This window comes from Planctomycetota bacterium, from assembly GCA_039182125.1.
Taxonomy (GTDB): Bacteria; Planctomycetota; Phycisphaerae; order Tepidisphaerales; family Tepidisphaeraceae; genus JBCDCH01.
Genome location: JBCDCH010000002.1, coordinates 1 through 57,671 on the forward strand (window position 1 = coordinate 1; position 57,671 = coordinate 57,671).

51 protein-coding genes and 1 pseudogene (1 of these 52 running past the window's edge) are annotated in these 57,671 nt (G+C 64.1%); 13 read left to right on the forward strand and 39 right to left on the reverse strand.

Translation table 11 applies throughout. From position 1 onward, the window contains the following. Positions 1-40: 40 nt before the first annotated feature. Entirely contained in the window at positions 41-727 is a 687-nt protein-coding gene (gene rpe / locus AAGD32_00545; protein MEM8872721.1) for a ribulose-phosphate 3-epimerase, read from the reverse strand. Positions 728-744: 17 nt separating this feature from the next. On the opposite strand from rpe, the gene AAGD32_00550 reads away from it, so the two are divergent. Then, entirely contained in the window at positions 745-1,647 is a 903-nt protein-coding gene (locus AAGD32_00550; GenBank protein ID MEM8872722.1) for a carbon-nitrogen hydrolase, read from the forward strand. Here AAGD32_00550 and AAGD32_00555 read toward each other — a convergent pair. Further along, on the reverse strand, positions 1,644-3,449 hold the full coding sequence (locus AAGD32_00555) for a PP2C family protein-serine/threonine phosphatase (protein ID MEM8872723.1): 1,806 nt from the start codon (positions 3,447-3,449) through the stop codon (positions 1,644-1,646). The two genes, AAGD32_00550 and AAGD32_00555, sit on opposite strands and share 4 nt — an antisense overlap. 72 nt (positions 3,450-3,521) lie before the next feature. Continuing rightward, on the reverse strand, positions 3,522-5,324 hold the full coding sequence (locus AAGD32_00560; GenBank protein MEM8872724.1) for an ATP-binding protein: 1,803 nt from the start codon (positions 5,322-5,324) through the stop codon (positions 3,522-3,524). A 48-nt stretch (positions 5,325-5,372) separates the two neighbouring features. On the opposite strand from AAGD32_00560, the gene AAGD32_00565 reads away from it, so the two are divergent. From AAGD32_00565 to AAGD32_00575, 3 genes are all read left to right on the forward strand, one after another. Continuing rightward, complete coding sequence (locus tag AAGD32_00565) at positions 5,373-7,139, forward strand: ATP-binding protein (GenBank protein ID MEM8872725.1); 1,767 nt, start codon at positions 5,373-5,375, stop codon at positions 7,137-7,139. A gap of 65 nt (positions 7,140-7,204) precedes the next feature. Then, positions 7,205-8,056: a DUF72 domain-containing protein gene (locus AAGD32_00570; GenBank protein MEM8872726.1), complete on the forward strand. Its 852-nt coding sequence runs from the start codon at positions 7,205-7,207 to the stop codon at positions 8,054-8,056. A 22-nt stretch (positions 8,057-8,078) separates the two neighbouring features. Then, positions 8,079-8,846, forward strand: coding sequence for a ZIP family metal transporter (locus AAGD32_00575; GenBank protein MEM8872727.1), 768 nt, complete (start codon positions 8,079-8,081; stop codon positions 8,844-8,846). Positions 8,847-9,250: 404 nt separating this feature from the next. On the opposite strand, the pseudogene csrA reads toward AAGD32_00575, so the two are convergent. From csrA to AAGD32_00640, 13 genes and pseudogenes are all read right to left on the reverse strand, one after another. Next, a pseudogene (csrA, locus tag AAGD32_00580) lies at positions 9,251-9,430 on the reverse strand (carbon storage regulator CsrA). 84 nt (positions 9,431-9,514) lie between these two features. Then, the gene (gene fliW, locus AAGD32_00585; protein ID MEM8872728.1) at positions 9,515-9,988 is read right to left on the reverse strand and encodes a flagellar assembly protein FliW; all 474 of its coding nucleotides are present in this window, start codon (positions 9,986-9,988) and stop codon (positions 9,515-9,517) included. 124 nt (positions 9,989-10,112) lie between these two features. Next, positions 10,113-12,014 carry a hypothetical protein gene (locus tag AAGD32_00590; protein MEM8872729.1) on the reverse strand — a complete coding sequence of 634 codons (1,902 nt, stop codon included), beginning with the start codon at positions 12,012-12,014 and terminating at the stop codon, positions 10,113-10,115. Positions 12,015-12,025: 11 nt separating this feature from the next. Next, positions 12,026-13,714, reverse strand: a complete 1,689-nt coding sequence (gene flgK / locus AAGD32_00595; GenBank protein ID MEM8872730.1) for a flagellar hook-associated protein FlgK — start codon at positions 13,712-13,714, stop codon at positions 12,026-12,028. 21 nt (positions 13,715-13,735) lie between these two features. Then, entirely contained in the window at positions 13,736-14,230 is a 495-nt protein-coding gene (locus AAGD32_00600) for a flagellar protein FlgN (GenBank protein ID MEM8872731.1), read from the reverse strand. Then, entirely contained in the window at positions 14,230-14,487 is a 258-nt protein-coding gene (locus AAGD32_00605; GenBank protein ID MEM8872732.1) for a rod-binding protein, read from the reverse strand. The genes AAGD32_00600 and AAGD32_00605 overlap by 1 nt, the downstream gene beginning before the upstream one ends. Positions 14,488-14,491: 4 nt before the next feature. Then, on the reverse strand, positions 14,492-15,538 hold the full coding sequence (locus AAGD32_00610) for a flagellar basal body P-ring protein FlgI (protein MEM8872733.1): 1,047 nt from the start codon (positions 15,536-15,538) through the stop codon (positions 14,492-14,494). Positions 15,539-15,572: 34 nt separating this feature from the next. Next, entirely contained in the window at positions 15,573-16,352 is a 780-nt protein-coding gene (locus AAGD32_00615; GenBank protein MEM8872734.1) for a flagellar basal body L-ring protein FlgH, read from the reverse strand. A gap of 6 nt (positions 16,353-16,358) precedes the next feature. Beyond that, on the reverse strand, positions 16,359-17,402 hold the full coding sequence (flgA, locus tag AAGD32_00620) for a flagellar basal body P-ring formation chaperone FlgA (GenBank protein ID MEM8872735.1): 1,044 nt from the start codon (positions 17,400-17,402) through the stop codon (positions 16,359-16,361). 10 nt (positions 17,403-17,412) lie between these two features. After that, positions 17,413-18,228, reverse strand: a complete 816-nt coding sequence (flgG, locus tag AAGD32_00625; GenBank protein MEM8872736.1) for a flagellar basal-body rod protein FlgG — start codon at positions 18,226-18,228, stop codon at positions 17,413-17,415. A gap of 43 nt (positions 18,229-18,271) precedes the next feature. After that, a complete protein-coding gene (locus tag AAGD32_00630; GenBank protein ID MEM8872737.1) occupies positions 18,272-19,036 on the reverse strand; it encodes a flagellar hook-basal body protein in 765 nt (254 codons plus the stop codon). Next, positions 19,033-19,275 (reverse strand): hypothetical protein, encoded by a 243-nt coding sequence (locus AAGD32_00635; protein ID MEM8872738.1) that lies wholly within the window; start codon positions 19,273-19,275, stop codon positions 19,033-19,035. The genes AAGD32_00630 and AAGD32_00635 overlap by 4 nt, the downstream gene beginning before the upstream one ends. A gap of 166 nt (positions 19,276-19,441) precedes the next feature. Continuing rightward, on the reverse strand, positions 19,442-20,236 hold the full coding sequence (locus AAGD32_00640; GenBank protein MEM8872739.1) for a hypothetical protein: 795 nt from the start codon (positions 20,234-20,236) through the stop codon (positions 19,442-19,444). Between the two features lie 21 nt (positions 20,237-20,257). On the opposite strand from AAGD32_00640, the gene AAGD32_00645 reads away from it, so the two are divergent. Then, on the forward strand, positions 20,258-20,737 hold the full coding sequence (locus AAGD32_00645) for a hypothetical protein (protein ID MEM8872740.1): 480 nt from the start codon (positions 20,258-20,260) through the stop codon (positions 20,735-20,737). Positions 20,738-20,741: 4 nt separating this feature from the next. On the opposite strand, the gene AAGD32_00650 is transcribed toward AAGD32_00645, so the two are convergent. Genes AAGD32_00650 through AAGD32_00660 form a run of 3 tightly spaced genes read right to left on the reverse strand, consistent with a single transcriptional unit; the run spans position 20,742 to position 24,764 of the window. Beyond that, positions 20,742-21,101, reverse strand: coding sequence for a hypothetical protein (locus tag AAGD32_00650; GenBank protein ID MEM8872741.1), 360 nt, complete (start codon positions 21,099-21,101; stop codon positions 20,742-20,744). 59 nt (positions 21,102-21,160) lie between these two features. Beyond that, positions 21,161-23,176, reverse strand: a complete 2,016-nt coding sequence (locus AAGD32_00655) for a VWA domain-containing protein (protein ID MEM8872742.1) — start codon at positions 23,174-23,176, stop codon at positions 21,161-21,163. 49 nt (positions 23,177-23,225) lie between these two features. Next, entirely contained in the window at positions 23,226-24,764 is a 1,539-nt protein-coding gene (locus AAGD32_00660) for an oligosaccharide flippase family protein (protein ID MEM8872743.1), read from the reverse strand. A 99-nt stretch (positions 24,765-24,863) separates the two neighbouring features. Between AAGD32_00660 and AAGD32_00665 the strand changes: the two genes are divergently transcribed. Next, a complete protein-coding gene (locus AAGD32_00665; protein MEM8872744.1) occupies positions 24,864-25,988 on the forward strand; it encodes a polysaccharide pyruvyl transferase family protein in 1,125 nt (374 codons plus the stop codon). Here the strand turns inward: AAGD32_00665 and AAGD32_00670 are convergent. Continuing rightward, the gene (locus AAGD32_00670) at positions 25,985-27,166 is read right to left on the reverse strand and encodes a glycosyltransferase family 4 protein (GenBank protein MEM8872745.1); all 1,182 of its coding nucleotides are present in this window, start codon (positions 27,164-27,166) and stop codon (positions 25,985-25,987) included. The genes AAGD32_00665 and AAGD32_00670 overlap by 4 nt on opposite strands. Positions 27,167-27,504: 338 nt before the next feature. On the opposite strand from AAGD32_00670, the gene AAGD32_00675 reads away from it, so the two are divergent. Continuing rightward, the gene (locus AAGD32_00675) at positions 27,505-28,782 is read left to right on the forward strand and encodes a hypothetical protein (protein MEM8872746.1); all 1,278 of its coding nucleotides are present in this window, start codon (positions 27,505-27,507) and stop codon (positions 28,780-28,782) included. On the opposite strand, the gene AAGD32_00680 is transcribed toward AAGD32_00675, so the two are convergent. Beyond that, a complete protein-coding gene (locus AAGD32_00680; GenBank protein ID MEM8872747.1) occupies positions 28,772-29,899 on the reverse strand; it encodes a glycosyltransferase family 4 protein in 1,128 nt (375 codons plus the stop codon). The genes AAGD32_00675 and AAGD32_00680 overlap by 11 nt on opposite strands. Before the next feature lie 90 nt (positions 29,900-29,989). Here AAGD32_00680 and AAGD32_00685 point away from each other — a divergent pair, with 90 nt between their 5' ends. Further along, positions 29,990-31,180, forward strand: coding sequence for a glycosyltransferase (locus tag AAGD32_00685; protein ID MEM8872748.1), 1,191 nt, complete (start codon positions 29,990-29,992; stop codon positions 31,178-31,180). On the opposite strand, the gene AAGD32_00690 is transcribed toward AAGD32_00685, so the two are convergent. The 7 genes from AAGD32_00690 to nadB form a co-directional block, all read right to left on the reverse strand. Beyond that, the gene (locus AAGD32_00690) at positions 31,167-31,583 is read right to left on the reverse strand and encodes a hypothetical protein (protein MEM8872749.1); all 417 of its coding nucleotides are present in this window, start codon (positions 31,581-31,583) and stop codon (positions 31,167-31,169) included. The two genes, AAGD32_00685 and AAGD32_00690, sit on opposite strands and share 14 nt — an antisense overlap. Next, on the reverse strand, positions 31,580-32,629 hold the full coding sequence (locus AAGD32_00695) for a hypothetical protein (protein ID MEM8872750.1): 1,050 nt from the start codon (positions 32,627-32,629) through the stop codon (positions 31,580-31,582). Before AAGD32_00695 ends, AAGD32_00690 begins: the two co-directional genes overlap by 4 nt. A 432-nt stretch (positions 32,630-33,061) precedes the next feature. Next, positions 33,062-33,304 (reverse strand): lipid-A-disaccharide synthase N-terminal domain-containing protein, encoded by a 243-nt coding sequence (locus AAGD32_00700; protein MEM8872751.1) that lies wholly within the window; start codon positions 33,302-33,304, stop codon positions 33,062-33,064. A gap of 239 nt (positions 33,305-33,543) precedes the next feature. Further along, positions 33,544-34,017 carry a hypothetical protein gene (locus AAGD32_00705; protein MEM8872752.1) on the reverse strand — a complete coding sequence of 158 codons (474 nt, stop codon included), beginning with the start codon at positions 34,015-34,017 and terminating at the stop codon, positions 33,544-33,546. A 128-nt stretch (positions 34,018-34,145) separates the two neighbouring features. Beyond that, entirely contained in the window at positions 34,146-35,738 is a 1,593-nt protein-coding gene (locus AAGD32_00710) for an HlyD family efflux transporter periplasmic adaptor subunit (GenBank protein ID MEM8872753.1), read from the reverse strand. A gap of 59 nt (positions 35,739-35,797) precedes the next feature. Next, positions 35,798-36,592, reverse strand: a complete 795-nt coding sequence (locus tag AAGD32_00715) for an ATP-binding protein (protein MEM8872754.1) — start codon at positions 36,590-36,592, stop codon at positions 35,798-35,800. Between the two features lie 46 nt (positions 36,593-36,638). Then, entirely contained in the window at positions 36,639-38,279 is a 1,641-nt protein-coding gene (gene nadB / locus AAGD32_00720; GenBank protein MEM8872755.1) for an L-aspartate oxidase, read from the reverse strand. Between the two features lie 82 nt (positions 38,280-38,361). On the opposite strand from nadB, the gene AAGD32_00725 reads away from it, so the two are divergent. Then, positions 38,362-39,756, forward strand: a complete 1,395-nt coding sequence (locus AAGD32_00725; protein ID MEM8872756.1) for a protein kinase — start codon at positions 38,362-38,364, stop codon at positions 39,754-39,756. 10 nt (positions 39,757-39,766) lie between these two features. Here AAGD32_00725 and AAGD32_00730 read toward each other — a convergent pair whose 3' ends face one another. The 7 genes from AAGD32_00730 to ade form a co-directional block, all read right to left on the reverse strand. Further along, a complete protein-coding gene (locus tag AAGD32_00730; protein ID MEM8872757.1) occupies positions 39,767-40,129 on the reverse strand; it encodes a hypothetical protein in 363 nt (120 codons plus the stop codon). Between the two features lie 59 nt (positions 40,130-40,188). Beyond that, a complete protein-coding gene (locus AAGD32_00735) occupies positions 40,189-40,809 on the reverse strand; it encodes an NADH-quinone oxidoreductase subunit C (protein ID MEM8872758.1) in 621 nt (206 codons plus the stop codon). Positions 40,810-40,883: 74 nt separating this feature from the next. After that, positions 40,884-42,131 carry a GAF domain-containing SpoIIE family protein phosphatase gene (locus AAGD32_00740; protein ID MEM8872759.1) on the reverse strand — a complete coding sequence of 416 codons (1,248 nt, stop codon included), beginning with the start codon at positions 42,129-42,131 and terminating at the stop codon, positions 40,884-40,886. Then, positions 42,128-43,663: an adenylate/guanylate cyclase domain-containing protein gene (locus tag AAGD32_00745; GenBank protein MEM8872760.1), complete on the reverse strand. Its 1,536-nt coding sequence runs from the start codon at positions 43,661-43,663 to the stop codon at positions 42,128-42,130. Before AAGD32_00745 ends, AAGD32_00740 begins: the two co-directional genes overlap by 4 nt. Positions 43,664-43,693: 30 nt before the next feature. Further along, the gene (locus AAGD32_00750) at positions 43,694-44,683 is read right to left on the reverse strand and encodes an aldo/keto reductase (protein MEM8872761.1); all 990 of its coding nucleotides are present in this window, start codon (positions 44,681-44,683) and stop codon (positions 43,694-43,696) included. Between the two features lie 44 nt (positions 44,684-44,727). Further along, positions 44,728-45,639, reverse strand: coding sequence for an aldo/keto reductase (locus AAGD32_00755; GenBank protein MEM8872762.1), 912 nt, complete (start codon positions 45,637-45,639; stop codon positions 44,728-44,730). 9 nt (positions 45,640-45,648) lie between these two features. Then, positions 45,649-47,364, reverse strand: coding sequence for an adenine deaminase (gene ade / locus AAGD32_00760; GenBank protein ID MEM8872763.1), 1,716 nt, complete (start codon positions 47,362-47,364; stop codon positions 45,649-45,651). Positions 47,365-47,413: 49 nt separating this feature from the next. Here ade and AAGD32_00765 point away from each other — a divergent pair, with 49 nt between their 5' ends. From AAGD32_00765 to AAGD32_00780, 4 genes are all read left to right on the forward strand, one after another. After that, a complete protein-coding gene (locus AAGD32_00765) occupies positions 47,414-48,790 on the forward strand; it encodes a hemolysin family protein (GenBank protein MEM8872764.1) in 1,377 nt (458 codons plus the stop codon). Positions 48,791-48,845: 55 nt separating this feature from the next. Continuing rightward, on the forward strand, positions 48,846-49,334 hold the full coding sequence (locus tag AAGD32_00770) for a sulfite exporter TauE/SafE family protein (GenBank protein ID MEM8872765.1): 489 nt from the start codon (positions 48,846-48,848) through the stop codon (positions 49,332-49,334). Between the two features lie 79 nt (positions 49,335-49,413). Continuing rightward, positions 49,414-51,201, forward strand: a complete 1,788-nt coding sequence (recJ, locus tag AAGD32_00775) for a single-stranded-DNA-specific exonuclease RecJ (GenBank protein MEM8872766.1) — start codon at positions 49,414-49,416, stop codon at positions 51,199-51,201. A gap of 161 nt (positions 51,202-51,362) precedes the next feature. Further along, complete coding sequence (locus AAGD32_00780) at positions 51,363-53,600, forward strand: hypothetical protein (protein ID MEM8872767.1); 2,238 nt, start codon at positions 51,363-51,365, stop codon at positions 53,598-53,600. Between the two features lie 30 nt (positions 53,601-53,630). On the opposite strand, the gene AAGD32_00785 is transcribed toward AAGD32_00780, so the two are convergent. The 4 genes from AAGD32_00785 to AAGD32_00800 all read right to left on the reverse strand — a co-directional run. Continuing rightward, positions 53,631-55,253, reverse strand: a complete 1,623-nt coding sequence (locus AAGD32_00785; protein ID MEM8872768.1) for an exosortase/archaeosortase family protein — start codon at positions 55,251-55,253, stop codon at positions 53,631-53,633. Between the two features lie 58 nt (positions 55,254-55,311). Then, the gene (locus AAGD32_00790; protein ID MEM8872769.1) at positions 55,312-56,484 is read right to left on the reverse strand and encodes a glycosyltransferase family 4 protein; all 1,173 of its coding nucleotides are present in this window, start codon (positions 56,482-56,484) and stop codon (positions 55,312-55,314) included. Beyond that, complete coding sequence (locus AAGD32_00795) at positions 56,481-57,269, reverse strand: FkbM family methyltransferase (protein MEM8872770.1); 789 nt, start codon at positions 57,267-57,269, stop codon at positions 56,481-56,483. The genes AAGD32_00790 and AAGD32_00795 overlap by 4 nt, the downstream gene beginning before the upstream one ends. 69 nt (positions 57,270-57,338) lie before the next feature. Then, positions 57,339-57,671 carry the end of a sulfotransferase family protein gene (locus AAGD32_00800; GenBank protein MEM8872771.1) on the reverse strand. The gene runs 378 nt beyond the window's last position, so only the last 333 of its 711 coding nucleotides appear in the window; its start codon lies off the right edge, out of view — the gene reads right to left on this strand; it ends in the stop codon at positions 57,339-57,341.

Here is a 57,671-nt window from a genome sequence, read left to right on the forward strand (position 1 = left end):
AGCCGCCCGCGCGGGCGGCTGCGCCGCGGCCGCAAAATGATCAGAGTTGGGCTTTCAGCTCTGCGATGGCCGTCGCCCGGTCCTCGGCTCCGAAAACAGAACTTCCCGCGACGAACCACTGCACGCCGGCGTTGCGGGCGCTGGCGATCGTCCCGGCGTCGATACCGCCGTCGATCTCCAGGCGTTGGTCGGAACGCAGGCGTTTGGCGAGTTGCTCGCACTTGGGCAGGACTTCGGGCATGAACGATTGGCCACCCTTGCCGGGGACGACGCTCATCACGAGCACCAGCTTGACGCGTTCGTCATCGAGCGCGGGGAAGGCGACCTCCGCGGGCGTGAGCGGATTGAGCACGACGCCGACGTTGGTGCCGGTCTCAGCGACGGCGTCGGTCAGGCCCGCCAGCGTCCGCCGCACGTTGTCGGCGAGTTCGACGTGGAAGCTGATCCCATCGGCTCCCGCTTCGACGAGCTTCGGCGCGTAATCCTCGGGTCGGTCGATCATCACATGCACATCGAGATACGCGTCGGTGTACTTGCGGACCGACTTCACCACCGGCGTGCCGAAGCTGATGTCGCGCACGAACAGCCCGTCCATCACGTCCAGGTGCAACAGGTCCGCCCCGCCAGCGAGCACGTCGTCGATCTCGTCGCCGAGCCGGGCGAAGTCGGCGGCAAGGATCGACGGGGCGATCAGCGGCTTGTCGGTCTCGAACGGGTCGGTCGGCATGCCCGTACCATATCCGCATGAGCCAGACCGTCCGCATCGGACTCACGCAGATGACCTGCGGCGACGACGTCACCGAGAACCGGGAGAAACAGCTCGCCCTCCTGAGCCGAGCGGCCGACGAGGGCGGACAAGTACTCTGCACGCAGGAGATCTTCACCAGCAAGTACTTCTGCCAGGCCGAGGATCACCGCTTCTTCGAACTGGCCGAGACCATCCCCGGACCGAGCACCGACGTGTTCTGCAAACTGGCCAAGGAGAAAGGCGTGGTGATCGTCGCGTCGCTTTTCGAGCGCCGGGCGGCCGGGCTCTACCACAACACCGCGGCGGTCATCGACGCCGACGGCGAGCTGCTGGGCGTGTACCGCAAGATGCACATCCCCGACGACCCGCTGTACTACGAGAAGTTCTACTTCACCCCTGGCGACACGGGCTTTCGCAGCTGGAAGACCAAGTTCGCCGACATCGGCGTGTGCATCTGCTGGGACCAGTGGTTCCCCGAAGCCGCGCGACTCACGGCGATGCGGGGCGCGCAGATTCTGTTCTATCCCACCGCGATCGGCTGGCACCCGACCGAGAAAGCCGAGTACGGCCCGGCGCAGCACGACGCGTGGCAGACGATGATGCGCAGCCACGCGATCGCCAACGGCTGCTTCGTCGCCGCCTCCAACCGCATCGGCCACGAGTTCATCCACGACGCCGACGGCAACAAGGCCAGCGAAGACGGCATCGAGTTCTGGGGCCAGTCCTTCGTCGTCGGCCCCGACGGCGGCGTCATCGAGCGCGCTTCGGTCGATCAGGAGCAGGTCATGATCGTCGAAACCGACCTGCAACGCGTCGAGTTCAGCCGCACACACTGGCCATTCCTGCGCGACCGCCGTGTTGATGCCTACGGCGACTTGGGCCGCTTGTTCAACGACTAATCGCCGGCATTCTCGTCTTTGGCCCGGTACATCGCGGCGACGATCGTGTCGTCGTCTGGCGGGCGGTTGCGGTGCTTGGCGACGTGTCCCAGAACGGTCTTGGGCCAGTCCGCCGGGTCACGGTCGCCGCTCATGGCGTGGAAGAGTTTTTCCAAGCCCTTGGTGCCGATCTGCCGGTCACGTTCATCGCGAGCCTCGGCCGCGCCGTCGGTGTAGACCAGCACGGCATCGCCGGGGTCCAGGTGGTGCGATTGCTCGTTGGGATCGAAGCCGGCCTCGTCCATCACGCCGAGCATGAACGTCGTCGGCTCAAGTTGGTCACAGTTGCCGCTGCGACACACGAACGCCGGCGGATGGCCCGCACTCGCGTAGAGCAGGTTGCCGTTGTTGCTGTTCGGCTCTAGCCGCAAGGCCAGCCCGGTGACGAAGATGCCGTGGCGAACGAGCGTGAGATGGACGTAATGGTTAAGCCCGGCGAGCACCTTGCCGGGGCTTACGTCAGGGTCTTCGCCGTAGATGCGGTCGAGTTCACCGAGCAGGCGGTTGACCGTGAGCGCGGCGGCGACACCGTGGCCGGTCACGTCGAGCAACACCGCACTCACCGCCCCGTCCTGACCCTCGGACTCACGAACGTAGAGCAGATCACCGCCGATCTGACTCATCGGCTCGTAAACGTAGTTGAGCCGGACCAGACCGTGGTTCTTTTGCGGGGGCAGCACCGCTTCGTGAATCTGGCGGGCACCCGAAAGATCTTTGCTCAACTGCTTGTATCGGTCGGCCTCGTACCGTGTGCGGAAGACCTTGGGGAAACGGGTGTAACGCCAGAAACACCAAAGCGAGCCAGGCACCAACGCGAGAAGTCCTAGCACAATGAAGATGATCGCCGCCCACCACGGCAGTCCGCTGAACATGATGTCGGCGATCAGGATCAGCACAAACGCATTGAACACGACCAGACCAGGGAACAGCGACTCGCGAAAGTTCCACGGGATGATCAGACACGAGACGAGGTGCCCGAAGAAGATGATGGCGAACAGCGCCCAGCCCGCCGATATGCTGGCACGAAACGCCGACCCGAAAAAGTTGTTGTTCCCGACGCCGGTGACCTGCACGCGGCCAGGGGCAATGTTGACCGTCGTCTGCTCGTCCAACTGGACCGTGACCGGCTCGGTGTCTTCGATCGACGCCCGAAGCTCGTTGGCATCCTCGATGAGGCGCTCGATCTCCTCGCGCCACTCGCCGCGGTCCTCCGAATCGTCAAGCTGGTCCAGCACCTCGGTCACGTCTCGAAGCTCGTCGGTGGCGTCACCAAGTCGGCTGGCCAAGACGAAGAGCTTCCCGGTTTCATCGGCGGTGCCCGCCTCGACGTGAGCCTCGGTGGCACCTTCAAAACCATGCCGGATCCCTGTTTCGAACGCCTCGGATACCCCTATCAGCTCGATTTCCATCAAGATCCGGTTCGTCGCGAGGCTCCCGATACTGGTCAGGATGTACAACCACACCGCGACGCGGATCATGATCCGGGCCTTGGGCGGGGCCTTCCACGCGTAGACAAGCGCAGAGCCGACAACGAACAGCGAAACGATGATGTAGGTACTGAGCCAGAGTTGGTTCTGCTCGGAGTTGGTCCCGACGAACATGAGCGAGATGCCGGTGAGCACCAGACTCAGGATGCAGTACCCGATGAAGCGTCGGCGAAGCCATCGGCCACGCTCGTCCTGCATGGCCACCTCGAACCGCGTGGGCGTGTGCACCACCGACGCAGTGGCTTTGGTGTCGTATTCGAGCGTGGGTCCTGGCATCTGGGGCAGACAATGTACGGCAAGAAGCCGTCGCCGCTAAGGAGATCGTCCTTACAAAACGTTCGACGGAGTCTAACTGATCCGCCCGTGCGTCCCGGCGGGGTCGTTGGCCACCCGCTCGTGTACCGGCAGCGTGATCGTGAAAATCGTGCCCTGACCGACCTTGGTATCGACGTCGATTTTGCCGTCGTGCTCGGCGACGATCTTTTTCACCACCGGCAGGCCCAACCCGGTGCCACGGTTGCCCTTGGTGCTGTGAAAAAGCTCGAAAAGGTGCTTTCGTGCGTTGCGGGGAATTCCCAAACCGGTGTCCGCGACGGTGAGGATCAGCCGCTTGAGATCGGCCTCGTACTGGCAACCGACCTTCACGATTCGATCTCTCTCGGCATGGTCCGGGTCATCCTTGTCGGGCATCGCTTCCAGAGCATTGGTCAGGAGGTTGGTCAAAATCTGGTGGATCCCCCCGCCATCGACCGGCACCGGCGGCACACCTTCGTCGACGTCCTCGATCACCATCACCGAGCGATCCCGCGCCAACGGCGCGATCAGCTCGGTACATTCGTGAATCAACTTCCTGGGATGAGCAAGTTCCAATTTCGGCTGACGCGGCTTGCTCCAGGCCAACAGGTTCATTGTCAACGAGAAGATCCGCTCCAAGTTCCGATCAACGATCCGCCAGCCCTTTCGGCTCTGCTTGAGATCCTCGCGCCGAAAGCCCATCTCGACGACCTCCGCGCCGCCACGCAAAGCCTGGAGAATGTTCTTAATCCCGTGGGAGAGCGCGGCGGTGGTCTCGCCGATCGCCGCGAGACGCTCGGCTTGCAGGCCTTGCTGGAAGAGCTTGGCGTTTTGAATCGCCAAGCCCGCCTGCCAACCGATCGCGGTCAGCAGTTTCAGCTGTTCCTCGCCATAGGTGTAGTTTTCCACGGAACTGTCGACGTAGATCACGCCCAGCGTGTGCTCCTCTGGCTCAAGGTCCGTGAGGTCGGCACCGCCGTCCTTAGGGCGGGTGTCGAACCGCTTGGCCCGGATCGGCACGCACAACGCGCTGCGAATACGCATGTGCTGGACCGACTTGCCCTTGCTGAACCGACGGTCGGCCATCGCGTTGGAGCTGAGCACGCCTTGGTTGTTCTCCAGAACGTGGTTCACGATCGTCTTGCTCGCGGGCACGTGCTCCGGCTCGTTCTCGGGGGCGTCCCCGCCGACACCCAGTACCGCCGCGCTGTCGTCCTCGCGAGTCCGAGCGACCTTGCTTTCGAGTTCGCCGGTCCGCTCGTTCATCAGCAGGATGATCCCACGGTCGGCCGTGACGTTTTCGAACACCAGGTCCATCACCGTCTCCAACGCACGTTCGATGGAGAAACTCCCGCCCAGTGCCGCCGACAGGCGGTACAGCGTCGAAAGGTTTTTCATCGCCGCGGCTGACGGGTCGGGCGAGTCGAGGATCATGCTGTCGTCGCCGGATGCGGGCACGACATTGACGATCGAGCTGTCCATCCCGTCGATGTCATCGACAAACGGCAGCTCCCAAGAGCCGGTCGCGCTGGTCGATGTCGACTTGGTGGTCTTGATCGACTTGATGCCAGGCTGGGAGCCGAAGATCAGAACGGATCGGCCGATACGCACCTGATCGCCGAGCCGCAGCGGCGTCGGGTGAAGGATGCGTTGACCGTTGACATAGGTGCCGTTGGAACTACCGAGATCGCGGCATTGCCAACCGTCGCTGCCAGGCGTGATCTCACAGTGTCGGCGGCTCGCGGTATCGTCACGCAGCGGAACCTTCTTGCTGTCCCGCCCGATCAGAATCGGCGCGTCCGGCAACTCAAACCGCTTACCCTTCTCCGGGCCTTGCATGACGCTCAACGTGATCACTACCAAGAGGGTAGCGAATCTCGAAGCCGCTTACTCGTACTATCACGCATGTTCGCCACCCGACTCGCACGCCTACTCAACAGCGGCCAGACCCGCACGGTACTCTTGCACGGCGAGGTGCAGGACCTTTTCGCCGCAGACGGCGAGACGGTGTTCGAGCCGTTGTTGCCATTCCTGACCGGTCGGTTCGCGGTGCCGGGGGTGGTGCAGATCGTGTACGAGCTCAACGGGCCGATCCGGCTCGTGGGCGGCTCGCAGTGGGAAGTGCTGCGGCGCGGCTGGGTCGCGTGGAAGCGTGGCACCACCACCGACGCGAACATCCTGCAATCGCTGGTCGATCGAAAGCAGCAACTGCAAACCGAGATGCTCGAGCGCGACTTCGACGCCAATGTGGCCGATGCGACCGGCAAACCGACCGTCGCGCTGGAGTTCCTGCGACAGCTCACGCTCTGCAGCCGCAGTCGTGACCCGAACGGCAACGCATACATCCCCGAAAAGCTGCTCATTTTCATCGAGGCGGCCGACATGCTCCTGCCCGCAGGCGAAATCACCCGGCTCAGCGCCGCCGACCGGCATCGCGTCGCCGTGTGCGCCGACTGGTTTTCGGACGCGGGATTCATGAACGGCGACGACTCGGTGGTGCTCATTGCCGAATCGGTCGGCGGCATCCACGAGCGGGTCGCCCGTCTGCCGGCCGTGCTGAGCGTCGCCGTGCCGGCCCCCGACGTCGAACAACGCCGCCGGTTCATCGACGCGTTCGATCAACCTTTCGAGACCGACATCGACAACCTCGCCGAAGCCACCGCCGGATTGAGCATCCACGCCCTGCGGCAGTTGCTCATGTCCGCCGCCCATGGCGGGCACGCCATCACCGCCGGCGACGTCATCGGCAAGGTCGAGGAATACCTCGCGGCCAAGCTCGGCGATGACGTCGTCGAGTTCAAGAAGCCGTCGCACTCGCTCGACGCCGTCATCGGCTTCACCCGGCTCAAGAAGTTTCTCAAGGACGAACTGTTGCCCCGCTTCCGCAGCGACGGGCCCGACGCACTGCCGGGCGCGGCGGTAGCTGGGCCGATCGGCAGTGGCAAGACGTTCATCTTCGAGGCCGTCGCCGCCGAATGCCGTCTGCCCGTGCTCGTGCTCAAGAACATCCGCAGCCAGTGGTTCGGCCAGACCGACGTGCTGCTCGAACGGCTTCGGCTCGTGCTCGAGTCACTCGACAAGGTCATCATTTTCGTCGACGAGGCCGACACCGCGTTCGGCGCGATCGGCCCCGAGGGCCATGCGACCGAGCGCCGGCTCACCGGGAAGATCCAACAAATGATGTCCGACCCGCGCCTGCGTGGGAAGGTCACCTGGCTCTTGATGACCGCGCGGATTCACCTGCTAAGCCCCGACATTCGCCGGCCCGGCCGCGTCGGCGACCTGATCATCCCGATCCTCGACCCGGCCGGGGACGACCGGCTCGCGTTCGTCGAATGGATGCTCGACGGTGTCATCGACGGAGAACTCGAAGCGGCCGCCGCCGAAATCGAACCCAAGCTGGCCGCCGACTCCGCCGCCGCGTTCGCCTCGCTCCGCAGCAATCTCAAAGCCCGCGTCGTCGCCAAGGGTCGCAAGCTCGGCGTCGACGAGGTCGAGCACTTCGCCGCGGACTTCATCCCTCCCGCCATCGGCGACACCCGGCGTTACCAACTGCTCCAAGCGCTGATCAACTGCACCCGCCGTTCGCTTCTGCCGGAAGACGTGACCGAAGAGGACCGCGCCCGCTGGGCCGAGGAAGCAAGAGCCTTGGAGTTACGCGGTATTCGATGAGTACCGTACGCGTGTTTCGTGATGCGCAACGCGTCGGTTGCCCCGGCGCTCGTAAGCTTGGCCCCGTGCCGGACACGATCGACAACACCCGCGTTGCCATCGGCTCGATCGGCTTCGGCTACCCGGACTGGCAGCACGTCTTCTACCACGACACCGGCTCCAAGCTGAGGGAGTACGCCCAAAGCTTCGACGCGGTCGAGGTGGATACGACTTTCCACGCCGTGCCGCCGCCTGAGCGTGTCGCTCAGTGGGCGAGCGAAACGCCTGACAATTTCGTATTCAGTGCAAAGATGGCGAGGGATGTCACGCACGGAGGCGATCTTCGCAGCGTTCCCGCCAGAACCACCACCGACGCCTGGATCGAATCGCTCACGCAGCTCGGACCCAAGCTCCGCTCGGCTCTGCTGCAGTTCCCGGCGGCGTTCACCGTGGATCGGTTCGACGAACTCGCGGAGTATCTGCAAGGGCTACCGAACGATGTGCCTTGGTCGATCGAACTGCGTCACGATTCCTGGTGGCACGGCGAGACGGCCGCGCTGTTGAAGGAGCATGGCGTCACATGGGTTCATGCGGACGAGCCGCCCGCGTTGATCGCACACTTGCCGCCAGACGACCCGGAGGCTGCGGCGATGTATTCCCAACGCACGCCCGTGGTCACCGCATCGACGTTTTACCTCCGCATGATCGGCCGGCACGACCAGTTCCCGGATCGGTCGCGGCTGTATCTCGATCCCGAGCGCCGCTTGTCTTGGTGGGTGCCGCGCATCCAGAAGATCGCGGCCTTGGATCGCGTGGAACTGCTGATCATTCAAATCGGTAACGGCTATGCGGGACACGCCCCCGCATGCATCCGCCGGCTGCGTGAAATGCTCGGATTCCGGCGAACGCTGGGGGCAAGCACGCTGTTCGAGTCGTGACGGCTCGTGATATGCTCGGTGCGTGGACCTAGCGACGCTGCTCCTTGTCACGTTCGTCGCGGCACTCGTCACCGACCTCGCCACCGGGCTCGGAGCGTTGCCGTTTTTCGTGGTGCCGAGGATCAGCGAGAAGTTCAACGGCATTCTGCTCGGAGCCGCCGCCGGGATGATGTCGGTCGCATCGCTTTACCAACTCCTGGGCGAGGGGATGGCTCGTGCACCCGGCTGGCAAATCTGGCAAGTGGCGATGGGGCTGGGGCTCGGCGCGGTCTTCTTCTACCTCGCCACGCACTGGCTCGAGGACGATCGTTTCGACATCGGCAACCTGCGTGAGACCGGCGGTGCCGGCGCGTTGCTGATCGTCGCGGCGATGACGCTGCACTCGATGCCGGAGGGTGTCGCGATCGGCGTGGCTTATGGGAGCGGCGAGGCAGACTTCGGCCTGAACATCGCCGCCGCCCTTGCGGTTCACAACATCCCCGAAGGCGTCGCGATCACCGCCGCCCTGCGCGGCAAGGGCGCGTCGACGTGGGCATGTCTCGGCTGGGCGATCTTCAGTTCCCTGCCACAGCCGATCTTCGCGCCACCGGCGGCATGGCTGGTGTGGATCAGCGAACCGCTGCTGCCGGCCGGGCTTGGATTTGCCGTCGGAGCGATGATGTTTCTGGTGACCTACGAACTGGTGCCCGAGGCAGCCAAGAAAGCGGGGAAGTCCCGGTCAAGCATCGCATTCGCGGGCGGCACGATTCTCATGCTGGTGCTGGTCTGGGCCGTCGGCGGTGTCGGGTGAGCACTCGGTATCGCCGCACCACCCGCAGGATAGAACGACGGCGGCTCACGCCATGATTCAACCGAGCGCGCGAACCATAACAGGCTCGTCACTATCAACACGCACGCCGGTAAAGCTAGCCGCACTCGTCAGCCTCCCAACGCTTGCATCGTCGTTCGGTGTTAGTGGCTGAAGTTCCAGATGTGACAATGCCCCGCACGAGCAAACGTGCGGGGCATCGAGAAAGCTTTCGAGCCAAACAGCTATCCGGCCGGCTTGTCAGACTCGGGCTTCGGCGTGCCTGCCTCGGACTGATCGGACTTCTTCTCAGGGCGCGGCGGCGAGGGACGCGTACTGCGGAGGTCGTTGCGTGGGCCACGGGGACGCTGGGGGCGCGGGACATTGGGCATGTCGTCGGGCTGGACCTCGGCGGCAGCGCGGTTCTCACGCTTGATCGCTTCCCAGACTTCCTTGCGGTGAACGGTGACGTGACGCGGCGCGTTGATGCCCAGGCGGACTTTGTCGCCGCGAATGTCGACGACGGTCACCTCGATCTCGTCGCCGATCATGATGGTTTCGTCGCGTTGTCGTGAAAGGACAAGCATGTCGTGACTCCTTCGGTGGAACGCTGCCCGGGCGGTCGCTGGTTCGTGGCCGCAGGCGTTGGCTTCCGTGCCAGTTTATCGGTGTTAGGCGCTCTTTCGGAGAGGCTGGGGGTTGAGATCGAGCAGCGGGTGCTTGGTGCCCCACTTCTGATCGGTGAGCACGACCTGCAGGCCGCGTCGACTCTCGACGTGAATCATCAACGGGCCGAGCATGTTGCCGGTCAGCCAGCCTTCGCTTCGGTTGCAGATGACCAGCGGCTGCCAATCCTGGTCGAGCGTCTCGGGCTTGAGACCCAGATCGCTCGCCATCTCCGGCCGGGTCGATACCGTGTAGTCCGGGACGAAGTCGGTCGGGTCGGCGACGACAAACGCAAGGTTCGGGTCGTCGATGCTCTGCAGCCAAAGCAGCGAACTGTCGTCCGACGGGTGGATCAGCGCGAACCGCGACGCGTCGGAAAAGCCGAGCAACCCGTCCGGGAAGTCAAGGATCAGATCGTCTTCGATCTCAACGACACCGAACCTTTTGGTAGAAATCTCCATCGTCGTGGTCTCCGTCATGTCATGGTCGGCCGCTCGGGCCGGGGTTGGCCGGTCAGGATTGACGCCGCCTCAGGCGACATCGGCGATTGATCGGGGGTGGGTTTACAAAATCGGACGTGCCAGGCTTTTATGCCCGCACTTCTCACAAAAAGTTCAACAGCGAAAGGTTCAGCAACGAGGACGTGCTGCGGTACGTCGCCTCGATCGCGGTGGTTAGCGTCTGATAATGCGCGACCGCTTCGCCGTACTCGATGTCCTCCATGTCGGAGAGCATCCGCTGGGTTGCTAGTTGTCGCTCGTCGATCCGATCGCGCCGCTCGATCATGTCCTTGGTGATCGCACCGGCCCGGCCGCGCTCGGCGATGATCCGGTCGATGTCTTCCTCGAGCTTGGCCGCGGCAATGCGGATCGTGTCGATGTCGTCGGAACGAAGCCCTTCCGACAACTGGGCCAGCGAGTTGAACACGCCTCGGGACTCGATGCGTTGCGGATCGACGCCAGTGATCACGTTGGCGACGGGCGGCTGGTCGAAGCCGAGAATCTCCGACACTCGTGAGCCGTTGAGATCTTCCGTTGCGAGCGTCCCTCCGCCACCGGCGGTGTCGGTGAGCGTGATGCCGTTACCGATGGCGTTGAACGTGGCGGTCACGCCGACCGGCGCGGCGTTGATGGCGTTGATCACGTCCTGCACGGTGGTCGAGCCGGTGAGATCGACGTCGGCCGCAATGCCGAGCGAGTCGGTCAGCCGCAGGTCGTCGCCGCCATTGAACAGCGGAACGCCGCGTCCATCGTCAAGATCGGTCAGGGCGACAGTGCCGTCGAAGCTGCGAATGCCGAGGTCCGCCGCGGTCGTGCCGCCGTTCTCACCGATGCCCAGTCGACGCCCTTGCACCGGGTTGAGCAGTTCGATCCCGTCCCCGTCGGCGTTGATGCGTACGTCCAGTTCCGGCACCGCCGCCGATACCGCCGATCGCAGGTCGCCGATCGTCGTCGCCGTGGTGAGATCGACAGTGAACGTGTCGTTTCCGAGCGTGAGGTTCAGCCCGGACAAGTCGATACCCGACCCGCCGTTGAGCGTGGCAAGAGGCGTGAAGTCGTCGAGCTTTGCCTGCACACTCGAGCCCACGACCGGCACGCCGGGCGGGTTGTCGGCTTCGATGCCGAGGTCGGCAGCGGTCGTTGAGCCGAGGTCGGTGATCTCGATCGCGTCACCCGCCCCGCCACCGATGGCGAGCCCGTCGCCGGTGGCATTGAGGGCGGCGGTGATCGCGCCGACGCCGGCGTTGTTGATCGCATCGACGACGTCGCCCAGCGAGTCGGCGGTCGAGAGATCGACGACGGCGCTGACGGTACCGTTGCTCAAGAGAATGCTCCCGCGCGTAACACCGTTGCCGCTGGTGCCGTTGAGCGAGGACAACCGGGTCGCGAGGGTCACGTCGGGATTGAGGTCTTTGGTCGACGTGTTGCCGGCAAGCCCACCGAACGCGGCAACCCCGCTGACGGTGAACTCGGACTGGGCCGCGGTGTCGACGTCGTTGGCCAACACCGCTCCACCCCGCCAGACGACGCCGTTGGCGACTTCCTCGAACGCGGGGTTGGTGATCTGGTCGCCGGCGAAGATGAAGCTCCCGGCGACCTGCGTGTTGGCCAAAGAGACGAGCGACTTCAGCGCGTTGTCGACAACGGCAGCAATGGCGCCGCGGGGTTCGCCGTTGGCACCCGAGTCGGCGGCGTTCAGTGCGGCCGCATGGACATCGCGCAGCAGTGTCGTCGCATCACCCATCGCACGATCGGCCTCGGAGAGTTGGTTCACATGGCGATCGAGCGTGTTCATATAACGCGCGTCGGTTTCGAGCCGCTTGCGGAGCAGCTTCGCCACACCGGCGTCGGCCGCATCGTCGCTCGGCACGAGCAAACGCTTGCCGGTGGCGATTTGCTGATTGACGCGTAGCAACTGGGCGTTCTGCCGATGCACCGCGTCAATCGCACTGGTGCCGCGCATGCGTTGGCTGATTCGCGTGAGGCTTGTCGGGCTGATGTTCATCGGGCGGTTCCTCAGACAATGGCAATCAACGAGTCCATCAGTTCATCGACCACCGCGATCACCCGCGCGGCCGCCTGGTAAGCCTGCTGGTAGCGGAGCAGGTTCGTCGCTTCCTCGTCGAGCGACACACCGCTGAGCGCCTCGCGCTGGGCCTGAAGCGTCTGCCGCGTGATCGACGCGCTCTGGGCATCGACCGCGGTGTCGGCCGCGCGACCGGCGACACGGTTGGTCATTTTTTCGTAACGCTCCGAGAGCGTAAATCCGTCGAGTTGGTCGGTCGCCACGTTCTGCACGGCGGCGATGGCCCTGGCCGCACCGTTGTCGCCGGGAGCGCCGTTGCTCGCTGCCGCCAGAAGTGTCGGGTCCGTGTTGAGATCGTCGTTGATGCCGATCGTGAACGCGTTGTCGCCGTCGAAGAATCGGTTGACGCCGAGCGCACCGAGAACGCCGGAAGAGTCTTCGGCAAAGTTGAACGTCAGATCGCCGCCGTCGGAGGTGACGCTGAGTCGGCCGTTGTTCACCGTCGCACCAATGCCGGCAACGGCGTCGAGCGCGGCGGCGAGATCGTCGAGCGACGTGTCCGTGCCGAGTCCGTCGAGATCGACGTCGAGGAGCGTGCTGGTCGTCAAACCGGTGCCGCGTTCGGTGACGTTGACGACGAAGCTGCCGTTGTTCGGCGTGAAACCGAGCTCGGTGAGTGGATCATTCAACGGCACGGTCGTGTCGGCGACGGCGTGCCCCGCCTCGACCTCGCTCAGTCCTTTGGTCCCCTGGCCGGCGGCGTGGATCCGGTTGACGTCGAAGATCAGGGCACCGGCGATGTCGTCGAGATCGTCACGCACCGCCTTAGACTCCTCGCCGGCCGCGAGCAGACCACCGATGCGGCCCGAGCGGATATCGAGCTTCGCGTCGTTACGCAGGGTCGAAACCCTGGGGAGCCCGGTGTCTTCTTCAGTGCTTAGTTGCACACCGAACGAGCGATTGCCGGCCACAAGTAGTTCCGAGCCGACGTACACATCGGTTGTGCCGTCGTCACGAACGATGCCGCGGGCGTTGATCAACTCGGCGAGTTCGCGGATCGAGTTGTCCCGAACGTCACGCAGGTCGTTGGCGACGATCCCGCCCACGCCCTCGGTGTCCTCGATCTGGCCGTTGATCTCCGCGACTTGTTGGAGCAGTGACTCGACGCGGTCGACATCGCCGCGAAGTTGCTGGAAAGCGTCGTCGTTGATGGTTTGCAGCTCGGTGTACTGCTGTTGGATTTTGTCGGCGAGCGTCTTGCCCGATTGGAGTACGACCTGCCGGAGGCCCTGATCCTGGGGCTTGTTGGCCAGCTCGGACCAGCTGTTGAAGAACTCGCTCATCGCCGTCGAGAGGTCGGTGTCGGACAGCTCGCCGATGACGACTTCGATACGGTTGAGCCATTCGGTCCGAACAGCGGCACCGGCTTCGTCGGAGATACTCGCCCGGAGGCGGGCTTCGAGGGCATCGTCGACTTGGCGTTGGACGGTGAGCAGATCAACGCCGCGCCCGACGTAACCGCCGGGCAAACGTTGGCCCTTACTCGGGGTGAGCTGGATCGACTGCCGGCTGTACCCCTCGGTGTTGGCGTTGGAGACGTTGTTGCCGGTGGTCTGGATCGCCGTCTGGGTGACGGCGAGGGCGGACTTGGCTGCGTTGAGTGTGCCGACGAGCGACATGGCGATTCCTTTCGAGTCCGGCTACGCGGCCATGTACAGCGACATGCGACGGCGACGCGTCGGGCTGCCGTCCTTGTCGTACATGCCCGTTTCCCCTGCCGCTTCGGTGAGCACGCGGACCGCGGTGTTGAGGTGACCGAGCATGCCCGACGCGACTTTTCGGGTGAGCTTGGACTGATGCCCGAGTTCGGCGGAGATGCGTTGCAGTTCGCGGCGCAACTTGAGCACCGTCAGTCCGGCCGCGCCGTTGCGGGCCGCGAGCTCCGAAAGTGTCGTCGCGCCGAGCTTGGCGAAGATCGCCTTGCGATGCTGTTCGAGCTTGCCGAGGCGGTTACGCAGGTCGCTCTGCTTCTTGTTGACCGCGAGGATCGGTTGAAGGTCCATCGCCTCGAGCGCGACGCGGTGTTCGGTGAGCAACGTGCCGAGTTCGCGGTACACGGCGATCTGTTGACGCAGCACACACTCCAGGTCGGCCAGTGCATTGGGGGCCGGCGGTTTTGTCGTTTGGGCGGGCATTACTTGAGTCGGTTGACGATCGATTCGGCGATGCTGTTGCCGGGGCCGTTGGCGAGCTTGCGGGCCTGGATTTCTTCAAGCATGCCGCGGAAGGCATTACCACCCGTACCGCCGTTGAGCATCCTGCTGGTTTCGCTGGTGAACGGCGTCTCGCGGGCTTCCTTAAGCATGGGCAGGAAGAACGTCTGCGCGACAAGTTCGCGGGCAACGGGCCGAATCCTGTCGGCGCTGAGTGAGGACGTGAGTGATGGGGTCACGGCGTTAGTTCTCGATGAGTTGGGCGTGAAGCCTGCCGGTGCGGTGCAGTTCCTTGATGATGGCGATGCGGTCCTCCGCACTCACCTTGAGCTGATCGAGACTTTCGAGCAGGTCGCGGAGCTTGGCACCACCGGCGTTCTCCGGATCGATGGCGACGAAATCGCGATCGACCTGCCGCGGTCGGCCGGGCGTCGGTGGAATGTCCGGCTCCATCGTGCTGATCGTCAGGCCCCTGTGGCTGATGATCACCGGGCTGATCGTGACCTCGCCGGTAATCGTGATCGTCCCGGTGCGGCTGTTGATCCGGACACGGGCCTCGCCGGTCGTCACAGGTACCGGCAACCGCTGAACCCGGCTCACGAAGTTGTTCGGGTTCGCGCGTTCGGCCGGCGGGATCGTCACGACAACGTTCTTGGCGTCGATCGCTGTCGCCCATTGCTGGCCGTCCTCGGAATCGTTGATCATCTTGGCAATGTTCGCGGTCATCCCCGGCGACGCCTCGGCGTGATTGACGATCAGAGTGAACTGGTTGTCGAAGACGTAGTCCGCGAGCATGTCGGCTTCCATGATCGCCCCGCCGCGGATGACGCCGACCGTCGGCGTGGCCGGGTCTTCGATCACGACGTTGCCACTGGCGAGCGCGAAGATGCCGCCCTCGGCCATCGGGCCTTGCAAAGGCGTGATGAATAGCCGACCGCCACGCAAACTCTCAGCCGCACCGATGGACTCGACGAAGATGTCGACCTTGTCGCCGTTGCGAGCGCCGGCCGGCGGAATCAGTGCCGTCACCGTCACCAAGGCAACGTTGTCGGCGTCCTGCAATTCGACGATGTCGGCACCGTTGTTGAACTTCTCGAGCATCGACGCCAACGGACGAATGGCGGGCAGGAAGTCGCCGCCGTCACCCGAGCCGTTGAGCCCGACGATCAGGCCCATGCCGACAAGCTGCTGCTCGCGCTGCCCGGCGAGCCGGGTGATGTCGGCGACACGCGTGGCAAAGGCGGATGACGTGACCGCGAAAGTCAGGAGGATGGCGAGGGTGCGGAGCATCTTTGGAGTTATCGGGCGTGAGCGGAGACCAGCGTTAGAAAGGGTTGAGCCAGTCGGTGAACCGTGGCAGCAGACCACGCTTGGTCGCGTCGCGGACGGTGCCCTCGGTGAACTTGCGCAGGTCCAAATCGCCAAGCTGGGTGCTGAGAATCGTGTTGTCGGCGGTGACGTCCTCGGCCCGGCAGATGCCGGTGAGCAGGAACAGTTGTTCATCGTCATCGGTGACGATTCGCTTGCGAGCGGCGACGACGAGATTGCCGTTGGGCTTGACGTCGATGACCTCGGCGGTGATGCGGGTCACGAAGTTGTCCTCGCGCTCGACACTGCCCTCGCCCTCGAACTCGCGGCTGCCGGACAGGTCGATCTCGGGCACCTCGCCGACCACCATGTTCTCGATCCCGAGCGGACCGAACGACGGACGAATGAATTGCGTGAGCGCGGCTTCGAGAGTTGCTTCCTTCTCGCTCTCGGCACTGCCTTCACTCTCGTGGCTGCTCGACTCACGGACGATGATCGTGACCAGGTCGTGCTTACGGAACAGCTTCGGCTCGGGCGGTGCGATGTTGAAGAAGCTCACCGCGGCGGCTTCGTCGGCGACCACCACGCCGGCAAGCTGTGCCCGGCGGCGCTCTTCGAGTTGCGTTCGCAGAAGCGAGCCGCCGTCGTCCGGCAAACGCGGATCACGCTCGGGAGGCTGCATCTGCGCGGCGTTGGTCTCGGAACCTTCGGGTACTTCACGCTCACCGGCCGGTTGGCTTTGTGCAAACATCGGAACGGTGATGGCGGCGGCGAGGATGATGGCGGGTTTCTGCATGGTGATTTACTCGGTGAGCGAGGCGGCACGATCGTCGACCGCGGCGGCCTGCGGGCCAGTGACGAACACGATGTAGTTGCGACGAGTCGCCTCGTCCCGAACGCGAATGGCCTGGCCGAGACTGCCCGTCTCGAGTGCCTTGGCGACGGTCTTGACGGCGATGCCGCCGTTACGAACCGAGACGCTGACGAACTGCCCACGCTCGACCAACGGGATCGGCCGGAGCATGTCGACCGTGAGCGCGATGCCTGCATCGAGGTCACGATCGGCCAGGACACCGGCGAGCTGATCCACGGTCGCAAAGTCACGTTTCACCGCGGTACGCAGGGCGATTCGCTCGCTGATCAGATCGTCGGGCTGAATGGTTGCGCCTTTGGAGATTGAACGTTGGAGCGTGAGTACGTCAACGTACCGGACGGCCCTGCCGGAAACGCTGTGCGTCTCGCTACGACCGTCGTGGCGGACGGTCACGTCCCATCGCACCGGGCCAACGCCACCACCACGACGAAGAGCAATGTCGAAATCGAACAACGCGGCGGGCAACTTCAGGATGTGTGCCGACTTCCCCGCATCCCACTCGACGCTGACCTGTTCGACGGATAAGCCGATACGCCGGGCGAAGTCGGCCAACAGAAGATCGTTGAGCGTCGCGGTGGGCTTGGTTTCCTCGGCGGGTTCGGCCCAGGCGGCCAGTGCGGCGTCCGCGTCGTAGGTCGTGTCGAGCCGGGTCACCGTGCAGGCCAACGCACCGGTGAATCGGAGCCTTGACGGCGCGATGCCTTCCCGGCGAAGTGCGTTGCGGACATCGTCGGCGGTGACTTCGAGGTACCGCCCCGGCGCGTCTGCAACGACGATGTCGGCAAGTGGCCGGAGCATCGGCTCGTCGGCCACGCTCCAACGCGCGACCTGCGCCAGACGGACTTCGTCGCCGACGAGGCGAACCTCGGAAGCAAGTTCCACCGACGCGGCGTCGGCTGCGACAACGAACGACTCGGCCCGTGCCATCGTCGCGGCAAGCAAAAGAACGATACAAAAAATGCGTGTACGCATGGCGAATTCCTTAGTAACGACGCAGGTTTCCGATGGTCTGCAGCGCCTGGTCGGCGGTCTGAATCGACTGACTGTTCAACTCGAACGCGCGTTGCGTTTTGATCAACGTGACCAGTTCCTTGACCGGGTCGACGTTCGACGACTCGAGGTGACGCTGGACCAGTTCGCCGGCACCGTTTTCCCTGGGCGGTGTCCGAATGGCGGAGCCGGAAGCTTCGGTTTCCTGGAAGAGAGAACCACCGAGAAGTCGCAATCCCTGCGGGTTGACGAAACGGAAGATCTCGATCTGGCCGATACTCGTCGGCGTGATTTCACCAGAGAGCAACACGCTCACCTCGCCATCCTGGCTGATGTTGATCGATCTGGGCACGATGTCGTCCGGCACGGTCACCTGGGGTTCGAGGCGATAGCCGTCACCGACACCCAGAACTAACGCACCGTCCGCGGCGCGGAAGAAGTTGCCGTTGCGGGTGTAGGCGGTGCCGTCGCCGACGTCGTCGGAAATCGACACGCGGAAAAAGCCGTCACCTTCGATGGCGACGTCCAGTTCGCGATCGGTCGGCTCCAGCGGACCCTGGGTCAGGTCCAGCGCCGTGTTGCTGATGGTGACACCGGCACCGACATAGATGCCACTGGGCGAGACGTCGCCCTGACGGTTGAGCGCCCCCGGGGCACGCTTCTCGACGTAGAGCAGGTCTTCAAAGTTGACCCGGCTGCGCTTGAACGCCGTCGTTTCGGCGTTGGCCAGGTTGTTGGCGATGACGTCGATCTGTGTCGACAGTCCCTTGAGTCCGGTCGCGGCGGAATGGAGTGCGGTGATGGCCATTTTGCTTGTTTTTCGTTGAAATTTCGGATTTCGAAGCGCTGGATTAGGAGATCTTGCCGACGGTGTTCACGAGCTTCTCGGTGGCGGTGTCCTGATATTGGATCATCCGCGCGTTGCCTTCGAGTTGACGTTGGGCGAGGAGCATGCGAGTCATTTCGACGGTCGGGTCGATGTTGGCGCGCTCGACGAAACCGCCGCGTAGCTCGGTGCCGTAGGAAAGCGTCAGGTCCGCGACATCGTCGACGCCGGTGAACTCGTTACCCCCTTCGGGACGGAGCGCGGCGGGGTTGTCCACTTCGAAGAAACCGATGCGGGCGATGGGGTAAGAGTTCGCGTCGGTGATCGAGCCGTCCTTGTTGATGTTCAGCTTGGACAGCGGCACACCGGCGAGATCGATCGGCTTGCCCTCGTGATCGAGGACGAAGCGCGGGAAAGCGTTGTTGGTCGTGAGGTAGCCTTCCTCGCTGATCTGGAAACCACCGTCGCGGGTGAGACGCAGATCAGAACCGTCAGCCTCGGAGGTCGCCAGGAAACCGGGGCCGAGCAGTGCGACATCGAGTTTGTTGCCGGTCGGCTCGAACGCGCCCTGGGAAAGGTCGAGAATGGTCGGCCCCATCCACGGGCCACCGCCGATGCGGTTGCGACCCGTCGTGTCCGTGACATCGGCGGGACGGCGTTCGGTGACCGTGGCGAGTGTCCGCTTGAAGCCTGCGGTTTCGAGGTTCGCCAGGTTGTTGGCGATCAGGTCGACCCGCTGGGCAGCGTGGGTCATGCCGGCCGCCGAGAGATAGGTGCCGTAGCTGCTCATGCCGCCCCCCGCTTGGCACGCTCGTTCTCAAGCGTCCGCGAAGCAACGGCGATCGAGAGCAACAACGGGCCGGCAGCCGGTTCGCCCTCGTCCTCGAACCCGGACTTACAGCAATCGGCGAGCTGTTGGGTCAAATCCTCGTGAGCCAACCGACGCGCCACGGCGACAATCCGCTCGCCGAGGTTCAGCGCTTCCCAGCCCGGGATGCCTTCGATGTTCGATTCGGTGCGTTCGTCCACGAGTGGTGTTATCGGAAGGGCCGATAACGACCTGCAAGATGGCAGGCACAATCACCCACAAACCGCTCTCCGACAATCACTTACGCGATTATCAATAAACCATGCCGGAGGCGCAACTGCTGCGGAAGCGGGCGCAGCATTTGCGCACCGGGAAGAACCGAGCAGGTCACTGGGTCAACGACTCGATGAGCTCGACACGCTGCTGGACCGGCAGCTTGCGCATCACCACCGTGACGGCTTGCTCGGTGATCTCGATCGACTCAATCCGCACCGGCATCCAACCGCTCCGCCCCTCATCGACGGGCAGCATCAGCACCGCGTCCACGGGCGCTTCGTCCAACAAAGCCTGCGCGACTTTTCCATGCACCGCAGCCGCCGCTGCGTCGTTGGCGAGGTCGTTCGGCTGAAGCTCGGCATCGCGGACCCAACGCGGCATTTTCCGGCGCAACTCGCGCAAGCCGGGCTCACGGTACTGATCCAGCAACGTCTTCGGCAGCGGCAAACGGCCGCCGCGGAGGCTGACGATTTCGCCGACGAGTAGGTCGTCTTCCACCGCGACTTCCGCCGTGATCGACACGACACGGTCCAACTTCACCGCCCGGCCGGCCAACGTGATCCGCCCCTCGGTCAGTTCGATGACCGGGGCCTCGAGGCGGTCGGTCAAAGCCTTGGCCACGTCGAACGTCGACTTGCCCTGCAACGCACCGTTGAGTTGCGCTTCGCTGAGTGTCAGCGTGATCGCGTCGTCCGCCGTCCGGGCACGGTGGGCTTGGTTGACCGCACTTGCCGCGTTAATGATCGCCGAGTCGGGGCTTGCCGCCGACGTCCGATTACGTTCCAACGCCTCGGCGTACCAGTCCGGTTCGTTGCCCAACGCCCACCAAACGGCACCGATCCCCCCGACCGCGAACAGTCCGAGAACCGCGACCACCAGGAGTATGCGTCGAATCCAGCGCTTCATGCCGATAGCAACCGTAGCCGCATGGTCAGTTCGTCGCCAATAGCACAGAACCCGCAGGCCGATGCACCACAGAGTGCGCTGCGCAAGCTGCGGGAGCAGGAGCGCCGTCGGCTGCGGGGCGAGTTCGAGGTGCCGGCCGACCGGGCCGGGGAGCGGGACGTCGAGTTCATCCTGCCGCATCTGGCCACGTCACCGACCCTGGCCCGCAACTTCGCCGTCATGGTCGCCGAGCGGCTCGACGGAGGCACCCTGCCTTACGACAACCGCCTGCAACTTCTGGCCCACGCTCAGAAGGTTGGCCTACGGATCTTCGAAGCCAACCTGATCATCGCCGCCGTCCAGCACAACGCGCCCACGCTCAAGCTGGTGCAACCTGATCCGCCAAGCCGGCGCAAGGCCGACAAGGGCGAATGCAGTTGGATCAGCAAGTGGTGGAAGCCGATCGTCGTGGTGTTGCTGCTGGAAGTGGCGGCCGTGGTGGCGTGGCTTTCGTGGCGGTGACGGTTCAGCGGGCCGTTCCGATGAGCCAAGCGACGTAATCGCCGGGAAGTCTGGTCAACAGGTAGAACGCCGGCACCACCAACAACCACGCACCGATGTAAAGCACCAGCGCCGGCTTGAATCCGATCCGACCGATGAAGGCGGGCTTCAACAACGTGAAGAGCCCGACCACCAGCGGCACGCCGAACGACGTGGCAAACAGTGCAAGGAACGTTAGCCAACGGGCGATCGACATAACCAACGAACCTTGGTCAACCTGGCCGTGCTCGAGCACCCATCCGTTGTGTGTCGTCTGCCAGTACAGGAGCCCGACCACGGCAAACATGATCCAAGCCGGCGTGGCCGTCACGGCGAATCTGATCATGGTGTCGCGAACCGTCAGCGGCGGCTCGGCGCCTTTCGCGGGTCCGGCCGAACGCCTTCTCACGCCGCGACCTTGCGGGTGTACACCCACCATTCGACGATGAGGAAAAGCCCGGCGGCGGCGGTGAGCCACCACCACCATTCGAGCCGGCTCAGCCGACTACCGCCCTCGACGGTGGCACCCACGCCGCCGGGGGGGAGTTCGCTGGGCGCGATGGCTGACTCGCTGGCGCTGAGCAGGTTGACGGCGAGACGTTCAAACTGCGGCACGGCCGGCTCCAACGTGTAGAGCCCGACGTTTTCCAGCGGATCGAGCACCAGATCGCCGGCTTCGGGAACGTCCTTGTCGAGGTCGCCGTCCGGGCCGTTGACGGTGATGCGGTCTGGGTTGCCGGCGCGGTCGATGTTGCTGCGTGGCAAGCGCGGGTTGGTGCCCGGCGGGATCGACTGCCGCACGGCCAGGTCCGAGCCGACCGCGAGGAACTTGATCGCGTTGTGCAGGAAGACTGGGAAGGTGACGTTGGTCGGCCAGTTGGACTCGTACACGTCGAAGCCGACCAGCGTGGTCCGACCGCCCTGTCGATGGAGCACTAGCATCGGCCCCTTGATGCCTTCGAGCAGCACCGTCGCATCCAGCGGCACCGACCACATCGGCGTCTCCGCGGCGTACAGCTTGCCCATGTTCAGTCCCGCGAGCATCGGATTGTCGCGGTCCCAGTCGAGCACCAGTTGCTCCTGCGCGAAAAGCCGTTCGCCGTTCTCGTTGGTCGCCTGGATCAGCTCCGATCCTTCCGGCGGCGTGCCGCCGAGGAAGACGAAGTTCCCTGACGCTGGCAACGCTTGCGGTGAGAATCGGTCGAAAAAGATCACGTCGTAATCGAGCACGCCGTCGGGGGCATACTCGGCAAGCCCGATGTAAGTCGGCTCCTCGATGTTGAGCGCGGCGAGGGCTTTCTCCAGGAAGTAATTGCCGTCGGTCACGACCAACACGTTGAGCGGCCGCGGCGGCGGGACGAACACGTACGCCTGATCGTCGGCGGAGAGGACATCGCCGTCATTGTTGATCAGCTCCAGCCGGATCGTCGCGGCGGTGGTCAGGTCCAGCGTGAACTCCACCGCATCGCGCTGCGGCGTGCCCTCCTCGTCGATGGCTGCTTGCAGCGCTTCGCCATCGAGAGATGCCGGATAAACATATAGGTTGCCGTCGATGTCGCGGGTCTGCCAGTTGTCCTCGGCGGGGTTCTCTGAGTTGAGCGTGGAGACGCTCATGCGGACGTTGGCGGTCGACTTCTCGGGGCCGAAGTTGGCCAGGCGAGCGAAGACCTGCACCTCGGTCGGCCGATCGAAGTTCCGCCGGGCATCGAGCGCGACGATGCCGAGGTTGGGCGAGTCGTCCTTGCCCAGAGCGGTGTAGCGGAGGTTGCCCTGGAGCGAGAGTTCCTGGCCATCGCCGGCGTTGCCGTCGGAATAGAGGAACACATCAATCGGTGTCAGATCCGACCGAAGGTTGTCCGGATCGAACGCCATCTGCGCGTCGGCCAGTTTGTACGCCGGCTCAAGATTGGTGAAGCGGTCGGTCGGCTCGATGCCGCGGATCGCCGCCCGCAGTGCCCCAGCGTCGGCGGTGAACGGCTGGAGGATCTCCGCCGTGTCATCGAACGCGATCACCATCGCGACGTCGCCCCGGCCCATCGTGTCGACCAGCGCCAGCGCCTGGTCCTTCGCATCGTCGAGCCGGCTGCCTGTCTCGCCGTCGTTGGCGTTCATACTGGCCGAGCGGTCGATGAGGATGACGGACTTGTCCCCCGCCGTGGCCCGCACGTTGCTCACCGGCCGACTCAGCGCGAAGAGCAGCAGGAACAGCAGCAGCAGTTGCAAGAGCAACAGCAGGTTTCGCCGCAGCCGTTGGAACGGGCTGTTGACCTGCAGGTCCTGCACGGCCTTCTTCCACAGCAGCGTCGACGACACATAAGCCGGCTGCCGACGGAGCTTGAGGAAGTACAGGATGAGCAACAACGGCACCGCCACGGCGGCGGCGATGGCGGCGGTGGTGAAGTTCAGGAACTGCGGAAACATAAGCGTGCCCGACCGATGCTACCGACTCGGGCAGCGTCGCCCAAACCGATCATGCTTCAACCGGCTCGGAGTTGCGATCGTCCTCGGCGACGGGTTTCTTCTTACCCCGGCCGACGACCTGGACCAGTTCCTTGAGTCGGGCCGGCATGAACACGGCAAACGCCCCGACGGCAAGTCCGCCGAAGACCGCAACGACCACGGCGAGCCGTACGGCCGCGGGCAGTTCCGCCATGAACTGGTAATCGAGGGTCAGCGTTAGTGCCGCCGCGATTCCGGTGATCGCGAGCGGGCCACTCGCTCCCCGATAGAAAATCATCGGCGACATCCCCATTGCCCGAAGCGACACGGTCGTCGCGATGATGCCCACGAGCCACCGATAGCCGCCGACGCACAGCGCGATGTTGGTCAAGCCACCGAGCCGGCAGCCGATGTAGGCGACCAACAAGGTCCCAATGGCGTCGGCGGACAGGATGGCTGTTCGGATGATCCATCGGCCCCGCGCTTCGAGTAGCGAGTTGCCGATGACCGAAATCGACCGGGTTGCCGTCGCGAACGACAACGCCTGGACGACAATGATGGCGGCTTGCCACTTCTCGCCCCAGACCAACGTGAGCCCCGGCGCCGCCGATACGGCCAGCAAACATCCCGACAGAGCTGAAAGCAACGTCAGCAAACGGAACGAACGCTCGACACCCTTTTCCAATCGAGGCTGATCGTCGATGATGTGGCTGAACGTCGGAGCAAGAACCCGGCCAAGACTCCCAATGAGCATGGACGCGAACGCGATCGAGAGTTGGAAACCAAACGTGTAGAAGCCGAGCAACTGCTCATCGTCGGTCGTCATCCGGCCGATCACAAGGAAGTCGCCTTGCATGATCAGCGCCGTGGCGATTGCCCCGAGCATGACCCAGCCACCATCGCGGAGGATCTCGATCATCGGGCCGAGTACTGGCTCGGTCGTCGGTGGGAGCTTGCCAGCACGGTGACGATACATCACCGCCTCGACGAAAAGCGACGCGCCGTACCCCACGATGAAACACGCCGGCGACGCCCACACCGCCGCCACCGCAATCATGGTCAGCGCTCGAACGAAGTTCACGATCGTCGTCGTCTTGGCTATGAACCCAAAGTGCAGATCGAGCGATACCTTCACCTGATAAACGGAGTTACCAAGTCCGACAAACATCGCGCAGCACATCAGTAAAAGCAGGTCCCTGAGCTTGGGCTGCTCGTAGTAGCTGGCGAACACCGGGCTCAGCGCACCAATGAGTGTGATGGCGAGCAGGTTCGACCCGACAACCAAGTACAGCGCCGGCCGGGCCAGGCGGTCGAACTCCTTCTTGCGGGCGATGAGGACACGGTGTATCGACGACTCACGCAACACCGCAAAAATCGCAACGCAGCCGAGCACCAATGCCCACAACGTAAAGTCCTCGGGCAGGAGCAGAACGCCGAGCACGATCTGGCTACCGAGCGAGAGGAGCCGCGAGAGGATCGCTGCCACGGCTGCGAACTTCGCACCGCGAATGGCGGTCTGGCCATAGGTTTTGCCGGCGGAATCGGTCGGGCCGGCGGTTGAATCGGACACGAGCGGACTGTATCAACCCCTGCCCATGAACAAACCGCCCGGAGCAAATCGTCCCTCGGGCAAACTGGCCGATACCCTCGATGGCCCACACCCGACCGCATGAACGCTCAGCCGACCCCATCCAAACGCATCCACCTCCACGGCTGCTACCACACCGGCAACTTTGGCGACCTGCTGCTGCTTGACCTGCTCGCAAGACATGTAAACCGAACCCATCACCAACGGCCGACCGACCTGTTTCCGCCCGTCGAAGATCACCATCACTTCGGCGTCGAGACAGTCGACATCGGCAAGGGTCCGCGTACCGCGTTCTCGACCGATGTCGCTGTCTTAGGTGGCGGCGGCTACCTCGTGGCATCGGAATCCAAATCCGCGATCCGCCGACTGCTGCGATACTCGGTACCGGCCCATATCTGGCAACTGCGTGGAGTGCCGTACGCCGTGGTAGGCGTGGGTGCGGGACCGAGCCTTGCAGGTGCCGCGCCTCGGCGAATACGCCGCATCCTCAAAGGTGCGACGGCCATCTGTCCGCGTGATCAGGAAAGTGCCGACCTACTCGCGTCCATCGGCGTCGACCGCGACCGGATGGAAGTAACCGCCGACATCGTCATGTCGCTCACACCTGACCAGATCCCTGCGGGAATCGATGACGCGACCGACGAACAGGTCCAGCGCGAATCTGATCGCAAGCGGATTGCGATGCATCTCCCGTTGCGTGGTTCGCACCCCGACGCCTACCAGCGAATTCTCGAGCTCGTCGGTGACGAACTTCGCGGACGTGATGACGTGGAGGTCTATTGGCTTTTCGATCACGGCTTCGACGGCAACGATGACACGATCCGGCAGTTCCATAACGAACACCACATACCGGGCGGCAAGATCATCGCCGAGCGACACATCTGGAAGTTCGTCGAACTGCTCCGTCGGTTCAACATGGTGATCACGAGCAAGCTGCACGTCGGGATCGTGTCGTGGGCGATGGGTACGCCGACGTGTGGGCTCTCGGCCCACGGCAAAACCCGCCGCTTCTACCGGCAGATCGGCCGGCTCGACTTTCAACAGAATCTCGACGAAGACCTCGACAAAGTCCGCACTTGGGTACGCATGCTTCTCGACGACGACCCACAGTTGGCCAGCGAAGATGTCGACGCACGTGTGGAGCTCCCCCGCTTGGCCCGACGAAACTTCGAAGTTGCCGACGAAGTGATTCGCAGCGTCGGCTAGGCGTCGAACTTCATGCCGGCGTCCGCTGCGGGCTTGCCGGTCATCATGTTGCGAAACAGGTGCAAGTGTCGCTGGAACGTGGCGGTCGCGCTGTAGTCCGTCTCGATCAACGTTCGGCAAGCGGCCGAGGCTGCTTGCCATGTTTCGTTGTTTTGTAAGTACCCCGCCGCCGCGTCGGCGATGTCGGCGGCATCGAAGTCGACGAATCGGCCGGTGACGCCGTCGGTGATCAGGTCAGTAATCCCACTGATTCGCGTACCGATGCTCGGCACACCGCACGCCATTGCCTCGAGCATCGCGTTGGGCATGCCCTCGGCGTGACTGGGCAGGCAAAACAGGTCGGCTGCAGCGTAGAACGGAGCGGGGTCTTCGTGGAAACCGACGAAATGCACCAGATCGCCGATGTCTGCTGCCGCAACCTGCGCGCGAAGGCCTTTGCAATATTCGGCATCGCTCTCGGGCCCAAGGAGGACGGCCTGTGCATCGATACCGCGCTGCTTGAGCAGGTCGATCGCGCCGATGACGAGATCCGCCCGCTTGCGATGCAAGATCGTGCCAGAAATCAGCAAGGTGGGCCGGTCCGGTAACGCCAGCGCCTCCCGGGCCGCCCGGCGACCGTCGGCGTCGACCGGCCGAAACCGCTCGGTATCGCAGCCGTTGGGAATCCACGCGACACGCTCGGGATCCACACCAAACCCCAGACACTCGTCGACGATCGACCGGCTGATGCAAATGACCGCCGAAAGCCCGTTGAGCGCTTCACGCCGACGCTCGGCCGAGCGGAACAGTCGGTGATGCAACGTTCCCTTCACGCGGAAATCGGCATTGTGCGTCAAAGGCTTGACGCATGCTGGCACACCCATCCGCTCGGCGGTCAAAGCCGGCGCTAGCGCGATGTGATAGCCGCTCAAAGCGTGCATCACGTCGTAGTTCTTGATGTGTTCGCGGACCCAACGTTTGCCGGCCCGAATGAACCGCAACTGGCCCAGTCGCGTACCGAAGGTCGGCAGTTCGTATTCCTCGTGAAACAGCGCCTGCCGGGTTTGCGTCGGATAGGCGTGAACGAGCGTAAGCCGGACGGCATCGGGATAAGCCTGCTGTCCTGCGGTGTAGAGCCGAAATGCACTCGTGCCGGGCCCGCCGTAGTGCAAGCCGGCCCCTTTCGTACTCCAGAGCACCACCCGGAGCGTCGATGCATGATGGTCGGGCGGGCCGGAGGCCCGATGGCCACTTGGCAGCTGGTCGATCGTTGATTGTTCAGTGGCCGTCATGCGAATGCCCGTTCGTTCGGAAGTTCCGGGCAACTTCCGATGATGGAATCGCCGGTTTGTGGTGTATCATGTGGTTCCCTGTGCGGCAAACGCCGTGGAAATGCCAATGTTCCGTTTTATCGGACATCATCGAGACTTAAGGCCGGCATCGCCCCCGGAGGTGTGAGATCGACGCCATCATCGCCAGAGTAGTTTTCGTCATCGTCATTGCGGGCGGAGCGTTGTGGATTTTCAAACGCCCGGCGGTGGCGGTCGGCATTCTGCTATGCACCTATGTGCTCGAACAATGGGTGCAGACCCAAGACTCTTTCTTCGTTGCCAATACGAAGTTCACCAACGTTGCCGTCGGCATGCTGATCGTGTTGGCGTTGGGCGTGAGGGCGATCCGACGCGACCAGCTTTTCAAGCCGTTTCCGCCGGTGGGCTGGGCCGTGCTGGCGCTGCTGGTTTACGCGATCGTCAGCGTGATCTGGAGTCCGTACAGCGGAGCTCAGAGTCGCATCATCGACACATTACCGTACTTCATCGCGTTCGGCCTGCTGATGCCGTTCGCGGTGTCGAAATTCGAAGACGTCCACGCCAGCGCGATGACGTTGCTGTTTCTCGGCACCGCCTTGGTCCTGCTCGCCATCACGACCACCGATTGGGACGGACGGGGCATGACGTTCCAGGGCAGCGTGAGCTTCGGTACCCGGACACGCGACGTCGGCTCGCCACTGGCGGTGGCCACGCTCGCCGGCAACGTGGCGATGATCGTCGTGCTGCTCAACTTCACTGGTATCAACCGCTTCTGGCAGCTGGCACGCTGGGGTGTCGTCGCACTCGGGTTCTACGTCGCGCTCAAGTCGAACACGCGCGGACAGGTCTTCGCCATGCTCATCGCGGGGCTGTCGTTCATTCCCTTGAGCCGACGCATCGCATCTTGGCGTGGGTTTTTCGGCACCATCGTCGCCATCGGGTTCGTGGCCATTCTGGCCAACTTCCTCATCGACTACATGGTCGGCGGGTCCGAGCGGTGGTCGGCCGAGCGCATGATCGAGGTGTACGGAAGTTCGCGCGTTCGCATGTCGGCCGACCTACTCAGTGCGTGGGTCGATGCCGGCCCGTTGGCGTGGGTGTTCGGGCTCGGCTACGCGGCCAGCTATGACCCGACAATCATCGGCTTCTACCCGCACATCGTCCTCGTCGAAGCGCTGGGTGAGCTCGGCATCATCGGCTTTGCGATCCTGTGGCTCGTGGTATTTTTCGTTGCTCGGAGCATCTACCGGCTTTGGCCTGTCGTCAAAGACTATCCCGAAGCACGAGGCGTTGTTGCGGTGCTCGGTGCGATGTTCTTCTTCGAGGTGATTCTCTCGTTCAAGCAAGGCACGTTGCTCTCGGCTCACACGACACTGGCCTTCGCCGTCATGCTTGGCCGGCTGGAGATGAACTATGTTCCAGCCGCCGCGACTCAACAGGTCACCGACGAAAACTACGACTACGGGTACCTGCCCGATGTCGCACTGCCCAACCTCAACGGCTAACGCTCACCGCGGCTTTGCGGATCGCAGCTTCCAAGCCGTCGACCATGTTCGAGAGAGAGAACTCGGAACGAACGCGCCGAATCGCCGCGTCAGACATGCGTTGGCGTAGTGCTTCGTCGTCGAGGAGGCTCCTGATCTTGACGGCCAGATCGCCCGCATCGCCGTCGCGGTAAGTCAGCCCGGTCTCGCCTTCGACCAACGCGATGATCTCAGGGTTTTGCCTCTCGACGGCGGCGGCGGTCACGACGGGCAAGCCGTAGCTCATCGCATGGATCAGACTCAGGCCGATCATCGCCGGGTAGACGAACACGTCCGCCGCGGCGAAGTAGTGGGCCAGCCGACGCTCGTCGTAGACCGGACCGACCCACACGACGCGGTCACCCACACCGAGCCGATCAGCTTCGGCACGCAACGGCATCGCATCCCCCCCACCGACAACAAGCAGCTTTGCCGCAGGCAACTCCGTAAGTGCTTGTAGCAACAGATCGAGCCGCGACTTCGGCGATACACGGCTGACGAACAGCAACACCGGCGCATCCCCAAGTTCGTGCTCGGCGCGTACCGACGTCCCGCCATCATCGACCGCCGCGCGGGCGGCTTCCATCGGAGCGCCGTCGAGTGTGTTGGCCGCAACGAAGACACGGCCGGCGTCGTATCCGTCCGCGATGAGTTTGTCAGCGGTCGCGCGGTCATAGAGCACCACCGCGTCCGCACGCTTGCCCAACGCATCGCGGCGACGTTTTCGAAACGGCGTTTCGCGCTTGGAGTAACCGTGACCCCACAGCACCGTGCCCACACCATGACGGCGAGCTCGACCTAGCGCAGGTTTGAGCGCCAAGTCATTGGCATTCCACGACATCACGATGACGTCCGCATTCGATCCCGCCGCCGCCCAGTTGGCCGGCTCCCAACGCAACGGCAACTTGGGCAAACGCCAGGTCGACACCGGCCGGCCACGAAATCCGTCCGGCTCGACATTGCTCAACCCCCGCACCGCGCTATACCAGACGTCGAGGTCGATCCCGTCACGCTCGGCCAGCGCGCGAAACACGGGAATGCGGTACTTGGCCAGTGCGGGTTGGCAAAGGATGGTTTTGATCGGGTCGGAAGCCGTCACAAACGGAGCATCCAACATCGCCGTCGACGATGCAAACCACCAACGCCCGTTCGCCTTGCCGTGGGGTGTGCGGTGGTCGATACTCCGAACGTGACTCGGCCGACCGATCCCTCGTTCGATCCTTCGTTGCACGTGCTCCAAGTCGTGCCGCACCTACTCCCCCATCGCGGCGGGGTCATGAAAATGGTGTCGGATCTCGTGCCGGTGCTGATGCGAGCGGACGCATCGGTAAAGATCACGGTGGGTTGCTTCGACTTCGAGACGCCGCCGCCGGCATGGGACGAGTTGGACACCAACCGGTTTCGACTGGTTCACCTCGGACGCGACGGTGTGTCACTCGAAACGCTGGCCGACGACGCCCATGTGATGCACCTGCACGGCGTCTGGGACCCGAAGGTCGCGCGAGCTTCGAAGGTCGGCATCAAAACCGACACGCCGTGGGTGATTTCGGCCCACGGGATGCTCAACGATTGGGCCGTCGCGCACCGCGCGTGGAAGAAGAAGATCTTCCTGAAGCTGCTCGGCAAACGACACTTCGGCGGGTCGTCTGGCGTTCATGTCACGGCCGCACAAGAACGCCAACAGGCACGACGCAACCTGCGATCGACCGTCGACCTGCCGGACGATCACTTTCGAGTCATCCCGCTGGCCATCGACGACACGCTGTTCGGGCCGGTACCCGATCCGACGCCTGCGCGGCGGGAGCTCCTCGCCGATGTGCCTGCCGACGCGCCGATTCTGCTCTTCGCGGGCCGGATGCACCCGGTCAAACGAATCCACTTGCTCATCGAAGCGCTGCCGAAACTCCACGCGACCGGCATCGACGCCCATGTTGCCATCGCCGGTGCCGACGTTGAACACACCGAAGTGGATCTTCGCCAACGCGTCGACGACCTCGACCTGCGGAATTCGGTCCACTTCCTAGGGTTCGTACGCGGGGAGACGCTTCGGTCACTTTATGCCGCGGCCGACCTGTTCGTGTTGCCGTCGATCAGCGAGAACTTCGGGCTTGTGCTGCCCGAAGCACTGCTATGCGGGACGCCGGTGCTCACGACGCGTGGCGTGGACATCTGGCAGGAGCTCGAAGCAGCCGGTGCGAGCGTGCTCGAAACCGTCGACGCCGACCGGATCGCCGAAGTGGCTGGCCAACTGTTGTCAGACCGGCCGGCCCTTAGCGAACTCGGCCAACAAGGCCGCGCGTGGGTCGAAGCCAACCTCGAACCCATCAACATCGCGGGTCAATATCTCCAACTCTATCGCGACGTGATCAAGCGGCCCTGAGACGGCTGCGAAAGATCGGGTCGAACGCGGTGAGGAATCCGCCCTGGATCAACACGCCCAAGCCGTGCCCCCAGAGCCCGAAGGCGAGCAGCACGACGCCACTGATGATCCAGATCGGATTAAGCACCTTGATGCTGAAGCTCAACGCGTCGACGAGTTTTGCCCGCTCGGCGTCGTCCATCGGGCCGATCGCACGTAAGCCCGTGGCGGCGAAAACCAGGTCGATGAGCCCCCAAATCACGAACTGCCAGCCGAACGCATCGGGGTGTCCCTCGGTGAGGAAGATCAACCCCGAGCCGCTGAAGACACTGAACACGGCAAATCCGGCGAGGATTCGAGAAAACAACCAATGCACGCGACGCGGCGGATTGACCGGATCGGCGGGGATCGTTGTTTGGCTCATCGGGCGGTCATGTCCCATGCGGTGATGTACTCGGGCTCGCCGACCTGCTCGAACCCGCGCTCTATCAGGAGTTCTTCCATGTGCGGCAAGTGGGCCGCGCCGTAGAAGACGCCGAGGTGCTTATCGCCGGCGTCAATCTGCTTGTCGAGCACCTCGAACGCGACGTTGTTCCGCTCGTGAATGATGACACTTCCGTTGGGCCCGTCGAACAGGCGGGTCATCTGATCCATCTGGCGCATCTGCTTGGCGAAAAGCAGTTTCAGCTGGCGGGCGCGGTCGGGCGCTTGCATCGCCTGGAGAAGTTCCATGAAGTCGAGCTGCTCCATCTGTGCCATCTCTTCCTGCGTCGGCGGGTTCAGCATCGCCTTGATGAACAGATCGAGGAATGTCTCGTTGCGATCCTGTTGGAGGCGGGTGAACGTGGCCGCATCAAGGTCGGCGTGGACGAAGTTGGGCTTGTGGTAGTCGATGCGGTCGAGCTGGAAGTCGAGCTCGAGTGCTTGCTTCATGAGTACCTGCAGGTTACCGATCATCGACGCGTCCAGATCGAACTGCCGTTGACCACCCGCCCGCGGCGGCGCGGCTCCCTCGGGAAGCACCAACTCGTACAACAGACTGTCGTACGCGGGGAACCGATCGTTGAGCGTCTCGAAGTAAGCGCGGTCACCGATGTGAACGGCCCCGATGAGGTCAACAGTGACGCCGTCGGCGTTGCGGTAAGTGACGATGGAGGTCTGCAACTCGCCGCCGTTGCCGCGATCGTTGAACTTGATGAACTTCTCGGCATCGGATGCCGGCGGCTCGGGCGCTTCGACTTCCTGGCCAGCGGCACGACGGGCAGCTTCGGCCGCGCGACGGGCTTCTTTGGCGGCTTGCTCGGCACGCTCGGCGGCTTCGGCCGCACGCTCGGCAAGTTCCGCCGCCGATGGCTGCTCGCGCGTCGTCTCGGCCAGCGCCACCGGGCCGCCCATGCCAACAAAACACAGCAACGCCGTCAGGCCAACAGCCTTAACCGCACCACGCACGCGTTCACTTGTTCCGTTCATCGTGTTCTCCGTTCAATATCAATGAAAGTAACGACTCGACTTCTCGTCATGCGCTAGACGCATTGATGTTACACACCTGCCTGACGGCCAAGTGTCCGCGATTTTTGGATGCAGCGCATCGCTCGAGATACTGACAGCAGACAAACGAAAGACTAATGACCAAAACAGGCTGGTGTCCGTTTGTCACCGAGAGACCTATCTTGTGGTGCAACGCGAGAAGGAGCCCACGACCCGCGTCGCCCCGCCTGCTCCTCAGCTGTGATGCGTTGTGAAAAATCGATGGCTGGTTTGAACGCCTCGCATCGGTGTGTGCCGGGGGCAACTGGACCGGAGAAAGCCCCCCCCTCTTTCTCCCGCTCCCGGCACTTTGATCTCCCCCCTTCCCATCGCACGCCGCTGACCCAACCGGTCGGCGGCGTGTACTTTGGTGGATCACTTGGCCTTATGGATGAGCCACAGGTTTCGCGCGTAGATACCCCAGCCGGTGCCCTGGCCGAGAACACCGACGATGTCGCGGCGCCAGACGAAGTAAATCAACAGCAACGACGCCCCGCCCAAGCTCATCCACCAGAACACGACCGGAACGGTGGACCGTTTTTGCTTTTCGCTGACGAGCCACTGCACGAGCATGCGGCCGGTGAAGAGTACTTGGCCGAAAAGGCCGAGTCCGACCATGAGTAGACCGGCCGGTGCCGTAACATCGAAGACGGTTTGCCACCAGTGCCGACCACGATCACGGCGCTCAAGCTCCGCGGCAAACTCGTCGGCCGTGAGACGGACACCGGCATCGGTCACGAAGACCGGGGAACCATCGGCATCGCGCTCGACCTGGAGCGTGCCGATACGGTCCGACATACGCACCGGTGCGGCGGCAATGGACAACAGCAGTAGGAAAATCGCGAGCCGTGAAGGATTCACGAGCGATCCGGGCCGAGCGGGCCGACCTCGTCGGTCTCGGGCTGGTCGACGTGCGTGACCAGCGGCGCGGGGTGCTCGCTGACGGCTTCGAAGTGCTCGACATCCGGTGTCAATTCACGCCGCTTGGCCCACTCACGGATGCAACGCGCGATGGCCGCGTCGAGGTCGTCGAGATCATCCGGATCGAGATGCTTGATGTAGCTGACGTCACCGCCGTTGGATCGGGCCTGATGACGGATGCTCTCGACGAGTTCCTTGCCGTGGCCGCGTTCGAACAGATCGACCGGGATACGACGTGCGACGTAAATCGCCTCCGGCATCTCGGTCCGGTCACGGAGCAGATCCTGCGCACCGCGTAACGCCTCGTCCCGAGACGCAAAACGCCCCGCGAAAGTCTCGCGGTCGAAGCTATAGCTGTACCAACGTCGGTTGCCGGTCGGCACTTTCACGTCGGTTTCAGGTTCACTCATCAACGAGGTCACGTCGTCATCTCCTGCTGTGCTGTTCCGGACCGCTGTGGTTGTACACAAGCATCGGCCCTGTCGCGGCAAGTTGTCAAGGACAACACCCGCCGATCTCGGATCAAATCCATCATGATTCAGACACCCGCATCATCGGCCGGTTTGTCGGCCGCGTCCCGGGCATTTTGTTGCTGCTCACGGACCGGGTCGATGCCGGCGGCTTCCAGCAGATCGCGTCCTTGACCGACCTGTAAAAGAACCACCTCGTCGCCCACGTCGACGCCGGAGACAATCTCGGCATGGGTCGTGCTCGACGCCGCAACCTCGACCTCGACCGGTACGGGCCGACCGTCGTCGCCGCGCTTGAACACAAACCGCTGCGAGCCGACCGTGTACACCGCGCCCAGCGGCACCGCGATCACATCCTCGCGACGGTCGATGAAAATCTCCGCGTTGACCTTCATCCCGGGCTTCAGACCTTCGGGCGTGTCGGCCATCAAAAGTTCGACCGGGTACTCACGTACGTCCGGGTTGAACCATCGTTGGTTGCTGTCGGCGACAACGGAGATGCTGCTGACGGTCGCGTCAATGGGATCACCGCCGGAGTTGAGCATGAGCGTCGCACTCTGGTCGAGTTCGATCATGCCGACCCGGCTCTCGCTGATCTTGACGACCGCCTTCATCGACTGCGTGTCGGGCAGGCGAATGATCGTCTGCCGCTCGCGGACACTGGCACCTTCGGTGATCTGATCCTGTTCACGCTGGTTGCCCGCAGCACCGTACACGACCAGACCTGCGATCGGCGCGCGAATCTCCGACGCGGCCAACTGTTGTTCGCACCAATCCATCCGTTCTTGCCGGTTGAGCAGACGAAGCTCGCGGGACTTCACATTGGCTTGGTTACGGCTGATGTTGGCTTTGCCCTGACGTTGCACACGGGCGAGTTGCTGTTTCCGCTGGGCCAGCACGTTCCGCTTGCTGGTCAGATCCTTCGGATGCGTGTACTCGGTGAGCACGTCGTAGTCGGTCTGGGCCTTTTCGAGCGCGTTGCGGGCACGAATGAGGGTCAACTCCCGCCTCTTGACGTCCGAGCCGGTGGCGAAGTTCTTGGAGAAAAGCTGCTGGGTCTGGAGTAGTTCTTCCTCGGCATTACGAAGATCAATCTTCGCCATCTCAACGGCGGTCCGAGCGTTGGACTCAAGCTGTGGGTAGACGCCCTGCTCGTACTGCCGAAGGTCCATCTCGGCAAGCGTCAACGCGACCGTGGCCGCTTCGATGTCCGCCTCGACTTTCTCTTTCTCGATCTCGAGCTGCTCGGTCGCGTTGATCAGATCATTTTCCGCGCCTTGAAGTTCAAGCTCGGTTTCCTGAAACTCACGCTCGATGCCGGAGCTGTCGAGCCGAACGAGAAGGTCGCCGGCTCGCACGAACGTGCCTTCCTCGACGAGTTCGACGATCGTGTTGTTACCTTCGAGACGGGAAACGACTTCGGTGCTGTTGACCGACTGGAGCTCGCCGTCCTTGCGGACCGTGATGTCGAGGTCCATGCGTACGACCGGCTCGTAGGTAACGGCGTCGATGACTTCGCCCGACCCATTCATCGCCACGGCAGCAGCCATGCCGCCGCCGAGCAGCGCGACCACCGTCACGCCCGCCGCCAGGGGAACCCAGCGGCGTTTGGGTTTGCGGGCCGACTTCGGGGGCGGTTGGGTTTCTGGGCGTCGGTCCATGTCTTCAATGTACGCCGCCAGCGTTTTAAATGTTTCAATCCTGCGAGGGATTCTCGTATTCAAGCTGCGGCAGGCAGTCGTATAGCAAATGTGGTACCACGTCCCAGCTCGGACTCGACTGAAATCGTGCCACCGTTGTTTTGCACCAATCGCCGGCAGATGGCAAGGCCCAATCCGGTGCCACGCTGTTTGTCGGGGCCACCGGTCGATTTCGTCGTGAAAAACGGCTCGAATACCCGCTCGTGGTGCTTGGGATCGATGCCCGGCCCGGTGTCGGCCACCCGAACCACCACGAACGCGTCTTCTTCGAGTTCCGCCGTGACCGTCAGCCGTCCGCCACCGGTCGATTCCATCGCCTGCTTGGCATTGATGAGCAAGTTCAGCAGAACCTGCTCGGCCTGCACCGCATCGCAACGGAGCTTCACCCCCGGCGGCACTTGCACCCGCAAGGCGATCCCGTCCTTGCTCGGATCCCGCGCCAGCACGGCAAGCACTTCGTCGATGATCTCTTGCAAGTCCGCCGACCCGCCGCGTGAGCCGCGGGAGAGGTTGAGCATGCTCGAACAAATCCGCCCGGCTTTCTCGGCATTCGTCGCTCCCCGCCGCAAGGCCTTCTCGATCATGACCATGTCCGGCTCGCCCTTCTCCAAGCCCGAGAGCGCGAACTGGCTGTAGCTGATCATCGGGGTGAGCAGGTTGTTGAACTCGTGCGCCACGGCGGCCGCGACGGTCCCGATCGCGGCCAGTCGCTGGCTCTCGACCAACGCGTCCTGGAGCTGATTCAACTGACGCTCCGCATCGTCAAGGCGCTCGAGCAACTGCTCGGCGGTCGGGGGCATCGTCTCGGTGGGCACTCTGGGTTAGTCGGCATCCGCGACGCGATGTGTGCATGCGCGGACGTTATCGGACAGGCACGTTCGTCGGTTCCTCGCCCCGGACCCAGCGTTGGCGCAGCCGCCAGTGCGCGTCGTCGCGATCAGGGTGGTCCATGCGATAGTGCGCACCACGACTCTCGGTCCGTGCCGCGGCGGCCTTCACGATGAGCCGGGCGATCGTCAGCATGTTTTGCAGCCGCAACCCGTCGGCGTCGTCGAACACCTTGTCCATGATGTACCGGCCCCAGAACCCGATGATCTCGCGGGTCTCATCAAGACGGTCGCCTGTCCGCTCGATCCCGGCGTTGCGCCACATCAAACTCCGCAGGCTGCTGCGCACGTCGGTAATGTCGAGCTGGGTCCGCTCCGAGTGCGGTACGTCGTGGCTCAGTTTCATCGGGAAACGGAGCTTGTCGCACAGCGCACGCTCTCCCGCTTCGCGGCCGCAGGCTTCGCCGTACGCTAGTCCTTCGAGCAGCGAGTTGCTCGCCAATCGGTTCGCCCCGTGCAGACCAGTGCAGGTGCATTCCCCGGCGGCGTACAACGCCTCGACGGAGGTCTGCCCGATCTCATCGACCTCGAGCCCGCCGATCATGTAGTGCGCCGAGGGATGCACCGGGATGGGATCGGTCTTCGGATCGATGTCGAAGTCGTCGCAAAGCTGGATCAATCCCGGGAAACGGCACGAGAAGTGGGCCCAATCCAAGTGGCGCACGTCGAGGTAGACGTGGGTGAACTCGGTCTTGCGAATCTGGTCGACGATGGCGCGTGCAACGACATCACGCGGGGCGAGTTCGGCATCGCGGTGAACGTCGGGCATGAAGCGATGGCCGTGGCGGTCGATCAGGTACGCCCCTTCGCCACGAACGGCCTCGGTGATGAGTGACCGCCCGGCACCGGCGACGTAAAGCGTCGTCGGGTGGAACTGCACCATCTCCATGTCGAGCAGCGCCGCCCCGGCCCGCCATGCCGCGGCATGTCCATCCGCAGTGGCGATGTTTGGGTTGGTCGTCTCGCGGTAGAGCATGCCCGTCCCGCCGGTCGAGAGGATCGTGCGCCGTGCCCAGACCGCGTGGAGCTTGCCGTCGATCTGCGCCAATACGCCGACGCACCGACCGCTCTCGTCGGTGAGTACGTCAACCACGAACGCCCCTTCGAGCACGCGAATGCCGTCGCGGCCGAGTACGGCACGGATCTGAACGTTGGACAACTCGCGCCCGGTGGCATCGCCGAAGGCGTGGAGGATGCGGGCGAAGCTGTGGCCCGCTTCGAGGGTCATGCTGAGTTCGCCGGCCGGCCCCTTGTCGAAGTTCGCACCCCACTTGAGAAGTTCCAACACCTGCTTGGGGCCCTGCTCGACGACGAACCTGACCGCCGCCTCGTCACACAGTCCTGCTCCGACCGCGAGGGTGTCGGCGGCGTGGGCTTCGGGCGAATCATGCTCGGTGTCGAGCACGGCGGCGATCCCGCCCTGTGCGTACCACGTGTTGCTCTCGGCGATCGTGTCCTTGGTCAGCAGCAACACCTCGGCACCCGCATCGGCCGCCGCGATCGCCGCCCGCAACCCCGCCACACCCCCGCCGACGACCAGCACGTCGGCCACCTGTTGCGGCAACTTCGGGGCATGAAACGGAACCAGGTACCGGCGCTCGTCATACAGCGACATTCGTCAAGCATATCGAACCCGTTGCGTCGAGCCGAAGATCGTGGAGAATCGAAAGCGGCCGGGGACACGAAAGAGGAGTCTCGTGAACAACGCAGAGGACGAACCGACTTGGCAACGGGACGACCCGAGCGACTCGAACTCGAGTCCCGATGCGTCGTCGTCCAAGTTGCCGCGGTGGCTCGGCAAACGAATCGGCCGGTTCCGCGTGATTTCCGTTCTGGGCAAAGGCGCTTGGGGCCAGGTGTTCGAAGCGGAAGACACGCAGCTACGCCGGCGGGTCGCGCTCAAGTGCATCAATATCAACTCCAAGCAACGCGGCATCGTTCCGTTAGAACGTTTGCTCACCGAAGCTCGCGCCGCCGCCGCGATCGAGCACCCGAACGTCACGCAGATTTATGAGGTCGGCGAGACCAAGGGCATCTTCTACATCGCGATGGAGCTGGCCGAGGGCGGCAGCACGCACGCGCTGGTCAAGACCGCCGGGCCGATGGACGTGGTGCGAGCTTGCACGCTCTGCGCCGAGGCGGCCGACGCGCTGCAACTGGGCCACGACTGCGGCATCGTCCACCGCGACATCAAGCCGGCCAACCTCCTGCTCGGACGCAACGGCCGGTGCAAGGTCGCCGACTTCGGCCTCGCCCACGGCGGCGACGTCTCCGATCCGCTTCATGCTTCCAAACAAGGCGGTACGCCGTTCTACATCGCCCCTGAAATCGTTCGTGGCTCCGAGGGTGATGCCCGCGCCGACATTTACTCTCTTGCCGCGACGCTCGTGTACCTGCTGACCGGTCGTCACATCGTTGAGGGGGAAACCCGCGCGGCCGTGCTCAAAGCACAAGTCGACCAGCCGCCGCTCGATGTCCGCGGCGTCCGGCCTGAGATTGATCCGGGCTTGGCCGACGTGATCGCCAAAGCGCTCTCGAAAGACCCTGGCACGCGATTCCAAACGGCCGGCGAGTTTGCCACGGCTTTGCGTGTCTACACGGTCCCCGTCAACAAAGCTGGCACGGCGATCGGCGGTGTGGATTGGAAGAAGGTCGGTCCGATCGCGGTCGGCATCGGAGCGTTGGTCGTCCTGCTGCTTGTGATTCTTCCGTTCATCGGCGGCGATGGCGAAGCCACCGAAGACACCAACGCAAGGAGCAGCGACAGCGCAGCCGATCGCACGCCGACCAACGACGCCGTAGCTCAAACCACCCGGCACACGTTCACGCTCGACGTGAGCGCCTGGGCGAACAAGCCCGACACCGTGCATGTCGCCGGGGATTTCAACGGCTGGGATGAGTCGGCAACGCCGTTGACGGACCCGAACGGCGACGACACCTGGTCGGTCGTCGTACCCCTTGAGCCGGGCATGCACATGTACAAGTTTGTCGTCAACGGCGATCGCTGGATCAATGACCCGGACGCCGACCCCAGCCTCGACGCCGGCGACGGTCACGGCGGCATCAACAACGGCGTGCTGATCGGCCCGTAGCCGGTGTCGGTCACTTCTTGGTAAACACCACGTTCGGCTTGCCGTCAAACTGCAACGTGAGACTCGTGTCACCCACGTTCCGGACGAACGCGCTGTCGGCAAGCCCGCCATCGATCATCCAGACCAGCTCCGGCTCATCGCCGCTGGTGAGGCGCCATGTGCCGAACGACGGCAACGCACCCCACTCGCTAAACGCCCAAGCCGCGCCGGGTTTACCGGTCGGGTTGCCGGTATCGAACTCGAACGTCTTGTCCGCGTTGAGCACCAACGTCAAGGGAACATGGTCGTACGACGCGGTCCAGGTCCCCTCGACACTTTCCTCGGTCACCGGCAAGCTCGCTTCGCAACCGAGCAACGCCAACAATAGCAGCATGGGCAGAAATCTCATTGCCACATCATGCACGATCGCGCCGAGTTTTGAAGTGCGACGAGCTAGGCCGTTTCGCGGGTGACGATCTTGTAACCTTCGCGTTCACCAACGCCGCGTAGCGGGTAGTCCTTGCGGAGCGGGAAGTTACCGAAACCGTTCCAGCTCATGATGCGGCGCAGATCCGGGTGGCCCTCGAAGATGACGCCGAACATGTCGTAGACCTCGCGCTCCATCCACTCGCCACCGGGCCAGACGCCGCAAACGCTGGGAACCACGAGACCCGGATCGCCTTGCTCCAGCGCGTTCTCGTCACGGAAGCCGTTGGCGTCGGAGTCTGGCACGGTGTCGCGCTCGGGGTTGAGGAACACCTTGAGCCAGAGCCGGTTGTTGTGCGGGATGCTCGTCAGCCCGTACGTCACCGCAAACCGCCCCGGCGTCTTCTGTGAAAAGCCCAGGTAATCCGCACCGTTGACCTCGGTGAGGTGGTCGTACCGCAGGTTCGGATCATCACGCAGGTAGGCACAGACCTCCACGATCTTCTCGCGAGGGGTCACCAGCGAGACCATGCCGCGGAAGTCCTTGGCTAGGAACTTGATCTCCGGGAACTGCCGCTTGAGCGGCTCGATCGCGGGGTGGTCGATCTTCGGCTTGCTAACGGTCGCGGTGGCGGCTTCATCGGACATCGCCGTGATGATTGAGATTCCGCCGTCGCCGGTCAACGTGACGGAAGGTTTGCGTGGGCTTCGTGCCCGAATCATCAGTGCGACCGACGCAGGATCACGGCGGTCTGGTCGTCGGTTTGCGGGCCATCGCCGACATGAGCAGCAACGACATTCTTTAGCCGCGCCAACACGTCCGCCACGCTTCCGGGTTGACTCGCGGCAACGATGAGCGGGCCCTGGTCGAGCTCCTCGCCGGCGGCATTCTGGGCTTCGTAGAAACCGTCGGTCAGCAGCAACAGCATGTCCCCGACGTCGAAGGCAAAGTGACGCCCGAATGGCTCGGCTTCCTCAGACGGCAAGTCTTCGAGGATTCCCAGCGGCATGTGCGTCGCATCCCGGACATCGGCGGTGCCATCGACGCGGAGCATGACCAGCGGCGCCTGCCCGGGCGCGGCATAGGTGAGCGTGTGGGTCGCCGGGTCGAGGATGCCGATGAACGCGGTGATGAACCGGGTCGCCGAGAGGTCGTTGGCGAGTTGGGCGTTGATGTCGTTGAGCAACGTCGCGGGGTCGGCATCGAGCCGAAGCCCGACGCGGAGCATCGACCGCGCCTGCGTCACCGACAGCGCCGGGCCGACGCCGTGACCCGTCGCGTCGGCGAGGAAGATGCATATGCGACCGTCGGGAAGCGGGATCAAGTCGTAGATATCGCCACCGGTCTCCTCGGCCGGGTCGGCGTGGGCGGCGATCTCGTAACCGGGCACCGCAGGCGTTTCGTTCGGAAGCACGTCCTCCTGGATCTGCCGAGCGATGGAGATTTCCTGTTCGAGCCGTTGCTTGGCCAGCCGGTCTTCGAGCAACCGGGCACGTTGGAGGGCGACCGCGGCCTGGTCCGCGAGTGCTTCGGCGAGTTGTTGGTGATGCGCGTCGAACGGCCCGTCCGCGTGGTTGAGCAGTTGCAATACGCCGACCAGTTCGCGGTCGAGGCCGACAAGCGGTATCGACAACATCGACCGCGTCCGAAAGCCCGTCGCCTTGTCGGTGTCGGCGTGAAAGCGTGGGTCGGCGTAGCAATCGGGGATGTTGATGGTGGTGCGTGTCTGGGCGGTCTCGCCGACGATGCCGCGGTCGGACGGGATGCGAATGGCCGGCCCATCGACGCCGGTGCCGACGAACATGAACAGTTCGCCCGCCGGCTCGTCGTGGAGGAACACGCTGCCGCGTTCGGCCTCGGTCACCGCAAGCCCCGACTCGATCACCGCCGCAAGCACCTCCGGCAACTCGACGCCCTGGGCGATGTGGCGGGTCACTTCCAGCACACGTGTCAGATCTTGGGGGGTCATTCATCCCCCACTTCCAGCACACGGAAACAGCGCAACTTGCCTTCGTTTTTCGTGTCGATCTCGTGGCTCTCGACCGTGCAGTGTTTCCACACGCGGGCATGGACCTGCGGGCTGATGAGCACTTCGCCGGGCAGCGCGCCGTCGCAGTAGCGGGCGGCCTTGTTCACCGCGTCGCCGATCACGGTGAACTCCTGACGGTCATCGCTACCGATGAACCCCTGCAGCACTTCCCCGCTGTGCACGCCGATCCCGATCTCGCAGATGGGCAACCCGGCAGCGGTACGTTCGGCGGTGATGTGCGCGATCGCGCCACGCATCGCCAGCGCGGCACGGACGGCGCGGACGTGTTGCTGCTCGTCAGGCGGCGGGAAGCCCCAGATCGCCAGGATCGCGTCGCCGATGAACTTGTCGACGATCCCACCCTCGGCATGCACGATCGGCACCATCGCGGTGAAGTACGCGTTGAGCATGTCGACCACATCATCCGGCTCCATGTCCGCGCTGGTCCGCGTGAAGCCGCGCACGTCGCTGGTGAGGATCGTGACGCCCAGCCGTGAACCGCCGAGCCGCGTTCGGCCCTTCTGCTTGAACAGCCATTCGACCACCTGCGGCGAAAATTGCCGTGCGAGGTTCGCCTTGGCCGTGGCCTCGCGGCGAACCTCTTTTTGCAGGCGCAGGTTGGTCAGCGCCATCGCCGCGTAGTTGGCGACGGCGAGCATCAGCCGAAGGTCGTCTTCGGCGTACTCGGCACCGCTCGACGGATTGTCGGCGCAGAGCGCGCCGTAGGTGTGACCGCCGAAGGTCAACGGCGCGTACATGCCGGTGTGGACGTTCTGGCGGATCATGCTGGTGACCGCGTCGCCGCCGGGCGCGTCGTCACGCCAGATGATGCCTTCGCCGGAGTCGATGACCCGTCGGGCGAGGGTTTCGCTAACGGCGGCGGAGACGCCCGGCGGACTGACATGAGCCGCCAGAAGCAGCGCATCACCCTCGACCAGCAACAGTCCCGCCCGCGTGACGTTCGGCAGCACCGCCACGAGCCGATCCACCACCGACTGCAAGAGCCCGTCCGCGTCCGCCTCTTCGGCGAAACTCAGCGGCAGCTCATACAGCATCTGCAACCGCTCGGTGTTGGCACCGGTCGGTGGCTTGCTATCGGCGGCGGCAAGCGCCGTGCGCACGGTTCCGGGCGGTGTCTTGAGAATCGCCCCCGGTGCGGTGCTCGCGCCTGCACCGTGCAGGCGGAGCGTGGTTTCACCCATGATCAGCGTGTCGCCGGGACGAAACGGCTGTGGACCCCGGCCGCGAATCTCGGTGCCATTGAGCTTGGTACCCCACCGACTGTCGAGGTCTTCGATGAACCACACCTCGCCACGTGGAAACAACTTCGCGTGGGGTCGGCTGATCGACGCGTCGAACGAAAGGTCGATGTCGGGTTCCGCGCCGGGTTTGCTCCGCCCGAGAACGGCCGGCCCGTCGAGCGGGACGCGCTGCTTCTGCTTGGCGTGCAGGATGGCCAGTTCGAGCGGCACCGCCGCAGGGTAGCACATCCCCACCAAGGCTCACCACGCATACGCCTCGGGCGCCGGGCCACCGGGGCCGGGGAAGATCTCGTCGAGGAGTTTCATGTGGCCGCCGTCGATCTTGATGTCGACCGCTCGGCAGATGCCTTCGAGTTGTTCGATCGTGCGCGGGCCGATGATCGGGGCGGTGACGCGGTCGTCCTGGAGCATCCACGCGATCGCCAGATCGGCAGGCTTCTCACCGATGTCGTCGCAAAGACTCTCCCACTTTTCCAACTGCGGACGCAGGTCTTCGATCCGCTTCTGTGTCTGCTCACTGGCGCGGCGTCCGCCTTCGGCCTGCTTCTTGAGCACACCGCCGAGCAACCCGCCGGCCAGCGGCGACCACGGGATGACGCCGACGCCATAGTGCTCGCAAGCCGGCAGCACGTCAGTCTCGATCGCGCGGTCGAGGAGCGAGTACTTCGACTGCTCCGATACGAGCCCGAGCATGCCGAGCCGCTTGGCGTTCTCGTTGGCCGCGGCGATGTGCCAGCCGGCGAAATTGCTGCTGCCGGCGTACAAGATTTTCCCCTGTTTGATCAGCGTCTCAAACGCCTGCCAGCACTCCTCCCACGGCATTTCACGCGCGATGTGGTGCATCTGGTAGACGTCGATCCAGTCGGTTTGCAGTCGTTTGAGCGAGTGCTCGCATTCGAGAATGATCTTACGTGCCGAGAGGCCGCGCTTGAGGTTGCGGTCGGGCAGGTCGTCGTTGTCCATGTCGCCGAAGACCTTCGTGGCAAGCACCGTCTGCTCCCGCCGCGTACCGCCCTGGGCAAACCAGTTGCCGATGATCCTCTCGGTGACGCCTTCGCCCTTGCTCCACCCGTACACGTCGGCGGTGTCGAAAAAGTTCACCTCGAGCTCCAGCGCCCGGTCCATGATCGCGAACGAATCCGCCTCGGACGTCTGCGGCCCGAAGTTCATCGTGCCGAGACAAAGCTTGGAAACTTTCAGGCCGGTGCGTCCGAGGGTGGTGTGTTGCATGCGGATGAGCATAGCGGCAAAGCCCACGACTTCAGCCGTGGGCTTTAGTTGCCGGATACCGACTCGCATTTGCCGAAGCGAGCTTCCAATGCTTGAAGCACCCCGTCATCGAGCGGGTCGGCGTTGATCGACGCGAGGTTCGCGTCAAGGTGGGCGGTGTTGCCAGTTCCGAAGAGGGTGACGTCGATGCCGGGCTCGTGACGGGCGAAGCGGTAACCGGCGTCGGTAATGGCCGGGCCGTCTCCGAGGAAGTCGAGCACGTCGGCGGCCATGTCTATCCGGTCCAACACCTCGGCCCGCTTGGTGGGATCGGTCAGCGCGCGACGGACGGCGAACATGCACAGCGTACCGATGTTCAGCCGCCGTGTGTGTGGCAAGACATATCGACGGGCCGAGGGGTTGAGCAGGTTGAAGCCGACCATGAGGATGTCGAACACCTCGGCCCACTCGGGCTCGGCGTAGAGATCACGGGCCATCGCATGACTCGGCTCCGCTTGGAAAAGTTCGCTGATCGCGAGAAAACGAATCTTTCCCGCAGCCTGCACGTCACGGAGCACCGGAACGATCTGGTCCATCACCCGCGGCAGCTCATCCCGTGACACGCCATGAACGTGGTAGGCGTCGATCATGTCGACACCGAGTTCGGCAAGGCTCGTGTCGATCGCCTCCGCAAAGTGTTCAGGCGTGTGATCGCCGACCCGAAACTTGCTGGTGATGAACAGTTCGTCACGCCGGCCGCTCTCCCGGATCGCCCGACCGACGACGGGCTCGGTGCCATAGGCGCGGGCTGTGTCGATCAGCGTGACACCTTTATCGATCGCGTGTCGGACGACCCGGACCGCGTCGTCTTCGGTGTTGCCGTAACCCTCACGCAGTCCCAACCGACTCGGCCCACCGCAGCCGAGCCCGGCGATGCTGACGTTGACACCCGTTCGACCGAGCGTGGTGGTTTGCATATCGGCACGCTACACGAACAACGGCACGAACCCGAACGCCTCGACATCGACCAGGCCGCGGTCGGTGATCTTGAGCTTGGGGATGACTTCCAACGCCATGAAGCTCATCGCCATGAAGGGGTCGTGCATCGGACTGCCGAGCTTTCTCGCGGCGGCGAGCAGGTCGGCCATTCGATGGCGGACGTCCTCGATCGGCTCGTCGCTCATCAGGCCGGCGACGGGCAACGGGAGTTGGGCAAGGACCTTGTCGCCATCGACGCAGCAGAGCCCGCCATGCATGTCGGCGACGCATCGAGCGGCGGCGGTCATGCTCGCGTCGTCGGCGCCGATGACGACGAGGTTGTGGTGGTCGTGGGCGACAGTGCCGGCGATCGCGCCGCGCTCGAGACCGAAGCCTTGGATGAAACCGAGACCGACATGACCGTGTTTTCCGTGGCGTTCGATCACTGCCATCTTGAGAACGTCGTTCGCGATGTCTGACACCGCATGACCGTCGACGATTTTCGCGTTCAGGTGCCGCTCCTCGGTGAGCAACTGACCTTCCAGCGAACCGATGACGCGGAGCTTGTGCCCCTTCGCAGCAATACGGAAATCAGGTTCGTCAGGGACGACGCACTTGCCCCATGCGTCGACCGGCGGGGCCGATTTGGCGGCTTGGATCAGCACGTCCGCGTCGATCAGTCGCCCGCCGACCATCGTGTGCTTGACGTCCATCTCGGTCAGATCGCCGACAAGCACGATGTCGGCGAAGTATCCGGGCGCGATCGCTCCACTGCCGACGAGGCCAAACCGCTCGGCGGTGTTGAGCGTCGCCATCCGCACGGCCGTCACCGGCTCAATCCCGAACGCGATCGCGCGACGAACCATCATGTCGATCGAGCCTTCGGCCAACAGATCATCAGGCGTGCGGTCGTCGGTGCAGAAGCAAATGCGTCGGTTGTTCTTCTCGTTGACCAGCGGCAGAAGCGTGTCGAGGTTGTGAGCGTTGGTCGCTTCGCGGATGAGAACGTACATGCCACGGGCGAGTTTCTCAGCGGCTTCCTCGATAGTGGTGCATTCGTGGTCGGAGTCGATGCCGGCGGCGGCGTAGGCATTGAGCGCGTTGCCCGAAAGCCCCGGTGCGTGCCCGTCGCGTTTGGCCAGGTCGAAGGCGGCGAGCTTGGCGAGCATGTCGGGATCACCTTGGACCACGCCGGGGAAGTTCATGACCTCTGCGAGCAGGCCGACAACGCCGTCGTGCTTGAGCCGGGCCAGGTCGTCGGCACCGAGCGTCGCGCCGGCGGTGCCCATGTCGGTCGCAGGAACGCAACTCGGAGCGGCCCAGTGAAACCGTGGGGCCGGCAGCGCCGACGCTTGGCGCGCCATCGCACGCACTCCCGCCACGCCGGCCACGTTCGCGATCTCGTGCGGGTCGGCCACGACATGCGTCACCCCCCTCGGCACCACCGCCCGTGCGAACTGCCCCGGCACGCACAACGAACTCTCGACATGCACATGCCCATCAATCAACCCGGGCAACAAGTACGCCCCACGGGCTTCGACGACTTCAACCGCTTTCTTGTACTTACCCACACCGGCAATCCGTCCGCCGTGGATCGCGACGTCGGCCCGCTCAATCTCACCGCTGAACACGTTGACGACGCAACCGTCGGCAAGGATCAAGTCCGCCTCGGCATCTCCGCGGGCCACGGCGAGCAACTCCGAGAGGTCAAAGTGGCGATGCATGAGCCGAGTGTAACGACAGAACGTTTCACATCACTACACTGTTGCCGTCGTGACGTTTCTATTGCTCTTTGCCGCCGTTAGTGTGTCGCTGGGGATCAGCGCGATTTGTTCGCTGCTCGAAGCCGCCCTGCTCTCGCTCACGCCGGGTCAGGTCGGCGAACTCAAACGCACCCGCCCGGTCATCGGCGAGATCTGGGAGACGTTCAAGAAAAACGTCGAGAAGCCGATCAGCGTCATCCTGATTTGCAACACCGCCGCCCACACCATCGGCGCGACCGTCGCCGGTGCGGAGTTCGAGCGGCTCATGGAGCTCTACGGCTACCAGGGCGGGTGGACGGTCTTCGCCTTCGGTGCGGTCTTCACCGTGCTGATGCTGCAGTTCACGGAGATCCTGCCCAAGACGATGGGCGTGAAGTACAACACGACGGTCGCGACGATCAGCGGCCGACCGATGCGGTTCCTGGTCTGGGCGATGGGGCCGGTGCTCGCGGCGATCCGCTTCGTGAACAAGCCCTTCGAGGGCGGCGGCGGACACGGGCACGGCACGTCGGTCACCGTCGACGAAATCGCCACCCTCGCCGCCATCGCCAAGGGTGGCGCGGTCATCGACGCGCAGCAGGAACGCATGATCCGCACCGCCGGCAAGCTCGGCGACATCCGCGTCCGCGAGATCATGACCCACCGCAAGGACGTCCGTTTCCTCCGGCTCAACGACGACTTCGCGACCATTCTCCAGACGCTGCGCGACGCACCCTACACCCGCCTGCCGATCGTCGACGGATCGCTCGACACGATCCTGGGCGTGGTGCATCTGCGCGACGTGTTCAACGTGCTGGCCCTGGTGCCGGGGCGAATGCACCTTCAGCCAAATCCGGATAAGCCCGACGAGTTGATGGCGATTCCCAGCGACAAGCCCGGCGGTGAGATGCACGCGATCGGCACGGGCGCGGTGGACCTCAAGGCGATCATGCGGCCGATGCCGTTCGTGCCCGACACGCAGCCCATCGACGCCCTGCTCAAGCAGTTCCAGACCGGCGACTCGCACATGGCTGCGGCGGTCAACGAGTACGGCGCGGTCGAAGGAATCGTCACACTCGAAGACGTGTTGGAAGAACTCGTCGGCGACATCGAGGACGAGTTCGACGATCGCGACGGTGCGAGCGAACTCGAAGAACGTAACGGCGTCTGGCACGCGACCGGGGACATCGCGTTGCGTGACGTGGCCGAGAAACTCGCGCTGCCCGAGGACGTGTTCGACGACGCCGGCGTGGTCACGCTCGGCGGCTGGCTCACCCACGAACTGTCCCGCTGGCCCAAGGTCGGCGACACCGTCCCCGTCGCCGATCGCACCGTCCGCGTCGCCAAGATCGAAGGCAAGACGCTGCACGTTGTCATCGAGCAGCCGATTGCGGACGCGGGTGAGTGAATGCGTTAGGCCTGTTCGCTTAAGCGAACGGGCCGGGGCGAGTACGGTGTTTTCCATGCCCGACTTCGTCTCATCGACCAACCCGTACTTCCTACTCCCCTTCGGCATTTTCATCGGCGTGTTCAGCGCCTTCACCGGCCTGGGCGGCGGCGCGGTGATCGTGCCGGTGCTGGTGCTGTTGCTCGGCTTCGATCAAAAGTCCGCTCAAGGAACGAGTCTGGGCGTGATCGCGTCACCGCTGCAGATTCCGGCGATGGTCAAGTACTACGGCGAGGGCACGCTCAAGATCGCCACCGCCGCCTGGATGCTCCCGGGCGTGTTCATCGGCAGCTACTTCGGCGCGTGGGCGGCCAACGCGCTGGACACGGGCGTGCTGAAGCTGACGTTCGGGTTCATCCTCGTGTACGTCGCCGGCTACCAGATCTTCGGCAAAGCCGCCGGCGTGGGTCTCGGCCGAGCGGTTGTGATGAGCACGGTCCTCGTCGCCCTTGCCGGCGGACTGTGGGCAGTGAACAAGTGGGTGCTGCCCGGCACCACCGGCTGATCAGGAACCGCGCCGCCACCCGACGCGGTTCTACGGTGGTTTTCGCATTCGGCCAGATCTCGACATACTCTGGGATCGCATGGACGCCACGATGACCGCACGGACACAATCGGACGCACCGACGTTGCCGCGCAAGCGGTGGGAAGTGCGGGCATGGCCGGACAATTGTGCGGACCTGGCACGGGACACGGACGTCTCGGAGCTGGTTGCTGGGCTGCTCAAACAGCGCGGCATCCATGATGCGGAGGCGGCGCGGAAGTTCCTCAAGCCGACGCTCGCGGACCTGCTCGATCCGTCGGACCTGCCCGGCTGCGATGACGCCGCCCACCGACTCGCCAAGGCGCTGCGGCAGAACGAAAAGATCGTCATCTACGGCGACTACGACGTCGACGGCATCACCGCGTCGGCCATCCTCTACCACACCCTCACCCTCCTCGGCGGCGAGGTCGCGACGTACGTGCCCCACCGCATCGAGGAGGGCTACGGGCTCAACGGCGATGCGGTACGGGCGCTGGCCGATGCGGGCGTGGACGTGATCGTCACCGTCGACTGCGGCATCACTGCGACCGAGCAAGCCACCATCGCCGCTAATCGCGGCATCGACCTGATCATCACCGATCACCACACGCCCACACAAAAAGGGGACAGTCCCCTTTTCCCCGAGTGTTGCGCGATCGTGCATCCGCAGGCGGGCGAGGGATATGCGAATCACGACCTGTGCGGCGCGGGCGTGGCGTTCAAGCTGGCGTGGGCGGTGGGCCGGTGCGTGGCGGGCGGTAGCCGGGTGCATCCGAAGCTGCGCGACTTCCTCGTCGACGCGGTCGGGCTGGCAGCACTCGGGACCGTCGCGGACGTGGTTCCGTTGACCGGCGAGAACCGCGTGCTTGCCCGACACGGACTGGCCGGGCTCAAGCACTCGAACCTCGACGGCGTCAAAGCGCTGATCAAGGTCGCCGGGCTCGACGGTCAGGATGTCGACGCGTTCGACGTCGGCTTCAAGGTCGGCCCGCGCCTCAACGCCGCCGGCCGGATGGGCCACGCACGGCAGGCGGTCGATCTGCTCACCACCGCCCCGCTGCACGAAGCGGTCGACATCGCCGAGTTCCTCGCGAAACAGAACACCACCCGCCAGGCAACCGAGCGTGAGATCGTCGCCGCGGCGATCGAGCAGATCGAATCCGCCGGCTTCGCGACCGACGACCGCCGCGCGATCGTCGTCGCTGGCGATGACTGGCACCAGGGCGTGGTCGGCATCGTGGCCTCGCGGCTCGTTGAGAGGTACTGCCGGCCGACCGTCGTGCTCGCCGGCTGCGAGGACGGAAGTCTGACCGGCAGCGCCCGCAGCATTCCCGGCTTCGACCTCGCTGCCGCACTGGCGCATTGCACCGACCACCTCCAACGCCACGGCGGCCACGCGATGGCCGCCGGGCTCACGCTCGACGCGGCGAACCTCGACGCGTTCCGCGATGCACTGACCGCCCACGCCAACGACCTACTTGAGCCGACGGACCTGGTGCCCCGCCTGCGGATCGACGCCGAGGCAACGCTCGATCAACTCACGCCGGCGTTGGTCAAACAGCTCGCCTTGCTCGGCCCGTTCGGCGCGGGCAACAGTCGGCCGGTGTTCGTGTTCCGCAACGTCCTGCTCGCGGCCGACCCGAGGCCCGTCGGCCGCAACGGCGACCACCTGCAGCTGCGCGTCCGCTCAGGACAAACGCCGATGAAGTGCATCGCGTTCAAGATGGGACCGCACGCGACGGAGCTCCGCCAAGGCCAACGGCTCGACATCGCCGGCGTGCCGTCACTCAACCATTGGAACGGAATGACCAGCGTCGAGCTTGAGGTTCGCGACATCACCGTCCGGTAACGAAGCCGCGCGGGCGGCGTCGGATTTGTGACCGCATCCCCGTTGATTACCGGCCGTGATGTAAAAATGGGTAATTTTTCGATTTTTGTCGCGGGGTCGGCGGTCATCTGTAAACTTGCGATCAACCGCCATTTCGTACCGAAAGTGCCGGATTTGTCCGTATGAAACCGACATCCTTCGCCCAAGACAAATTTTTCAACGCCATGCTCGAGAAGCTCGAAAATCGCCGGCTCCTCTCGTCCACGCTCTTCCACGAAGCCCCTGCGGTCGAGGCCCCGGTTGCGTCGGAGGTGCTGCGTAACGCGGCGGGCGAGATCGTCCGGTTGCCCGGCAGCGCGATCGGGCTCAACGGCGTCTCCACCGTCGCGGTCAACCTTCCGTTCAACGACGTCGCCAAGCACAACAACGGTTGGATCTCCGGCCCCGTCGACGGCAGTGTCTGGGACGACGGCCGGTCGCTCCCCCTGACCGAGGACGGCTACCCCGCCGGTCTCGCGCCCGGCCAGGCCGCCCGCAGTCCGATCTTCCAGGACACCGAAGGCTTCCACCCCACCGGTGAGTACGTCGTCGAATGGGACGGTGCCGGCGATGTCCAGATCCGCGGGCAACACATCTACGAAAAGGACACCGGCCCTGACCCCGGCCCCAACCGCAAGATCTACGTCCACAACACCGCAGGCAACATCTTCCTGAACATCATCGAATCCGACCCGGCCGATCCGGTCCGCAACATCCGTGTCTGGCTGCCCGATCGCGAGGACGCCCCCAGCCGATTCACCGACGAGTTCAAGGCCAACCTCGCCGACCATCCGGTGCTGCGGTTCATGGACTGGAACGTCACCAACGGCAACACCGACGTCGAATGGTCCGACCGCCCACAGCTCAGCGACGCACACTGGGGCTGGGAAGCCGGGGTTCCCTACGAGGTGATGATCGACTTGGCCAACGAAACGGGCAAGGACATCTGGATCAACGTGCCCCACGCTGCCAACGACGATTACGTCGCGCAGTTGGCCCGGCTGTTCAACGCTCGCCTCAACCCGGAGCTGGACGTCTGGGTCGAGTACTCCAACGAAACCTGGAACTCGGCGGGACCGTTCCGCGTTCAGTTCGATCACGTCGCGATGCTCGCCGAGCAATGGGGCATCTCACACGACGCGGCCCACGGCCGACGCAGCGCGGAGATCTTCGCGGTTTTTCAAACCGAGCTCGGCGGTGTCGATCGCATGGTCCGCGTCATCGCGGGACAAACGTTCAACCCCGGCGGTCTTGGCCTGCGGATCGACGGTGCTGGAGCCGAGAATGTCGATGTCGCGGGCGTGGCGTACTACTTCACCAGCCGCGAGACCGGCGAGTACATCAACGCCAACGCCGGCGATCTCGACTACGACGAGGTGTTTGACCGTATCGCCGCCGACACCGTCGATGCGGCCGACCAGTGGGCCAACGCGGCCTTCCGCACCCAGCAACGCGGCATCCCGCTCATCGCCTACGAAGGCAACCAACACCTCGACCGCATCAGTGCCGGCGGTGCCAATCCCCATCCGAACCTCGTTCCCGCCCTCCAATCGGTCACTCGCCACCCGCGGATGGAGCAGGCGTACCGCAACGCGCTCGAAGCCTGGGAAGACGCCGGCGGCACCATGCCGACCGCCTACACCGATGTCGCCAAATGGAACACCGGCCAGTGGGGACACAAGGAGTACTACAACCAGCCGAACGACGAGGCCACGCTCAACCGCGCCCTGCTGGGTTGGGTCGAGGAGCACCGAAACGGATTCTTCGTCGACGGCGGCAACGTGCTCGTTGGCGGTACGCGGTTCGAGTTCGAGCAAGGCCAGAGCGTCACCATTCGCATGGATGCCGGCTTTGCCTCGGCCCTGGACGAAGGTGACCTCGTCCTGACCAACCTAGACACGGGCGTCCGGATCGACATCAACGCGACGCATCTCGTCATCGACACCGAGCGTGACATCGCCGCGTTTTCGTTCGCCGGCTTCGAGCAGGGAATCCTGCCCGACGGCAACTATCGTGCGACCCTCTCGGCCAATGCCGCAGTCGATGGCAACAACGGCAACGTCGGCCCCGCACTCGCAACCGATGTCACACTCGACTTCTTCGTTCTTGCTGGCGATCTCGATCGCGACCGCGACGTCGATCTGTTCGACGCACTGACACTCCAACGCAACTTCGGCGACACCGACGATCCGGTCTTTTCTCAGGGCGACCTCAACTACGACGGCGACGTCGACCTGTTCGACGCCTTAATTCTCCAACGCAACTTCGGCCAAACCCTCCCGCCGGCCGGCAGCATCCCGCCCTCGCTCTTCGCCGGCGGAGCCGATGGCGATTCGGACGACGACGACACGTCCCCGCTTCGCCCACGCGGGAAACGGTGAAGCCACCGAACGGCCAAGAGCTTCGCCGCCTCACTCAACCAGCGTGGGCTCGGCCATCATCGCTTCGATCATCGGACGACCCAGCCGGATGAACTCCGCCAGCACCTCGGCTTGACGCGCCTCGTCCTCGCCGGCGTAAAACAGCAACTGCATCTGCCCGGCGCCGTAATGCAGTCGGCTGCGGTCTTTCACGGCGTCTTCGAGCTCGTTCATGTCCCGCAACGTCCGGTCGCCGCCGGGGACCGTGATGAAGTTCAGAATCGTCACGGGCGGATGATCTTCCCGGCTCCCCGGCGGATGAAACCGGTATCGCACGCCGTCGATCGTCATGTCATCGACTTCCCACACGACCGGCTCCTGCGACAGCATCGTCCAAGCCTGATTGGGATAGCAGACCGGTGGGAAGTGCCCGAGCAGGTCGCGATTGTCCTGGACATGCACCATCAGCAGCCCGACGGCCGCCGTGCCCGACAGGTTGGAGTAACGCCGACTGACCAACGCCGTGGGCTTGAGCAACTCGGTCGCCTGCGTCGGCACCGGCATGGTTTGTCCGAACCACGACCCGGTCTGGAACGGCAACGCCTCCGCCGCTTCGGCGATCCCTGCCTGGTACGCGGTCGCATCACCCGGCTCGATCTGCCAGTAAACCCGCTCGGCGATCAGCGCGAGTAGCACGACCGAACTCGCCGCCACCGCGACAACCGAGGGCCGACCCACCGTCCCCAGCGCGGCCGTTGCAAACGCCCGTGCCTTGGGCAACATCACCGGTAATCCGAGCCATTCCAGCGACCAGACAAAACCGGTCAGTACCAGGTAGCCGACGAGCAACATCACCCAGCCGGCCATGTCGTGAAACAGGTCGGCGCTCTCGGGTTCCATGTACCCGTACGCCCAGACCGTCGGCACGAGCCGAAGGATGTTGCACGCCACCGCGAACACCGGCGACAACGCCAACACGGCCAACCGCACCCACGTTCGCATCGGTGTCGCGAAGGCGAATGCCACCGACACCAACACCAACGCATGGCTCATGCGGAGCCCGTTGCATGCCTCCGCGACTGTGACCGGCGTCCCGTTGATCGTGAGCAGATTGCCCTGCCGCTCGACACCCGTGCCGATGACGTCGAGGATCAGTTGCGTAACCACGGCGGCCGACTGTTGCATCGGGAGCGTGATGTTTTGGCGTGCGATCGCGGGGAGCGGCACGAGAAAGATCATTACCATGATGGCCGGCGCGAAGCGCTTGAGCACGTCCGTGCCCAGGCCGGTGACGATGGTTCCGACCAGCACGACGACGGCCGAAAGCTGCCAAAGGCTGAGCATGAGGAACGCATCGCCGATCGTGTAACACAGCCAACCGAGCGCGGTGATCGCCACGCCGACCCACTGGCCACGCACGACCGCCGTCGCGGCGCGTTTGCGGCGCAGAAACGCAAGCCAAATCACGATGATCGGTACGAGCAGGATGTGGCTCGCTTCTTCATCCTGCGTGCCCCGCCACGCCAAGTCGGACCAGACGTCGAACGTCGCGATGATCCCGACCCCGGCAAGCAACGCCGTAAGTGCGTACTGCCGGGCCGACCACCCGCCGCTGCCGGCTGTCGGTGAAGGTGATGCGTCCGTTTGGCTAACAGAGACGGTGGTCATGATCATCAACAAAGGCCACGGGCGTGTCCACGGCGGCTCCGGCGTGAGACCGGCGTCCGACCCGTCAACGCCTCGCCCGCCTAGACAATACCTCGTCGATTAACGTCAGGCAGGTTTGGCTAGTCTGAGAAATGTGGAAGGTCGACAGCGCCCGGTCCCGGCCCGCCGCCGCCATCCGATGTCGGAGGTCGTCGTCACGCAACAGTCGGACGATCTGGCGTGCCATCGACTCGGCCATTCGGTCTTCGTCTCCCATCGCGATGAGTACGCCGGTCTGCCCGTCGACGACCGTTTCCCGGACACCGCCGCCATCGGTCGCGATCACGGCCCGCCGCGCGGCCATCGCTTCGACCACGACCTGCCCAAACGGTTCAGGCGTTACAGACGCGTGGACCACCAGGTTCAACTCGGCAAGTGCCGACCAGATGTCGTCCCGAAACCCACTGAACTCCACCGCCCCGGACAAGTCCGGCCGCTCCGCCCGATCGCGCAGGCGGCGTTCGTAATCATCCTCGCCAAACAACGCCGAACCGATCAAACGAAACCGCGCGTCTGGAATGTCCGCGCGAACTCGGGCTGCCGCTTCGAGGAACACGTGCTGACCTTTCCACGGCGCCAACCGCCCGACCAGCCCGATCACCGGCGGACCGTCCGGCTCGTCCGCCACCTCGGCCGGCGGCACCACGCCCGAGTAGATCACCTGCGTCGGCTTCTCCCGCGGCAAGTGCAGCGTTGCGAGCGTGTGTTCGGAGTTGGCCGCGACACCCGCCGGCACCCACGCGGCCAACTTCCTGAACACCGGCACCACTTTCGCCGGCAGGTAGTCGGGCTCCACCCGGTCACGCACATGCCAGATGCAAGGCACGCCCGCGAGCCGCGCCGCCACACCGCCGAGCACGTCGGCCTTGAGCGAGTTACAGTACACCAGCTCGGCACCGCTTTGCCGGATGTGGCGTTTGAGTCGGCCAACGAACTTCATCGCGGCGGGCAGTTTGCCGATCGACCGGATGCCGGTGGCGTCCTTACTCGCGGCACGGATCTGCTCTCCGAGCGGCATCAGCGTCGTCGGGATGCCGACCGAACCGAGCCGATCGACCAGCGGCCCATCCTCGAACACGACAACCTCGGGCTTAAAGCGGTCGTCATCCGCTTGGTGTAGATGGGTGAGAAGGTTTGCGAGCGCGATCTCGCCGCCGCCGAGCTTGGCGGTGTGACTCACCACGAGCAGCCGCGTCATGAACCCGCCGCCCCGACTGGCGTGGCGACCCAGTCCACCTGATCCTTGGCCGGGTCGGAGTCGGCGCGAACCTCATAGCCGTGGTCACGCAGCATTTGCTGGACTTCACCGGTCTTGATGCCCAAGGCGGCGGCGCGTGGCTTGTGCTCCTCGAACCGAATCTCGCCAATCCGTTTTTCACGCAACAGCGTCTGCGCACCTTCCAGGACCCACGCATCGGCACCTTCGGTGTCGATTTTCAGCAGGTCGATATGCTGCTCGCCACCCACGGCGGTGTCGAGCGGGACCACGTCGACACGGACGGTTTGTTCCGACTTCTCCGCGGCGAAACCGCCCCAGCCGGTTTGCTCGTCCGGGCCGAGGTCGAACTCGAGAAAGCCGTCTTCCCGACCGGCGGCAAGCCCACGGACATCGACGCGATCCCCCAGACCGTTCCGCTCGACGTTTTCACGCAGTAACGGCAAGTTGCGCGGCGAGGCCTCGAACGCGATGACACGCCCGCCCCGCGCGGCCCACAGCAAGGTGAAGTAGCCAACGTTCGCCCCGACATCGACCAACAGCCCACCACCGCTTCCTCCCTCGGCCACACGCTGCGACAACGGCCACTCGTAGTAACCGGTCATCGCGATGCACCCATGCAGCACATCGGTCGGCACCAACTTCATCCGCACGTCCGGCGCGAAGTGCAACGGCGCGCCGTCGAACAACCCGGCGTAGGTCGGGGGCACCGGGTTGTACATCCGATAGAACGCCGACGCCCGCAGCTTCGGGGGGATCAGCGACATGAGAACGGGACGTCGGGTCACAAGTGGGTTTCCTTCCGGGCGGGACTGGGGAGGCGGTCGGCGTGGGAGCTATCGGGGAGCGGGTATGGTCGGGTCGGCGTCGCGTGGCACCGGCGGCCAACACTCGCGTGGCTCGGGGATAAGCCCGAGCAATCGGCCCAGGCGGCGCGACTTGCGACCGATGACGCTGCTCAGCCGGGCGTTGGATTTCGACGTGTTGAGTGAGGGGAATGGCGCATCGGGGACGGGGCACTCGAGAAACGAACACAACCTGCCCCAGCCCGCGTCACGGGACAAGTCGATCTCCAAAAGATCACCGTCGCGTCCGGCGAAATGCGCCCGAACCTTGCGGGTGTGACGCTCGTAACGGGCCAGGTACTTCTCGCGGCGTTCCTCGTTGTC

What these genes read in the sequence shown, in the direction of transcription:
- AAGD32_00555 (MEM8872723.1), bottom strand. Translation starts at nt 3,449, where the DNA reads ATGCCAGGACCCACGCTCGAATACGACACCAAAGCCACTGCGTCGGTG.
- recJ (MEM8872766.1), top strand. Translation starts at nt 49,414, where the DNA reads ATGGACGCCACGATGACCGCACGGACACAATCGGACGCACCGACGTTG.
- AAGD32_00610 (MEM8872733.1), bottom strand. Translation starts at nt 15,538, where the DNA reads ATGCTCCGCACCCTCGCCATCCTCCTGACTTTCGCGGTCACGTCATCC.
- AAGD32_00695 (MEM8872750.1), bottom strand. Translation starts at nt 32,629, where the DNA reads ATGAACGGAACAAGTGAACGCGTGCGTGGTGCGGTTAAGGCTGTTGGC.
- AAGD32_00550 (MEM8872722.1), top strand. Translation starts at nt 745, where the DNA reads ATGAGCCAGACCGTCCGCATCGGACTCACGCAGATGACCTGCGGCGAC.
- AAGD32_00780 (MEM8872767.1), top strand. Translation starts at nt 51,363, where the DNA reads ATGAAACCGACATCCTTCGCCCAAGACAAATTTTTCAACGCCATGCTC.
- AAGD32_00655 (MEM8872742.1), bottom strand. Translation starts at nt 23,176, where the DNA reads ATGTTTCCGCAGTTCCTGAACTTCACCACCGCCGCCATCGCCGCCGCC.
- fliW (MEM8872728.1), bottom strand. Translation starts at nt 9,988, where the DNA reads ATGACGGAGACCACGACGATGGAGATTTCTACCAAAAGGTTCGGTGTC.
- AAGD32_00645 (MEM8872740.1), top strand. Translation starts at nt 20,258, where the DNA reads ATGGTCAGTTCGTCGCCAATAGCACAGAACCCGCAGGCCGATGCACCA.
- flgG (MEM8872736.1), bottom strand. Translation starts at nt 18,228, where the DNA reads ATGGCCATCACCGCACTCCATTCCGCCGCGACCGGACTCAAGGGACTG.
- AAGD32_00750 (MEM8872761.1), bottom strand. Translation starts at nt 44,683, where the DNA reads ATGCAACACACCACCCTCGGACGCACCGGCCTGAAAGTTTCCAAGCTT.
- AAGD32_00710 (MEM8872753.1), bottom strand. Translation starts at nt 35,738, where the DNA reads ATGGACCGACGCCCAGAAACCCAACCGCCCCCGAAGTCGGCCCGCAAA.
- flgA (MEM8872735.1), bottom strand. Translation starts at nt 17,402, where the DNA reads ATGCGTACACGCATTTTTTGTATCGTTCTTTTGCTTGCCGCGACGATG.
- AAGD32_00590 (MEM8872729.1), bottom strand. Translation starts at nt 12,014, where the DNA reads ATGAACATCAGCCCGACAAGCCTCACGCGAATCAGCCAACGCATGCGC.
- AAGD32_00740 (MEM8872759.1), bottom strand. Translation starts at nt 42,131, where the DNA reads ATGACCCCCCAAGATCTGACACGTGTGCTGGAAGTGACCCGCCACATC.
- ade (MEM8872763.1), bottom strand. Translation starts at nt 47,364, where the DNA reads ATGCATCGCCACTTTGACCTCTCGGAGTTGCTCGCCGTGGCCCGCGGA.
- AAGD32_00615 (MEM8872734.1), bottom strand. Translation starts at nt 16,352, where the DNA reads ATGCAGAAACCCGCCATCATCCTCGCCGCCGCCATCACCGTTCCGATG.
- AAGD32_00600 (MEM8872731.1), bottom strand. Translation starts at nt 14,230, where the DNA reads ATGCCCGCCCAAACGACAAAACCGCCGGCCCCCAATGCACTGGCCGAC.
- AAGD32_00795 (MEM8872770.1), bottom strand. Translation starts at nt 57,269, where the DNA reads ATGTCGCTGATCCCCCCGAAGCTGCGGGCGTCGGCGTTCTATCGGATG.
- AAGD32_00755 (MEM8872762.1), bottom strand. Translation starts at nt 45,639, where the DNA reads ATGCAAACCACCACGCTCGGTCGAACGGGTGTCAACGTCAGCATCGCC.
- AAGD32_00565 (MEM8872725.1), top strand. Translation starts at nt 5,373, where the DNA reads ATGTTCGCCACCCGACTCGCACGCCTACTCAACAGCGGCCAGACCCGC.
- AAGD32_00785 (MEM8872768.1), bottom strand. Translation starts at nt 55,253, where the DNA reads ATGATCATGACCACCGTCTCTGTTAGCCAAACGGACGCATCACCTTCA.
- AAGD32_00700 (MEM8872751.1), bottom strand. Translation starts at nt 33,304, where the DNA reads ATGGTCGGACTCGGCCTTTTCGGCCAAGTACTCTTCACCGGCCGCATG.
- AAGD32_00730 (MEM8872757.1), bottom strand. Translation starts at nt 40,129, where the DNA reads ATGCTGCTATTGTTGGCGTTGCTCGGTTGCGAAGCGAGCTTGCCGGTG.
- AAGD32_00690 (MEM8872749.1), bottom strand. Translation starts at nt 31,583, where the DNA reads ATGAGCCAAACAACGATCCCCGCCGATCCGGTCAATCCGCCGCGTCGC.
- AAGD32_00630 (MEM8872737.1), bottom strand. Translation starts at nt 19,036, where the DNA reads ATGAGCAGCTACGGCACCTATCTCTCGGCGGCCGGCATGACCCACGCT.
- flgK (MEM8872730.1), bottom strand. Translation starts at nt 13,714, where the DNA reads ATGTCGCTCGTCGGCACACTCAACGCAGCCAAGTCCGCCCTCGCCGTC.
- AAGD32_00650 (MEM8872741.1), bottom strand. Translation starts at nt 21,101, where the DNA reads ATGATCAGATTCGCCGTGACGGCCACGCCGGCTTGGATCATGTTTGCC.
- AAGD32_00735 (MEM8872758.1), bottom strand. Translation starts at nt 40,809, where the DNA reads ATGTCCGATGAAGCCGCCACCGCGACCGTTAGCAAGCCGAAGATCGAC.
- AAGD32_00770 (MEM8872765.1), top strand. Translation starts at nt 48,846, where the DNA reads ATGCCCGACTTCGTCTCATCGACCAACCCGTACTTCCTACTCCCCTTC.
- rpe (MEM8872721.1), bottom strand. Translation starts at nt 727, where the DNA reads ATGCCGACCGACCCGTTCGAGACCGACAAGCCGCTGATCGCCCCGTCG.
- AAGD32_00705 (MEM8872752.1), bottom strand. Translation starts at nt 34,017, where the DNA reads ATGAGTGAACCTGAAACCGACGTGAAAGTGCCGACCGGCAACCGACGT.
- AAGD32_00640 (MEM8872739.1), bottom strand. Translation starts at nt 20,236, where the DNA reads ATGAAGCGCTGGATTCGACGCATACTCCTGGTGGTCGCGGTTCTCGGA.
- AAGD32_00665 (MEM8872744.1), top strand. Translation starts at nt 24,864, where the DNA reads ATGAACGCTCAGCCGACCCCATCCAAACGCATCCACCTCCACGGCTGC.
- AAGD32_00790 (MEM8872769.1), bottom strand. Translation starts at nt 56,484, where the DNA reads ATGACGCGGCTGCTCGTGGTGAGTCACACCGCCAAGCTCGGCGGCGGC.
- nadB (MEM8872755.1), bottom strand. Translation starts at nt 38,279, where the DNA reads ATGTCGCTGTATGACGAGCGCCGGTACCTGGTTCCGTTTCATGCCCCG.